The sequence below is a fragment of the Streptomyces sp. ISL-98 genome (assembly GCF_018614055.1).
Taxonomy (GTDB): Bacteria; Actinomycetota; Actinomycetes; order Streptomycetales; family Streptomycetaceae; genus Streptomyces; species Streptomyces spiramyceticus.
Map to the genome: position 1 here is coordinate 1 of NZ_JAGGPB010000009.1, position 42,145 is coordinate 42,145.

Sequence of the window (42,145 nt, forward strand, 5' to 3'; positions counted from 1 at the left end):
CCGGCCCATGCTCCTGCGGATCCCGAAACCGTCGCAGACCTGCGCGAACGCGGCGCTCGTGTATTGCGAGCCCCTGTCCGCGTGGAAGATCACCCCGGCCACGCCGACGCCGCGGGTCGCCACCGCCATCTCCAGGGCGTCGACGACGAGTTCGGCACGCATGTGCGAGGCCATGGACCAGCCCAATACCCGGCGTGAACGGATGTCCAGGACGCAGGCGAGATACAGCCAGGCTCCGCCGACCCGCACATATGTGATGTCCCCGCACCACTTCTCGTCCAGGCGCCCGGCGGAGAAGTCACGGCGGACGAGGTCCGGGGCCGGCGGTGCGAGCCGGTCCGGGACGGTGGTGCGCTTGCGTCGGCGCAGGTGGAGGCCCTCGATCCCGTTGAGGCGCATCAGCCGCTCGACGCGCTTGCGGTTGACGGCATGCCCAAAGCCCCGCAGCTCGGCATGGACGCGGCGGATCCCGTACGTTCCCTTGTGCCCGGTGTGGATCTCGCGGATCTCCGCCACCAGGGCGTCGTCAGCATCCTGCCGCTCGGCGCGGGCCGCCGTGCCGGCGATCCACCGGTAACAGCCGGGGTCGGAGTAGGAACGGACCAGGAAACCGGTGTTGCTGTCAGAAGTTTTGACAGGCCGTGATGTGGGCCGACAAGGTGTGCGGGTGAGCGATGACCCGACGATCGGTTTCTTGAAGGCGGACGTGGCGCGGTTCTGCACCAGTCTGGAGGATCTCGCTCCCGCGATCCGTCTGCGGCTGGTCGTCCAGCTTCGGCAGGCGCTGGGTGAAGTGACGGGCGCGGCCCTGGACAGTGGGATGGCCGCAGCGAAGGCGGAGGGCTGGGGGCTGCGGCAGATCGGCGCTCAGGTGGGCCTGTCGCACGAGAAGGTCCGCTACCGGCTCGCCCAGGCGTCGGACGAGCCAGCCGGGCCTGCCTAGATCGTGGTGCTGGCCGTTTCGGGCTTGCGGGTGGAACGGAGATGGCCGCCCTGGAGACCTCGGCGGGCAGGGCGAAGCTGTAGCGGCCGTGGAAGTTGATGTGGGCGAACTTCAGCGGGGAGAGGCGGGCGATGTCCTCGTCGCGTACGTGGATGCCCTCGGTGCGCATCTCCGCGATGATCTGCTGCATGTAGACCGTGTTCCACAGGATCACGACATTGAGCATTAGGCCCAGCGCCCCAAGTTGATCTTCCTGACCTTCTCTGTAGGACTGCCTGAGCTCGCCTTTCTGCCCGTGGAAGATCTTCCGGGCGAGGTTGTGGCGGGACTCCTGCCGGTTGAGCTGGGTGTTGATGCGCCGCCGCAGCAGCTCGTCGGTGAAGTACGACGACAGGTAGGCGCTGCGGTCCATGCGGCCGATCTCCATGATGGCCTTGCCCGTGGGAGTGGGCTTGCCGCCCGGGGCCAGCACGCGCAGGACCTCGGAGGCTTTGATGGTGCCCGAGTGTAGGGAGCCGGCCACCCGCAGGATGTCGTCCCAGTGGCTGGTGATCTGCTTGAGGTTGACCTTGTCTCGGGTCAGCGGGTTGAGCGGCCCGTAGTCGGCGTCCGGGTCCGCCCGGTACAGCGTCGCGCTGCCGGAGTCGGCCAGCCGCGGGGAGAATTGGTAGCCCAGGAGCCGGAAGAGGCCGAAGACGATCTCGGATGAGCCGTGCGTGTCCGAGGTGATCTCGACGGGCCGCAGGGCGGTCTCCTGCTCCAGGAGGCCGTCGAGAATGTAGAAGGAATCGCGCTGAGTGCCGGGGATCAGGATGCCGTGCAGGCCGCTGAACTGATCGGAGAGGAAGTTGTAGAACGTCACTCCGCGCCGGCGGGTGCCGAAGTACTTCGGGTTCGGACCGGAGTTCAGGGTGCGGATCGGGGTGACGAACCGCAGACCGTCGGCGGAGGCCAGTTCACCACCGCCCCAGGACTGCACCAGCGGCAGACGCATGTGGTAGGCGACGAGGCGCGCGTTGGCCCGGGACAGGGTCGCCGCCCGCAGGTAGTTCTGTTCGACCCAGAACAGCCGGTCGCGGCTGAGCGCGTCGACGCCGTCGTGGACGATCGGCTCGACCCCCACGTTGGTGGCCTCCGCGGTGAGGACGGCGGCCACCGACAGCTCCAGGTCGTCCATCCGGGAATTGGCCTCGGGGACGTGGGTGAAGTCGCCCAGGTAGGGCACCCAGGAGTCGACCTCCAGCACCATCTCGGGCAGGTCGACGGCTGGCAGGCGGGCCTCGACCTCCTTGTGGAGCTCGCGCAGGGAGATGGGTTCGTCCAGGCGGTCCAGGCCGGTGAGGATGATGCGGTCCCGGCCGCCCTGCTTGCTCGATCCGCACGGCAGGGTTGGCGGCCAGACCGTCTGCGAACTCGCGGTGGGCCGAATCGAGCCGGGCGGTCCAGCCCGCGAGGATCTTGTCCGGCTTCGGGTCGAGGTCGAGTTCCTCGCAGACGCGGGAGCGGGCGACCTCCCAAGCGGTGTCGTTCAGCAGCCGGGCGTTGGGGTCACCCCACTTGCGCAGGCCCGGCACGTACACCTCGTGCCGGTGCAGGGCGGTGCGCAGGGCCTCGGTGGAGGCGACGATCAGGGCGCGCTTCTCGACGCTGCCCACGGGCATCGGCGGGGGTGGGAAGACCAGGCGCCGCCAGGCGGAGGTGAGGAACTTCGCCGGGACCTCCCAGCCCTGGATGGGGCGGCGCCGGCCCTTGAGGGACTTCACGAACGCCAGCGCCTCCAGCACCGGCTCGCCGGCCGGGCTGGACGCGAACTCGAAGGTCTTGAGCAGGTCGGGCAGGAAGCGGGCGATGGTGTTGTAGCGGGCGGCGAGCATCTGCTCGGCGCCGTCGTCGGGTTCCTGCGCGAGGAGCTTGACCGTCTCGGCGGCGGCGTGGAACGGGCCGACGTCCATGGCGTCGAGCGTCGCGCGGATGTCGCCCTCGGGGTCGGCGGCGGTCCCGGACACCGCGATCCACATCTCGCGCAGCAGGATCGCGGCGGCGTCCAGGTCTTTGAGGGTCCGCAGCCGCTGCTTGGTCATCTTGGTGCTGGAGGAGCGGATCAGGTCGCCCATCACCAGGTCGAACACCTCGATCGCCTCGTCCGCAGCGACCTGCGGCATCACCGCGGCGAACGCCACCAAGGTGGCCAGGCGCCGGTCCCCGGCGAGATCAGAGACGGCCTGGGCGCGGGCAGCCCGCGCGAAGCGGACCAGCGCCTGGAGCCGTCCCGGGGGTATCGCGGACAGGTCCCAGGCGGTGCCGCCGAAGGCGTTCAGCGCCGCGTACCGTTCCATGGCCTTGCCCACCCCGCGTGCGGTGATGTCGCGCGGGGAACGCCGCAGCCGGTCCAGTTCGGACAGGCGCTTGCCCACGGGGACGACGACCAGGCCCTGCAACCCGGCGGCCTGTTCCTCGGTGGGGGCAGTGGCCAGCGTCGCCCACAGGCGTTTCTCGGCGCGCTCGCGCGAGCCGGAGACCAGCCGTTCCAGCACGGTCACCCCGGGCAGCACCACCTTCTTGTCGACCAGGCGCTTGGTGGCCAGGTCGAACAGCAGGGTCGGGCGCTCGGAGCCGATCCACGCCCGCTGATACATCCAGCGGGCCAGTGAAAACCACTGGTCGAACTCGAACTTCGTATACCCGTAGCCCTCGCGTATCTGCTCCTGGTGGTCCCAGCGGTGCTCTTTCGTCCCGTAGCCGGCGAACTCCGCGGGCTCCAGGCCAAGCTGCTCGGCGACGTAGTCGACCACGACGACGGGCACCTGTTCGGGGTTGTCCAGGAACGTCCCCAGATACCGGACGGTGCCGAGCTGGACCGCCCAGCCGATCCGGTTCCTGGCGCCCTTGGCGACCATCGCCCGGCGCCGCGCGGTCTGGTCGAGCAGGAAGGAACCGGCGAGCTGTCCCTCGTCCGGGTCTTCCGCGAACCGGCCGAAGCGCCTGCGTTGGTCCTCGCTCAGAAAATTGGTGGGCACCGCGCGCTCCTTGATCGTCACCATGACTCGCGCGCGACGTTCTCAGCCCGTCCAACCGTTTGTTCGGTGCTCTTCGATTCCGGTCCGGATCATGGCCCGACCTGGTAAGGAGTCCAGACTGGGGAACTCTTACCGGTGATCGAGCGGCCCCCGGTGTCAGCTGGTCACCCGATACTTCGCTGCGGTTGGTCAACGCTGTGGATGTCGTGATCGTCTGGGGCGGCCATGTCACGTCTCGCGCGGTGGACCGGCTGCGTCGGCAGCAGCGATGCCGGAAGCAGGGCGAGGGCGGCAAGTCCGGCGAGGACCATCAGGGTGGGGCCCGTCGCAGCCGACATTGCCGGGGTCGCGCCCGCAGTTGGGGTCCCGGCGGCCGAAGGTCTCAGCATCATCATGCTGGCGGCTACGGCGATTCCGAGGGACGGGCCGACGTTCATGGCGGTCTGCTTGAGTCCACCGATAACCCCGGCGTATCCGGGCGGCGCCTCACCCACGACGGTTGCGGTGGCAGTGACCATGACGGTGGCGAATCCCGCACCAAGGACGGCAAAGGCCACGCCGGTAACAGCCCACGTACCTGCCGAGCCGAGCTGGGACAGACCCCCTATGCCAAGGACGACGAGGACCGTACCGAGGATCGCGGTGCGGCGTGGGCTGTACCGGCGCAGCGCGGCGCCGGCGACGGGCGCACCGAGGACCATGAGCGCGGTCAGCGGGAGCGCCCTCAGACCACTGGCAAGCGGGTCGAGCCCGAGTACGTCCTGGAAAAAGAATGTGGTCACGAACAGCGCGCCGAACATACCGCCGGTGGTGAACAGCAGGATCGCTACCGATGCCGTCACCGGTACGGACCGCGCCACTGTCGGCGGCACGATCGGGTGCGCGGTGCGGCGTTCGTGCCCGACGAACGCCGCCGCGACGCCCGCGAGAGCGGTGAGGCCGAGCCATGTCGACGCGGAGGTCCACCCGTGCGCCGGTACGCCAGTCAGGGTGTGTACCAGGACCGCGAGGGCGGTTGCGAGCAACGCCGCGCCGGTGAGGTCGAGTCGCTGAGACCCGGTACGGGAGGGCGCCGGTGCTCTCACGGCGAGGGTGAGTACGGCGATCGCGAGCGCGACGGGGACGTTGATCCAGAACACGGCACGCCAGCCCAGGTGCGCGACGAGAACACCCCCGAGCACCGGACCGGCCGCCGCGGCCACACCGATCGCGCTGGTACGAATGGCGACCGGCGTACCGAGCCGGTCCGCCGGATACGCCAGCCTCAGCAGCGCAAGTGTCGTCGGCTGGAGGAGCGCACCGAACACGCCTTGTACGGCGCGCAGGGCGATCACCCAGCCGACGCCGGGAGCGAGCGCGATGCCGGCCGAGGCGGCCGCGAAGCCGAGCACGCCGACGAACAACATCCGCGGGTGCCCGTACCGGTCACCCAAGCGCCCGGCGATGACGAGAAGCGCGGCCACCGCGAGCAGGTAGGCGGTACTTGTCCACTGGACCTGCGTCATGCTCGCGCCGAGGTCGCGTTGCAGGCTGGGCTGCGCCACGAGGAGTACCGTGCCGTCCAGCGCGACGATCATCGCGCTGGCAACGCTGACCAGGAGTGCGAGGCGCCGCCGTACGGTTGCGGTCACGAGTTCACCGGGCCGAGATGAGCGTCCAGGACCGCCGCGACGAGCCGGTCGAGATGGCTGCTATCAGGTGCTCCGCCTGGTGGTGGGGCATCGAGGGCGAGCTGGAGACTCCCCCAGGCCCACAGTTGGGCGAGGCCGTGAAGGTTCGACCAGAGGGCGGCAGCCGTCACGGTCGGCGGCGGCTGGGGATCGCTCGGCTCGCTGGGCCGGTGCGCGGCAGCCTGCTCCCTCCGATACCGGACGATTAGCTCGACGATGAGCTCGAACAACGGCAGGGTCGAATCTCGGAGCTGCGACTGGTCCGATGCGTGTTTCTCGCTGTCGAGCAGGTCATGCCGGAACATCAGCTCGAACATGCCGCGGTGCTCCAGCGCGTACCTGACGTGTGCCTGCCCGATCTCCTGCAACTGACCGCGCGGCGACGTCGTGCCGTCGGTCGCGGTTGCGAACCGGGCTTTGAGGTCCGCGAAACCGCGGTGGGCGATCGCAGAGAGCAGGGCGTGATGAGTGGGAAAGTACCGACGCGGAGCCCCGTGCGATACTCCCGTCCGGCGGGCGATCTCACGCAGCCCCAGCGAGGCGGTTCCGTCGGTCATCACAAGGTCCACTCCGGCGTCGATCAACCGTTCCCTGAGAGAATTCTCGCGTTCCATAGACAGTGTCTACCATGATCCTTTAGACACTGTCTACGAGTTCAGGGAATCGCGCGGTCAAGTGTCGTCAAACGACGGCACCGTCGGCCGACACTCGCGCACGTGATCACGAACCCGCAGGTGGGAACTGTCGACAACTCGCGTCGGAAATCAACGTCGGCGAACGGTCCGGCCTATAGATTCCGACACATGCTCATCGGCTACGCGCGGGTCTCGACCGCCGACCAGAACCCCGACCACCAGATCGACGCCCTGCTGCGGGCCGGCGTCGACCGCGACCACATCCACGTCGACACCGCGAGCGGAGCGAAGGCGTCCCGGCCAAAGCTCGACCTCGTGCTCCAGCTGCTGCGCGAGGGCGACACGCTCAAGGTCACCCGGCTCGACCGGCTCTCCCGCCCGGTGCTTCACCTGGTGACCCTCGGCGCCGACCTGCGCGAGCGCGGCATCGGGCTTCACGTCATCGAGCAGGGCATCGACACCTCCACGATGGAGGGCCGGGCGATGTTCGGGATGCTGTCCGTGCTCGCCGAGCTCCAGCGTGAACTGATCGTGGCGAACACCAACGACGGGCTCGCCTCCGCACGGGCCCGCGGCCGGGTCGGCGGGCGTCGGCCCAGGCTCACCGACGACCAGGCCTCGCTCGCCCAACGGCTTTATGACGAGCGGGAGAAGACCGTCCAGCAGATCGCCGACATGTTCGGCGTGCCGCGGTCGACGGTGTACGGGCACCTCGACAAGACCAAGACCGTGCCCCGCCAGCCGAAGAAGACGGCTGTTGCGAAGCCTTGAAAGGTACCAACGGGTTACTTGCTCCCTGGCGTCTGAGCTAGGGTGCAAGTAACCAGCCGGTAGCTTCCAGTCGTCCACTTTTGCCGTTTCCCGGCGCCGGGCACCTCGTTGAGCCGACCGGGTGAATGCCCGGAGGGGCCAACGGCAAAGGGGCGGGTGTGCGACAGGAGTGGTCGCCGGAAGACGTGGTGGCGTGCTGGACGCTGGTGGACGGCGACTGGGACTTGGTGGCCAACAAGTCCGGCCCGACCCGGCTCGGCTTCTGCCTGATGCTCAAGTTCTTCGAGATCGAGGCCCGGTTCCCGGCCCGGACGGGGCCGTGCTCGGCCAGCGCACCTTGACCGATTGCCACTGAACATTGACCGACGCAAGTCCGTGACAGCGCAGTTCGATCGCCTCCGGTCGGAGGAGGGTCGAGCTGGCCGGCTGATCGCCTCCGCCGGGGCAATGCGAGTCCCAGTGCCTGGCGGCCCGTTGGCTAGTTCCGGAGCTGGCTGGCTCGGCGAGTTTCCTTGTTACGTCGTGGGTGTACCAGTGGCCGGCCTGTCAGCCATGTGCAGATCCGTTTCGTACGGCGGGGCGGGGGCTTTGCCGTTCGCGGGCCGACGGCCCCGGCTACTCCATCGCTCCCAGCTGCCGCATGAGGGACATGGCGTCGTAGTGCCAGAAGGCCTCCTTGATCTTGCCGCCCTCGCAGCGGAAGGTGGTGGTGCCGTCCATGGAACAGGTCTTGCCGGTGTTGGCGATGCCCATGAACTCGGCCTTCTGGGTGCCGGTGAAGGTCCACACGGTGGTGACGTAGTCGTCCTGCGCGAGCTGTGCCTTCTTGGTGAAGGTGAAGTCGAAGCCGCCGTGCCAGCTCGTCACGTCCTTGCGGATCTTGTCGCGACCGATGGTCGGCTCCGCGCCCTTCATGACGTCGTGGTCGATGTAGTCCTCGGCGAAGATCTCGTCGATGACGCTCATGTCGCCCTTGACCGCGATTTCCTCGAACATCCGGTTCACCAGCAGGGTGTTGAGGTGCTCGTCGCGGACGACGTCCAGGTTGGTGAACGTCGGCATCCCGTCGCAGAGGGCCACCATCTCCTTGAACATCCGGTCCGTTTCCGGGAGGTTGGAGTTCTTCATGGCCTCTTCGTACGACGGGAACTCGACCACGTCGACGTAGTGGTTCTCGGACTCGCGGTCCTTGCCCACAATGCTGTGGGTCAGCGTGCGCTTCCCCTGGCTCTGCGCGACGTACTTGTCGAGGAGCGCGTTGAGGGCCTCGGGCCGCTTGGTCTCGTAATCGACTATCTGTACGAATGTCATGGCTGCCTCCCGGGCTTGATGGGGCACATCCAGTTTAGGGAGAATCTACCCATTCGGCCCGGCTTAGCCGGAGGGTCGCTGGGGGCCTGGTCAGGAGTCCATCAGGCCCAGCTGGCGCATCACGTTCATGATGTCGTACTGCCACCAGTCCCCGACGATCATGCCGTCCTTGCAGCGGAAGGTCGTCGAGCCGGTCGCGCTGACCTTCTTGCCGGTCGGCGCGAGGCCCATGAACTCACCTGTGTGCGTTGCGTTCCAGGTCCACAAGGTGGTGACGAGGTCGCCTTCGGCGAGTTGCCGGTCCGGGCAGGTTCAACCCTCTCCGACCAGAGGCGATCAAACTTCGCTGTCACAAACTGGCGCCGGTCAATGTTCAGTGACAATCGGTCAAGATTCGCCGTCACGGGACAACCGACGCCGGACTTGGGCGGCGTGCCTGCGCCCCAAAATCGAACACGCGTATCATTCTGGGGTGGCCACGTACGACTTTCCCCAAGACCTCCGCTCCGCTCAGCAACGCCTGCACCAGACGTGGGCGGAGTACGAAGCGCTCGGTCGCACTCTCCCGTGGGTCGCGCCGAGCGAGCCGGAGTGTCCGCCACTTTCTGCTACGAAAACCCGGACGCACGCGCCCTGGTGCAAGCAGCCGCTGCTGATGCCCAACAACAGCGCAATCAAGGAGCCCAGCAGGAACACGAGCACATCGAAGCCTCCTGGCGCGAGCGTGCACTCAACGCCGAGGAGACTCTCACCCGCACCCAGCAGACCGTCTTCACCCAGCGCAAGCGGATCGGCGAACTGATGGGCCAGCTCCGAGACATCGAACAGACGGCTCCCTCAGACTCCGCCCCGGCCCTCCGCACCGAGAACGCCTCCCTCAGGCGCCGCCTGGACCAGGTGACGCAAGAGCACAGCTCACTCCAGGAGCGACTCGAAGGCGCCCGTTCCAACCTGCGGTTCGCCGAGAGACGCATCGCGGACCTGGAAGCCCAGCTGCTCGAAAAGGACCAATCATGACGAAGACTTTGGGCCGGCGTCGCCGCTCGCCAGCAGCCGGGGCTGACCGCTCCCGTTGTCCGCGAACAGGTCCCGGGCACGACGCAGCAGTGCCTCCCGTACATCGTCCGGAGACAGGACCCGGAGCGGGGTAGCCAGGCTGAGCAGGTATCTGGCGAGCCCATCCGCGTCGGGGCCGCCGATGTCGACGATGGTGGCGTTGGGGCCGTCCGGACGGTGGGTGCCGACCGTCGGCGGGACCAGCCGCAGCGCTTGGTCCATGGGCAACGGGAGGCAGACGGTCACATAGAGCGGGTAAGCGCCGGTTGCGATGGATCGGGAGACAAGCAGTACCGGGTCGGGCGGGTCGAGGAGCTCCACAGCATGCCCGGTCGGCCGTATGTGAGCCACCCGGTCCGCCCGGAACGTCCGCCACTCGCCCCGCGCCACATCCCGGGCGACGAAGTACCAGCGGCGCCCTGTGTGCACGAGGCGGTACGGGTCGACGTCCCGGGTGGTGGACTTCCCTTCCCTGTCGCGGTACGACAGGTGGGTGCGCTCGCCCCGGCGGCACGCGGTGGCCAGTTCCAGCAGCATGGCGGGCGCAATCTGCGGCTCGTCGGGCCTGGGAGTGTGCACAAAGGCGGCGTCCATCTCACCAAGTCGGTCCGCGATCCGCGGTGGAAGGACCTGCCGCAGTTTCAGCAGCGCCGACAGCGCGGCTTGGTCGCCGCCAAGAACGCCGCTGAGCGCTGCCTCGCGCAGCCCGACGGCCACAGCGAGTGCCTCTTCGTCATCGAGGACCAACGGCGGCACCCGGGCCCCGGCACGGAGGCGATAACCGCCCCAGGGCCCGGGGTCGGACTCGACTCCGTAGCCGAGTTCCCGGAGCCTGGCGACGTCCCGACGCACCGTGCGCTCGGTGACCGCCATCTGGTCGGCCAACTCACGGCAGGTCCACGAGGGTCTCGCGGACAGCAGCGAGACCAGTCGCAACAGGCGGGCCGAGGTACTGATCACATCGTGAAGTGTCCCGCATGACCAGGACCGAATCTGTCCTGGTCCCGTCATAGCGTCTGCCCCATGAGCACAGGAAAAACATCCGCACCCGCGATCCGCTACTCGGCCATCACCTTCGACTGCCCGGACCCCGCCGAACTGGCCCGCTTCTATGGCGACGCCCTTGGACTGCCCGTCGCCTACTCCACCGACGACTTCATCCTGCTGGGCCAGGAGGGCTCGGCCGGACTGGGGTTCAACCGCCTGGCCGACTACCGACGTCCCACCTGGCCAGACCCCTCCCAGGAGAAGCAAGCCCACATCGAACTGGGGGTCGATGACCTGGATGCCGCCCAGGCCCGGCTACTCGCCCTGGGGGCCGTCGAGCCCACGGTCCAGCCGGAACCCGACCGGTGGCGGGTCCTGCTGGACCCCGCAGGACACCCTTTCTGCATCACCACCCTGGCCTGAGCATGATCGGCAGACTGATGACCATGACAGCGCACGCAGGCAGAGGCGGCGAACTCGCCACTGTCCTGCTGCGGGTGGCGGAGAGGCTGCACGGCTTCCCCGGCTGCGAGATCTACTTGATCAGCCAGGACGCAGCCGATCCGGACACCGTGCATGTCACCGAAGTCTGGCGGGACGACGCCAGTGCACAGGCAGCCCTCGCCGCTCCGTCGCCCGCCAACGGTCCCGCCCCCGCAGATGTCCTCGCGCTGCTGTCGACTGCGCCGCACCGCACGGACCTCACCGTCCTGGGCGGGGTGGGTCTCCCTGCCGACGGCCGGCCCTGACGAACAAACCTCCGACGACAGGCATGGGCTCCGCGTGACCACCCGTGCCGGAGCCGTCCAGCGGATCAAGGACGGAGCGATCCCCGAGCAGTCGCCGTAGCGAGGCGTTCAGCGCGGCGCTCTGCTTCCACGCGGACAAGATCGAAGCCGCCCTGGCGGGCGATGCGTCACGGGCATCTACGCGACGCATCGCCACAGTTCAGAGCCAATCCGCACACATTGAGAGTCGGTAAAGGCGACTTCTCCCCCGAGGACTGCGACGACTACCTCACCCGGCGCCTCGTCAAAGACGGCCAGCCGCTCATCGCCCCGGAACTACGGGCCGTCATCACCGCGCGCTCCCACGGCCTCCCGCTCTACCTCGACCTCGCCGTGCTCCGCTGCACCGGCCGCACCCCCACCCCGGCAGACTTCGAGGCCGACTTCCCCGCGCTGATCACCCGCACCCTCACCGACCTCACTCCGGACGAGCGGCACATCCTGCGCTCCGTCAGCCTCTTCGACGCCTTCGACCTCGACCTCGCAACCCGCGCAGCCGGGCTCACCCATCAGGCCGCCGCCGCCCGGCTCGTCGAGCGGCCCTTCGTCCGGAACGACCCGTTCGCGCTGTGGCCCCACCACCTGCACGCCCTGATCCGCTCCACCCTGCGTACCGCGGACGACGCCACCGACGACCGGTGGACCGACGCCGACTGGCGGGCCGCCGCGACCCGGGCCCTTGACGCCCTCGGAGAGCAGTGGAGGATCACGGCCGGACCCGACCGGCGCCTGCTCGTCGGCTGCCTGCGCCAAGGCCTCGCTCTCGCCCGCGACCACCGGCTCGACCTCGGCTGGCTCGCCGACGCCGCGTACGCGTACACCGACGACTACGTATGGGAGCCCCTGCCCCTGCCCGACGGGGACGAGGGGCCGGCCACCGCCGCCGACGCGCTCACTGAACTCCTCGCCGCGCTCGCCCGCCGCCAGCACGAACACCGCTCCCGTACTGTCGAGCGGCTCACCGCCGTCCTCACCACCGGCCTGCTGCCCCCCGAACTCGCCGAGATGGCCCTCTACTTCCGGGCCAAGGCACACCGCGACCTCGGCCAGTCGGCCGCCTCCCGCGACGGCATGCAGCAGGTCGCCGCCAGCGGCGGCCGGTACGCACCAGACGCCGCCCGGGGCCTGGCCCACCTCGCCCGCGCGGCCGGGGACTTCCCCACCGCGCTCGCCACCGCCGAAACCCTCGGCTGGCCCGGACGCGGCAGCCGCGTCCTCGGCGACATCCACGTCGCCCACGGCGACATGACCGCGGCCGCCGCCGCATACACCGCGGCCCGCACAGAGGCCGAGCAGCACGGCAACCTCGGCGAACAGGCCATCGCCCAGGCCCACCTCGCCCTCACCGCCGCGTTCACCAACCCCGGCCGTGCCGACGGCGAGGTCACGCTCGCCGAACAACTCCTCGCCGGACTCGACCAGCGCGCCACCGCATTCACCGCCCAAGTCGCCGCCCTCGTCCGCCACGCCGGCGACGCCGGACAGGAGTTCACCGACCGCGCCGACCGCCTCCGGGACGAGACCACCGCCAGCGGCATCACCGCCGCCGCGCTCCTGCTCGAACTCGCCGTCGTCTTCCATCACGCCGTCCAAGGCGAGCACGACAAGGTCCGCGCCGTCATCGCCCGGCTGCGCGAACTTTCCCGGACCGGCGACTACGCGTACTACCTCGACATCGCCCGCCACATGGCCGACCTGCCCCTGCCCGACCCTTCCCCCACAACCTGGCTCGACGGCGAACAGCACACCCGCAACCGCTGGCGGGCACTGATCACCGCCCGACGCGACCTGCGCACCACCCGCTGACGGTGACGTTCAAACGCAGCTGGCGGCCGATTCCAATGGAAACGGCCGCCGTGCCTTGCGTCGGCGCTGGAAGACCGTAGAGGACAATCCCGCCTAGCGTCGCGCGCGGATCGAGGTCCGGGGTGCGAAGCCAAACGAGCATGGCCCGTCCTGGTCACTCACCCGCGCGGGCACGCTCGGCGGCGCGAACGCTCTGCTCCAGCGCGGCCATGAGATCACCGAGCCGCTTCTGCGGGCTCGGCGAGCTCGCCGCCGCTGACCTTCGCCGTGACGAGCTGCTCCAGGGCGTGGGAGGTGCGGCGGTATCGGGCTTTCTTCATCGCGTCGCACTCGATGGTGGAGTTCCCCTCGTGGGCCATGGCGTCTCGGCCCGGGTGAAGCCCGCGAATTCGATTTCCCTTGCTGTGCGGAAGAGTTCGGCGCAGTCCGATCCGGGAGGGAAGCGCTTGACCACCCGGTGGTGTACGTGTTGCCGGTGGGCGACGCCGGCGAGCTGTCGGAAGACGTCCATGTCGATTTGCTGCTGCGAGGTGAAGCACTTCAGTGCTGCTGCCTTGGCGTCCAGAAGTTCCCGTGTTCCGACGAACACGTTGGTGGGCTCGAACCCGATGCTGTAGGGAGATCGGAAGTAGCGCAGGTTGTTGACCTCGTGCAGGGCGACCGCCGTCACTTCCTGCGCGGTAGTGACGTGGTCGAGGTGCTGGTCGTCGGGGAAGTGCGTGTAGACGATGTCCGGGCGCGCTTCGCGAAGGATCCTGAAAAGCTCGGCGTTGATCTGCCCGCGGTGATCGACGAACCGGGTGTCGGGGATGGCCGAGAAGGTGTACTCGTGCACGCCCAGGACGGCACCGGCGGCTAGGCACTCCTCCCGGCGTACTTCCAAGCCGTGCGGACCAGGCGCTCCGGTGGTGAGGCAGTGGACCCAGACTTTGGCGCCGTCGATGGCGTACTGGCGGATACGCATACCCATGGATATCTCGGCGTCGTCCGGGTGGGCTACTGCGACGAGGACGGTCGTCATCGGACTACCGGTACTCGTGCGTCATGCGGGTGAGGACGAGCTGCCCGCGCTCGACGAGCCGCGGGTTCCGCTTGGTAAGGCCGGTGGCCAGGTAAGAGACGCCGAGCCTCGCAGTCAGCAGGCGGAGCACCCTTTCCTCGGCGTCTGAGAGGGAACGGCCGTAACCGGAGAGGTAGGCGCTCTTGAGGTCGGGGCGCGTTACCCATACCGCGCCGCACAGCCATACGAACTCTTCGACGGCGATGCCGTGGCCAGCCATGGCGAAGTCGATCACGCCGTGGCCGTTCTCGGGGTCCCACAGCCAGTTGCGGGTGGAGCAGTCCCCGTGCCGGTACACAAGGGGAAGGCTGTCAGCCAGCCGGGGTAGTTCCCGGGATACGCACTGCACCAAGGCGCGCTGCTCGCGGTCGAGGTGTCCGGCGGCAGTTTCCAGGCAGGAGGCGGCCTCTTCCGCCTGATCCTCCATGAATGCGCGGACGTCCGCGCGGTCCTGGCCCGAGGGAGGGCCGGAGTGATCGTGCCAGCGCCTCAGCAGGTTGCCGGCGTATTCGTGTACGCGCCGCTCCTCCTGCTCATCGAGGGGAAGTCCCCGCACGACGCGGCCGGGCAGCGGTGTGGACATGATCGCCTGTAGGCCCGGGTCCGAGGCGAGGAGGCGGGGAGCTTCATGGGGAGCGAGGACGCGCGCCGCGTACGCGTAGCCGGCGATCTCACGTTCGTAGTCCTTCGCGCTCGGGCTGAGCTTGACGAAGACGTCGCCTGTCCCTGCGGTCACCCGCCAGACCCTGGAATCTCCCCGGGGCCAGGACACGTCCGTGGCCGTGTCCACGCCCGGCAGGTGATCTGATACCCATCGCAGCAGGTCAGAGGGGATGGGAGCGTTCTGAGTCATCGAGTCTCCGAATCGCGGTCAGAAGTGGTCTGGCAGCCACGGTTCGCGGTCTGCGGTGGCCGTCAGGAGCTGCGCGAGCGCTCGCGGATCGGCGTCCACCCCGGCCAGCCTGGCGGCGGCCGTGCTGCGGTAGCCACCGGCGTACCATACGGCGAATTGCCCTCTGGTCAGCGTGATCTTCCCTTCGTGGGTGGTGGGTGCCAGTTCTCCCTTGCCGTGGGAGACACGCAGCATGAGCCGCTCAGTGGCCTCGCCGTCCTCGGTGACGATTTCGATCGGAAGGGTGAGGTCCATCTCGTCAGGCCAGCCGCGTAGCTGTATCGCCTGGCGCACGTCCAGGATGCGCAGCATCCACGGGTGCCAGGATCGCGCTACCAGGGAACCGAACCGGTGCAGGTGATGCAGGAGCAGCGGCGCGGGCGGCAGGGCCGTCCGCTGGAAGGCGACGGCGGCGAGGCGGCTGCCGTGCCTGCCGAGGAAGGCGAACATGGCGGAGGCTGCCGCCTGGTCCGCAGCCCAGAAGTCGTACACGATCAACTGGCGCCCCTCGGTCGGGTGACGCCCTGCGGCTGCGGAAAGCACGCCGGTCGGCTCCTGACCGGGCTGGTTGAACCGGTAGGTGGCCATCTCGGGGTGCTGCCGCTGCTGCCATCCCTGCCACCAGTCGGGCCGCTTCCATGGTCCGTTCCACCGGGCGGCTAGATCGTCCTGCAACCGGAACGTCTGTGCTGTTGTCCCGCAGGTGATCTCGAATCCGGAGTCGCTGAAGTTGCGGTGAAGCTCTTCGGTGGGGACGGTCCATGAGTACACCGGAGTCGGAGCCTCCCATCCCAGGTGGCGGCCGTAGCCGGTGGACGTGGTCCACAGCGTGGCCAGGACTGCGCCCTGCTCGCGCAGCGGCCGAAGCCGTTCGGCAATCATGCTGGCCCCCAGACGGGCGCCGCGTTCTTCGGGGGCCACGCACCCGCAGGCCATGCTGGCGCTGGGCACGGGACGGCCGCCGAAGAGCTGCGGGACCAGCAGGCCCATTCCGCCGGCGACGACCTGACCGGCGCGCACTGCGACTCGCCGGTCCGCGTGCGCGCCCAAGTGCATGACGTCTTCCACCCGCTGCCCGTACGCGCGCCGCGCCAGAGCGCTGTACCTGAGCCACAGTTCATCGTCGGCTTCGACGAAGACCACTGCCGAGTCGCTCATGCCGCGCCTGCTTTCTTCTAGTAGTTGGCCGTGTCGCGGACGGTGTCGGCGTCAAGGGGGACAAGGAAGCTCCGGGTGAACGTGATGACCTGCGCGCTGTCCTGGTTGAGGGCGGTGGTGCGGCACGTGATGATCCCGTTGCGCGGGCGGCTCTTGGAACGCCTGCGGCCGGTGATCTCCGTCTGGGCGTAGAGGGTGTCTCCGACGAAGACGGGGCGGGGGAACCTGATCTCCTCGAACCCGAGGTTGGCGACGGTGAGGCCGCTGGTGCTGCGCACGGTCATCCCGCCGACGATGTGCAGGGTGATGCTGCTGCACACCAGGGGGCGCCCCCATTCGGTGGTGCTGCTGTAGTGGGCGTCGGTGTGGATGGGGGCGTCGTTGCCGCCGAGCATGGTCATGAGGACGTTGTCGGTTTCGGTGACGGTGCGCCCGGGGCGGTGCTCGAAGACCATGCCTTCCCTCAGTTCGTCATAGCCGAAGCCGACGACTTCCCGGTAGCGGCCTTCGGCGATCTGCCGGTACCCCGCGGGCGTGGGCATGTCGACCGTCACACGTCCCCCTTCTGGTCAGTGACGCTGCCTGTGCGGGCCAGCAGGGCTCGGGCGGCGAGCACCATGGGAGGCCCGATCATCTGCCCTTTGACGGCGGTGATGCGTCCGCCGGCGTCATGCCCTGCGGCCACGATGGCTCGGGCGGCGGCGATCTCTTCCTCTGTCGGCTTGAACACGTCGGCGATGACGGGGAGGTGGCGGGGGTGCACGCAGCTCTTTCCGGCGAATCCGAGAGCCAGGACCTGTTCGGCCTCGGACCGCAGGCCGTCAAGGTTGTCCAGGTCGAAGAACGGGGAGTCGATGGCCGGGATTCTGGCGGCTGCGGCACTGGTGACGAGCATGGACCGGGCGTGAAGAAGCGGCTCCCAGGCCATTTCGCAGCCGGTTGTGGCGGCGTAGTCAGCCGCCCCGAAAAGGACTCCGGTGATGCGGGGAGACCGCACGATGGACGGCAGGTTTTCCAGGGCGCGCGGGGTCTCGATCAGCGCGTACAGGTGCGCGGTGTAGTCGGGGGTGTCGAGGACGCCGGCGACTAGCTCGATGTCGCGGGCGGACTCGACCTTGGGGATCAGGACGATCGCCGGTTTCGCCGGGTAGGCGGTGATGGCGGCGAGATCGGTGATGCCGTCGAGAGTGGCCGGGGAACTGATGCGGATGCCGAGGATACAGCCGGGTGTGCGGGCGGTGAAGAAGGCGCTGGCGGTGTGGCGGGCGTCGGGTTTGGACGCGGGAGGGACCGAATCCTCCAGGTCGACCAGGGCGACGTCCGCGCCGCAGGTGTGAGCGGACGGGAACCGGGTGGGAACGTGGCCGGGGGTGATGATCCACGACCGGGCGGCGTCAGGCGAGGGAGACATCGGCAGACCGCCTTCCCTGCGTGGCCACGCTGCGGGCGGCGTCGGGGATCGTGTCCTCCTGACCGGCGACGATCTGCCGGTCACCGAGTTCGAAGAACAGGTCCCAGGGATGGACGCCCTCTTTGTCGGCTGCGGCCAGGACAGGCGTCTTGAAGCCGGAGAACACGCCGGCGAGACCGCTGGCGAGGCTGGTCGAGTCGATCGTCGGCGGCGCGGGCATGAGGGTCCGTTCGGCGAGGTCGGCAGCATCGGCGAGGTGCCGCAGATCGATGCCTGTGGGGTAGCCGTAGCGTTCCAGGACTGCCACGAGGACTTCGAGCTGCGTGTTACCTGCGCCTGCGCCGAAGCCCCGGGCGCAGGCGTCGATGATGCGGGCACCGGCTTGGACGGCGGCGACCGAGTTGGCCACGGCCATGCCGAGGTTGTTGTGTCCGTGGAAGAGGACGGGCACGTTTACGGCGGCGGTAATCGCTTCGATCCGGGCGGTGACGTCGCCGGGCAGGTAGTGACCGGCGCTGTCCATGAGTCCGACGGCCTGTGCCCCGTACTCAGCCATGAGGGCGCACTGTTCGGCAAGCTGTTCGGGGCTCGCCATGTGGCTCATCATCAAGACGCCCTGTGCTTCGGCGCCGAGTTCGCGCAGCACGTTCAGGTGTCGCTCGGTGGCGTTGGCTTCGGTGCAGTGGACGGCGATGCGGGCGACGTCCGCGCCATGGCGTATGACGGCGTTGCGCAGGTCGGCGGAGGTTCCCCACCCAGGGGCCATGAGGACGGCCATCCTGCTGCCGGTCAGCGCCTCGCGGGCGGCCGACAGCATCTCGTCGTCAGTGAGTTTGCCGCGCCCGATCTGGAGGGAGGACGCGCCCAGGCCGTTGCCGTGTCCGATCTCGACCACGGGGACGCGGGCGCCGGTCACGGCCGTGGCGTAGCTGCGGATCTGTTCGTGATCGAGCTGGTGGCGCACGGCGTGCTGGCCGTCGCGCAGGGTGGCGTCATGGATGATCAGAGGGGTGTCCGGGGTCATCGTCCGTTCTCCTTCGCGGTGGGGATGGTGGCGGCGATGTGCTGCTCGGCCGTTTGGATGGCGGCGGCACTGATCACTTCGAGGTTTCCGGCGTGGACCGGCATGCGGCCCCGGGTGGCGGTTACTTCGGCGATCACGCGTGCTGTCTCGCCGACCACGGTGCACGAGGTGATGTGGAAGCCGGGGATAGAGGTCCGCATGACCGTCTCGGCACCCTCCACCAGTGCGCGGACCGGGCCCGGCTGTAGTCCAGGGGCAACGATGGTCATTGCGGTGCGGAACGGCGGCGCGGGTACGGCGGGGCTGATGTTCAGCATGGCCTTGGCGGTATCGGCACCGGTGAAGTCGAGCATCGCGGCCTGGGTCGTCTCGATGTACTCGTCGAGGTTGAGGCGGCTGGCGCGGCCCACGCTGGCGCTGGCGGCCGTGGCCACCATCTCCACGTAGCGGGGGCGGTAATGCTGGGATATGGCGTGCAGGACGGGGATGCACGCCTGGCCGCCGCAGGTGACGAGGCCGATGTGCTGGTGCTCGGTGGCCTCGCTGCCGTTCACGGAGGGAACGATGAACTTGCCGCCCCTGGTGGGTGTCAGGTCAACGAGCGTCGCGCCGGTGTCGGCGAGCTGAGCCCAGTGCTTGGGGTGGTCGAACGCGTTGGTGACGTCGAAGATGATGTCGAACTTCCGGCCCGATTCCAGCAGGGCGGCGATTCCTCCCGCTGTGGTGAGGCAACCCATGTCGGTGGCCTGACGGAGTCCCTTGCTGTGAGCGGTGCGCCCGACGACGAGACCGCAGCGCAGGCGGGGGGAGTTCTGTATGCGCTCGGCCAGGTCCAGGGCGAGGAGGCCGGTTCCGAGAACGGCCGTGTTCAGCACGGTGTTCGGTTGCATGGACGCTCCGGTGGACGGCGGGGTCACAGGACCCGCAGGTGGACGGCAGGAAGCCGGGTGGATGTGGCGTAGAAGTCCGTTTTGGGGGCGAGGGGAACACTCGCGTGCACCGATCCGGCCAGCACGATGTCGCCGGCACGGAGGACGGTTCCCTGGTCGGCGAGGCGGCGTGTGAGCCAAGTCAGGGCGTTCAGGGGGTTACCGAGGATGTCGCGGCCTTCCCCGGTCGCGGAGATTTCCCCGTTGATGTTTGCCGTGATCTTCTCGGTGGCGAGGTCCCAGCCCGGGGCAAACGGAAGCTGGTTGCCGAGGATCACGCGGGCGCAGGCGGCGTTGTCGGCGATGCTGTCCACCAGCGTCATGTTCCAGCCGGGAAAACAGGTGTCGAGGATTTCGAACGCGAGGAACACCCCTGCCACGGCGGAGCGGACCTCTTCCAGGTCCGCAGTGGCCGCCAGGTCGTGACCTATGCGGAACGCGATCTCGGTTTCGATCCGGGGGTTCATGAAGTCGGCTGCCCTCAGCGGGAAGCCGCTGGGTGAGGCCATGGAGTCGAAGACGAAACCGGAGTCGGGTTCGTGAATGCCCATCTGCTCCTGCATTGCTGCCGAGGTCAGGCCGATTTTGTGGCCGATGACCCGGCCGCCTGCCGACACCCGACGCTCCATGTTGATCCGCTGAATGCGATACGCGTCCGAGAGGGTCAGATCCGGGAAGCGCTCGGACAGCAGCGGCACCGGGACGCGGGTGCGGGCAGCGTCGGACAGCTCTCTGGCCAGCCTGGCAAGAAGCCTCCCGTCAGCGACGGATTCGGCCGACTTCACCGGCGGCAATTCGACAACGGAATCGTGCGGGTGGGGTACCAACGAGACCTCCTTGAAGGGCAGGTGCCCGGCCCTGGCAGCGCGTCACGCGCTGTACGGGGGCCCGGGGCCGGGCGGTCTATCGCGCCGCTCCGTGACCGTGGCGGGCGCGGAAGGCGAAACGGGCAGCGGCGGATCTTGAGACCGGCAGGGCTCGGGGGTTGTGACGTCCGGCCCGGACCCCGCCGGGGTCTACAAGGGCGCGGCCCACCAGGTGCTGCTCGGCTCAGGCGCCCACCGATGAGCCGCCCGGCGATGGTGTCCGGGTGCTCGATGCCGGTCGGCGTGACCGGTGAGGCTGTCGCCCGAGGGACCAGGATGAGCGCGGGCGGGAGGACACCGAGAAGTCTCAGGAGGGCGATGGCGCGGCCAGGGCGGCTTGGTGCCGCGTGCGCGCCGCTCACGACGTCGCCCGCAGCACGGCCCGCACCGTCTTACCGGTTTTCGACGTCTCGACGTCCCAGGACACAGTGAGGGCATCCAGCACCACCAGGCCCCGGCCGCTCTCCTCCTCGGCGGTCGCCTTCCGCTGCACCAGACGACGAGGTGACGCGTCCGATACGGAAACCCTCACTGTGCCTGGGCCCGGACGCTCCACCGTCAGGCGACAGCGCGCCGGCTCATCCCCCGGTTGCCGGACCGGCGCCGCGTGCTGCACGGCGTTGGTGACCAGCTCGGAGACAACGAGCACGGCATCATCCACAAGGGCGCCCAGTCCCCAGCATTCCACCGTGGTCCGCACGCTCATTCGTGCCAGCCCGACAGATTCGCGGAAGAGGGAGAGGGTCTGTGTATACGCGGGACAACCGCGCGGCACCGGTCGAAGGGATGCCGGACGCGCGGGGTGTGCTGCCGTCATGGTCATGATCGCCTCAGCGGTGCCGGTCGATTCGGCGCCCCGACCGCTTCCCAGAGGGAGCGAAGCGCGCACGGGGCCGTTAGGTGGCCACCGGAGAGGGAACATCGCTATCAGCTCCCCGGGCGGCGTGAACCAGTCAACTCCCGTACGTGGATCACGAAATGGGCCACAAGGGGGTGCGTTTTAGTGCCGGGGGCCAGCCAGGGGGGCCAGGATGAAGCGTCCAGCTACGCGACCACTCGGGGGTCAACCATGCTGTGTCCAGATGGAATCGGCCAGCTTCTACGGGCCATCCGGGAGACGACCGGCCGCACGAGAGAACAACAGGCCGAATTCCTTAGCAATCTCGGCGCCCCGTATGTCGACCCGGAGAACATCAAACGGTGGGAGACCGAGAAGCGGCTTCCCGTCCCCTACTGGCACCCCGCCCTCTCCAAGGGCTACGCCATCCCAGAAGAAGAGATCCGGCGGGCTATCACCGCGTCCCGCCAGTACCGGCGCGCGGCTGGAGCTGCCGCAATACTGCTCGACCAGGAGGAGGACGACGACATGCACCGTCGAACCGCCGTCTTCGGCACGGCCGCCATTGCCGCCGGGATGGCCACGGACCCATGGGGGCGCCTCGCCGCCGCCGTCTCCCGCCCGAAGGTGGACGGCGAGACCGCAGCCGCGCTGGTCAAGAAGACCGCCGGGTTCTTCACCACTGAGGAGCATCTACCCGCGCGGCTCCTGACCCGGCGGCTGGCCTGTCACCTGGAGACCTTGACGGCGCTCATCCCCGGCGCAGGCCGCCATGAGAAGGCGCTCATGGTCGCGGCAGCCGAGACCGCGGCCCTTGCGGGCTGGGCGGCCTTCGACGAGGGCGAGCACGACAACGCGCTGAGCTACTACAAGACCGCCGCCCTCGCAGGGAAAGAGGCGGGACACCCGCCCGCCGTCGCCCTCGCTATGGGGTACGCCTCCTATGCCGCGGCCCCCGGCAAGGCCCGCGAGATGCTGAAGACCGCCCAGGGCCACGTGAAGGGCCGCGGGTACGCCTCCGCCCGGTCCTGGCTCGCCGCCCGCGAAGCGGAAGAGGCCGCGGGAATCCGTGACCCTGACGGTGCCGTTCGCGCCCTGGACCGGGCCGTGACCGCTTTCGACTACGCCGAGCCCGGAGAACTCCCTTGGATGAGCTTCTACCGGCAAGCGCGGGTTGATTCCTTCGCCCTGTCGACGTACGCCAAGATCCGGCACGCGGACCTGACCAGCGCGGCGGACGCTGCCCTTGAACACCTGGGCGACGACGACTCAAAGATCAGGATCGCCGTTCTGCACGACGTGGCCAACGGCTATATGGCCGCTGGGGAGATCGAGCCGGGCGTAGAAATCGGCCGCCGGTTCGTTGAGGCCGCGACGACGACCCCGACAACCATGGGCCGTCAGCGAATGCGCGACTTCGCATCCGTACTGCCGGCGGATACAGCAGCGGCGCGGAGCCTCGCCGAGGACATCCGCGCCGCACTCGTCGCCTAGAGCTACGCGGTCTTCGTCTCCTCGTCCACCCACGCGAGGTATTCGGCCGACCCGTGCGTGATCGGGGTGGCGATGATCTCGGGGGTGTCGTAGCCGTGCGCGGCCTTGATGTGCGTCTCCAGCGCCTCGTACCGGGCCGCGCTCGTCTTGAACAGGATTTGCCACTCCTGGTCAGTCTGCGTCTTACCCTCCCAGCGATAGACGCTGGTGACGGGGGCGCTGATCTGCGCGCATGCCGCGACGCGGGCTGCTACTGCGCCAGCGGCTAGTGCGCGGGCCTTCTCTTCGCTGTCCGTCGTCGTGAGCACGGTCAAGTGGTCTGCCATAGTCGTCCCTCCCGAGTTGGTCTCCCGGCGACCGTACCGGGCGCCGAACGGCAGGCACGATCGTCCCGTCCGTTCCGGGGTTGGTCGGACGACCGCGACGGCGGCCTGACACCCTCCTCGGCGACCGGGGCTACGACCACGACAAATACCGCCGCCTCGTCTGGGCACAAGGCATCAAACCGGTGATCGCCCGCCGCAACGTTCCTCATGGATCCGCGCTCGGAGTTCACCGGTGGGTCGTCGAGCGCACCATCGCCTGGCTCCACGGCTTCCGACGTCTACGCATCCGCTGGGAACGGCGCGACGACATACACGAAGCCTTCCTCGGTCTCGCCACCTGCCTCATCACTCACCGACACGTCCAACGCCTTTGTTAGGACCTCTTACCCCGATCCACGGGGCTCGCACCTGCAAGTTCGCCCCCCTATTTGGCCCTCACGTGCGCGGAGTCGAGGACCGCGCGGGACAGGTCGACCAAGTTCCGCTCGTCCAGAAGCCGGAGCACCTCCTGGTGCAGCCGGCCCCAGACCCCCGCACGCGAGCAGATGACAAACCGGCGATGCACGGTCGACTTCGACGCCCCGAAGCACGGAGGCACAGCCGTGGTGGAGACAGCGGCTCTGGCAGCCGAGTTGCACCGAACCGAACTCGGCATCGAATGGGCATAGCGGGGCGTTGGCCGGGCCAGTCGTAGAACTGGTCGGCAGAACGTCAGCCCTCGACGAGCCGCCGGACCATGACCCACGAAGCGCCAGCCAGCAGGACGATCACCCAGATGGCGACGAGCGGCTGCCGCCCTCTCACGAGTGCCCGCACCGTGGCGACGATCTCGACGGCCGCGGCCAGCACACCGAGCGACCCGATGACGGCCGCGGTCCAGTACGCCCAGGCGTGCTCGCCAAAGAAGCGCAGCAGCATCAGGGCCGGACCAAGGAAGACAACCGGCCAAGTGTTGTTGCTCAGCGAGGGTTCGACGGACATGGCCCGCTCGTCCTTCGTCCCCACGCCGGCCGCTCCCGTCTCCGACATCGTCCCCACTCCCCCGCCTGCGCATGATCAAGGCCTGACGTCCCAAGAGACGCCAGGCCTCATCAAAAGGTTCCCCGAAAGCGGCAAGGCGGTTATCGCACAACCACACGGCCAGGCCGGCTGGCGGCTCACGGGAGGCGAGTCCTGACCGTTGATGTCCAGCCACAACCCCGGGCAAGCACCACCGACTCTCACCACCACCGACACCAAGCCGAGAGATCGCACGCCGCCTCCTGCAAACCCTCGTCCCTGCCTCAAGTTCCAGCATTGGCGCCGGTCTCAGGACTCCGGCGGCACCGACCGCCTGTGGCAGCACCACCGACTGGTTGGCCTGTCAGCGCCGCGACTGCTGCTGTGACGCGGCGGTGAGCCGAGCGATCGCACTGACCAACTCTGGTTCGTCGGAGAGGTCAATGTTGCGCTGGTCGCCGGCATAGCTGATGAGCCCGAGCATGCGGTGGACGGTCGCGGCCTCCGCCTGTTGAAGCTGCCACTTCTCGTCGCCGAGGTCGCGCTGTTCGTCGGTGACGTACTTCTCCGGTGCGGCACGGAACCGGGCATCCTCGGCGAGGCAGCCCTTCAGGGCCGTAGGCCACGCCATTGACTGGACTGTCGGCTCCATCCCGTTACGAGCGCCCGATGCTGCGGCGTCGGGGTCACTGATGGCGGCCATGATCTGGGCCTCGCGTGACTGGTCGGCTCGCTGTTGCAGATCGGGCAGAGCAGCGAGGCGGGCGGCCGTCGCCCGGATCGTACGGGCGTGGCGCATCGCCCAGTCCCGTTCCGCTCGTCGGCTGCGTCGCTCGCGGGCGTCTTCAACGCGCTCGCTCTGGGTGCGGGGCAGGGTCCCGTCCGGCCGCGGGTGGGCTCTGCTGAGTTGGAGGTGGCGGCGCTCGGCAGACTGACGGCTTTTCACCTCAAGGGCGGTGGCGATGCGTGCCCAGGTGATCCGCTTGGTGCGAGCCAGGGTGATGAGTGTCAGCTCGTCGCTCTCTAGCTTCTCCCTCAGCGTGCGGATCACCAGCAGTGCGGCCAGGATGTCCGTCTCGGTCGCATCCGGATCCAGAAGACCCTGGGCACGCTGGCAGATCCGGTCGTAGCTGCGTGCGATCTCCGCTAAGCGTCTGGCGCGAGGGGGCCCTTGGGCAGGTATGCGGCGGATTCCGCCAGGAGCTTCCAGCAGGTGCCCCCAGGCGCGTTCCTTGTCTGTCTCGGCTTCGGGGCGCTGCCCCGTCCGCGTCGATGTCGTCCTCATGACGACTCTTTTCGTCGTCTGTCGGACGACATTTTCAGGAGATGCTGCCGCCGGGTTCGGCGGCCGGACTGGCAGACACCGGGCCCGGATGGCGCGTCAGTCATGCGCGGCCGCCCGGCCGCAGAGGTCTGTTTTCGCAGCTTGCGGCGCCACTGGGCGCGCAGCACGCTGCCGACGATCATGGTGATCGCAAACAGCAGCGTGGCGATGTACTGAGCCGTGGCGTCACGGATGACGGAAGTCAGCATCGTCAGGTCAGCCCACGTCGAAGACGTGCGCTTCACTCCTCACAGAGGTTGGCAGTGCGGGGTGTGCCCGCCCGGAATTGGCGTACGCGAACCCAAGCGACGCGGCCGGCGTACGCGCTCGTGGCGAGTACCGCTGTCCGGCCGCGGCACCAGCCGCGCACATCCGGGGAGAGTCTGCCGGGCCTGATCCCGTGGCAAGTGCCATCCCGGCGCGACCGCCAGAACCGCTACCCTTCGCCACCTCCCCAAGGTAGACCATTTCGGGCATAGCGCTGCCCCTTCCGTATTTGGAACGTCACGTTCCGGAGGCATTCGGACGCTGATTAAGCCGGTATGCGCGATGAGGCGCCTCGGCGGTTCATCACGGTCGCCAGCCAGCGCAGGACCGGGAGATCTCTGATGCGGCTGGCCACGCTGCTTGGCGGCACAGTCGCGAAGCCCACGGGGCGCTGGCCGAAGCTCACCGCTGGCGTGTGGGTGCCGCCTCGAACTGGGGATGGGGTCGATGCGCTTGGGCGGAATACGCGCCGCGACGCAGGTCTTCCCGCTTACGTCGCAGCATCAGATCCCCTAGTGAAATGGGCTTCTCAAGAGGGTCTCCCAGGGATTCTCAAACGACGCCGACAGCAGCCTTATTGATCCGGAACGGTAGGTGTTCTGGCTCGTTGATCTCTGCGTGAGTGAACTGGTAGGGGATGCATGGCAGTTGTCGCCGTCGGCGCAGGAGGCGCTGCGAATGCGGGCGGTGGCCGCGCTGGTGGCGGGCCGGGACCGTGAGGTTGTCGCGGCAGTGGGGCACCAGCACCCCGGCCGGACGGCACCCCCCGTCGTCTGAGCCCGAGATGGCCCCGCGAACCCGCCCCCGGTTCGCGGGGCCACTCCCATTCCGGGCCCGCTACTTGACCGGCTTCCAGATCCCGCAGCCCTCCGACTTGAACAGCCCGTCCGACGGCCGGATCGTCACCGTGATCTCCCGGGCCGCGTTCGCGAAGTTGTTGTCGATGATCTCCCCGGCCTTCGTCGCCCGTTCCCAGTAACAGTTATCCAGCTGACCTCGCGTCCGGTACGTCCCCGGCTGGATGAACTCCGCATCGTCCGACTCATCCGGGTCCGGCTCAGCCCGCACCTCGCACTCGCCGTCGCCGTACCACCGCTCGTACTTCCCTGACGCCGCCTGCTTCAGCGTCTTCGTCCACTTCGGGCACAGCTTGGGGATTCCCGCCTCCAGCATCGCCTGGTTGTCCCCCTCCAGCTGGCTCGCCAGCCACTGAGGCCGCGACGATCCAGGAGCCCCACTCACCGGCAACGACTCGCAAATGTCCTATACGTACTCCGACGCCGAGGCGTACAGGGAGTCGACGACCCACCCCTTCTCCCCCGCCAGCTTGTCGATCTCTTCCTCTGGAGTCTCCGGGATCTCCGGCTCTGCAGGTTCCACCGTCTCTGGCTCGACCGCCGGGGCGCTGGACGTTGGCGGCGTGCTCGGCTCCGCGTCCGGCTCTTCGTCCCCGCCCGAACACCCCGACAGCACCACCACCGCCACCCCGACCACGACGCACCCCGCTCTACGCATACGTCTCATACAGCGCAGGATGACAGTGCACCCGGGCAGGGAGGAACCGAAACACCCACTACTGAGATTCGTCGCGTGATGTCGCTAACCGGCCCGCACACACGTTGATGGGCAACCGTAGATGTGCATTGCGGGCGATGCGTTACTCCACTGTCGTATATGCCCGCTAGCCTCGCGCTTTCATGTGCGTGGTCGTCCATGCCTTGATCAAATAAGCGGAGAGTGCTGCTGACCTGCAACGATGGGACTTGTCTAGGGTCCTGTTGGCTGCACGGAAAGAAGCACTCTCCAGGTGAGCAAGCGTATCGGGTTGTACCCGCGTGTCCGTGTCGAGGGCGGTGGCAGAGGGACGGTCTCGCAGGCCGGGGTGGTGCTGCTGGTCGAGACGGTCCGCAAGTCCGGCCTGGACACCGCGATATCGGCGGCAATGGCGCCGTGGCGCAAGCCGCGGACAGTGCACGACCCGGGCAAGGTCCTGCTGGATGTCGCGCTCGCGACGGCTCTGGGCGGGGACTGCCTCGCCGATGCCGCCATGCTGCGGGCCGAGCCCGACGTGTTCGGCCTGGTGGCATCCGACCCCACAGTCTCCCGGCTCATCGACGTCCTCGCCGCAGCCGGCCCGAAGGCCCTCACCGCGATCCGGTCGGCGCGGGCAGAAGTACGGTCGCGGGTCTGGGAGTTGGCCGGGGCGAACGGTCCGGCCGCCGATGGCAGCGTCATCGTGGACATCGACGGCGTGCTGGTGCTTGCGCACTCCGAGAAGCAGGACGCCACCGCGACCTGGAAGAAGACCTTCGGCCATCATCCCCTCGTCGCGTTCGTCGACCACGGGCAAGCCGGGTCCGGGGAGCCGGTGGCCGCGCTGCTTCGGCCCGGCAACGCGGGCTCCAACACCGCGAGCGATCACATCACCACCACCCGGCTCGCCCTGGCCCAACTCCCCAAACACCTGCGGCGGGGACGGCAGACACTGATCCGCACCGACTCCGCCGGCGGCACCCACGCCTTCCTCGAATGGCTGTCCCGGCGGGGCCGGTGGCTGTCGTATTCCGTCGGCATGACCATCACCGACGCCCTCCACCAAGCCACCCTGAAGATCCCGAAGAAGGCGTGGACACCGGCCTATGACGCCGGCGGCACCGAGCGGCCCGGCGCCTGGGTCGCGGAGATCACCGACATGCCTGACCTGAGCACGTGGCCGAAGGGTATGCGGCTGATCGTCCGCAAGGAACGGCCGCACCCCGGCGCCCAGTTGCGCTTCACCGATCTCGACGGACTGCGGCTGACCTGCTTCGCGACCAACACCAAAGTCGGTCAGCTCGCCGACCTTGAACTGCGTCACTGACCTTCCCCTCGTAGCGTAGAGACCGTGAGTGCAGGGGAAGTTGAGGGTCATGGCGGGCAAGAGGCGGAAGTTCGACGCGGAGTTCCGTGAGGGGGCTGTGCGGATTGTGGCGGAGACCGGCAAGCCGATCCCACTGGTCGCGAAGGACCTCGGGATCAACGAGACGACGCTGGCCACCTGGGTGTCGAGGGCACGGGCGGCCGGCAAGGCCGGTCCGACGGGTGAGAGCGAGGAACTTGCGCGGTTGCGACGGGAGAATGCCCAGCTCAAGCGGGACAACAAGGAGCTGGTCATGGAGCGTGATGTCCTCAAACGCTGCATGGTCCTGTGGGTGAAGTAGCTGTTGCGGACCCGGCGGCGCTCGTCGGGGTGATCAGCGACCAGAGGACCGATTTTAAGATTCCGCATCGCACCTCCTGTCGAGCCCTGGGGGTGTCGGAGGCGTGGTTCTACAAGTGGCGGCGCAGACCGTCCGAGCCGACGAAACGCGAGGTCAGACGGGCACTGCTGGCCGAGCGGATCTCGTACTTCTTCGACCGATCGGGCCGCACCTACGGCTCGCCGAGGATCACGCTGGATTTGTGGGAGGAGGGCTGGCAGGTGTCGCAGAACACCGTCGCCGACATCATGGCCGAGCTCGGCCTGCAGGGCCGCAAGCCACCACGCCGCCGGCGTTCGCTGACCCGTCCCGGGAAGCGGAAGACGGCACGTGACCGGGTGCTGCGCAGGTTCGACGCGATCGCGCCGAACATCTTGTGGTGGGGCGACATGACCGAGATCGACACCGACGAGGGCAAGCTCTACCTCGCGAGCGTGCACGACGCGTTCTCCCGCCGGGCCCTGGGCTATGCGATGGGCGACCGGCACGACACGACGCTGGTCAGCGCCGCCCTGCAGATGGCGATCGCGACCAGAGGCGGCCAAGTGGACGGCGTCATTTTCCACACCGACCGCGGATCGGAGTACAACTCCGAGGCGTTCAGGCAGCTTTGTGGCAGGTGGGGCGTGGTGCAGTCGATGGGCCGTGTCGGCTCCGCCCTGGACAACGCCGCCGCGGAGTCGTTCCACTCGGTCCTCAAGGTCGAATACGTCCACCGACACCGTTTCGCCACCCGCGCCGAGGCGCGACTGAAGACCGCCACCTGGATCGCGGACTTCTACAACACCAAACGACGCCACAGCGCGGCCAGCGGGCAACCACCCGTCGAGTTCGAACGGATCATCCAACAAGCGCGAGCTCGGCCCGATCAACAAGACCGGGCCGCATAACCAACGTCTCTACGAAATCTGGGGATTGACAGGTACTCCCTGAGCCACGCGGGACATTCCTGAACACACGCTTGAAACACCCGTTACCTCGCACGGTCGGAGGTGTCGTAGGGGTCACCACGGCACCGACCGGACCACACACGTCCTGCTGAGCGAACACGCCGCCCCGGCCCCATCAGAGATCCAGAACCTCCAATTACTGTCGAATTAACCTCGCCGTTTCGGTTGGGGCTGGTCCGGATGCTGGCCGGAACGCGAAAGTGCCTTCCTGAGCTGGGACGATGACCTTGTCTAGGGGTTTGATCGTCGCCAGCGGAAGGCACTTTCTACGTGCAGGTTATCGGTTCCCGTCCCAGGCTGACGGTGTCCGCTGACGGGTCGGGGGTGGTCGGGCATGCCGGAGCGCGGTTGCTGGCTGATCTCGCCGATGCGACCGGGCTGACCAGCGCGTACTCCACCGCGTTGCGGCCGTTGAGGCCGCGCGGGACCGGCCACGACCCGGGCCGGATCATGACGGACCTCGCGGTGATGCTCGCTGACGGCGGCGAGACCATCACGGATCTGGCCGTCCTGCGCGACCAGAGTGGGGTGTTCGGCCCGGTGGCCTCCACACCCACGGCCTGGCGACTGCTCGCCGCCATCGACGAGCGAGGGCTGGCCCGGCTGCGGACGGCCCGGGCCGCAGCCCGGGAGATCGCCTGGCTGCAGGCCGCCGAGACCGGTGAGGGCATACCCGCCGCCCAAGCCGGCGGACGCGCACTACCCGGCCTGATCCTGGACATCGACGCCACCTTGGTGACCTGTCACTCGGAGAAGGAGCAGGCCGCCGCCACCTACAAAGGCGGCTTCGGCTACCACCCGCTGCTGTGTTTCCTGGCCAACACCGGCGAGGCCTTGGCCGGGCTGCTGCGGCCCGGCAATGCTGGCGCGAACACCGCCGCCGACCACATCAGCGTGCTCGATGACGCGCTCGCTCAGATCCCTGACGCCCACCGCTACGGCACCGACATCCTGGTCCGCGCGGACAGTGCGGGCAGCGCGAAGGCGTTCCTGGCCCACCTACGCGGCCTGCAAGCAAGCGGCATGACCATTGCGTTCTCCGTCGGCACTGCGGTCACCGACCACGTCCGCCGCGCGATCCTGTCCCTGCCCGACCACCTCTGGCACCCCGCTCTCGACCAGGACGGCACCCTGCGAGAAGGCGCCGAGGTCGCCGAGCTGACCGGAGCGGTCGACCTGACCGCCTACCCGGTCGGCACCCGCATGATCGTGCGCCGCGAAAGCCCTCACCCCGGCGCCCAACTCTCCTTGTTCGACCAGGACGAAGGCATGCGCCACCAGGTGTTCCTCACCGACACCCCCTACGGGAGCGGAGGCCCGATCCAGCACCTGGAGGTCCGCCACCGCGGCCATGCGACCGTGGAGGACCGCATCCGCTGCGGCAAGGACACCGGCTTCGGCCGCTTCCCCTCCCGCCACTTCCCGGTCAACACCGCCTGGCTCGAGCTCGCCCTCACCGCGATCGACCTGCTCGCCTGGACCCGCACCCTGCTACTGAACGGCGACCTCGCCACCGCCGAGCCTAAGAAGCTCCGCTACCGCCTGCTACACGTCGCCGCCCGCCTCACCCGCGGAGGCCGCCGTCTGCACTTGCGGATCTCCAAGACCTGGCCCTGGAGACACGAGCTGGCCATCGCGTTCCACCGCCTCGCCGCCCTGCCCCGCCCGGCAACCTGACCGATAAACCGGCCCTGCCCGCCCACGACCCGAGGAACCCTGGAGCACCCGGCCCGCGCGCCGGGCACCAGCCATGCACACCCCTCGCCCAGCAATCGACGCCCAACGTCAAGACATCAACCCAGCTCAGCCGACCTCAACTGAAACGCGGAGGTTAAGGTGTCGTCGTTCGGGACCGGCTTGCCCACCGGGGCTGACCTGCACAAACCGGCGGTCTGCGATTGGGGGGCTTCTACCTCCGGCAGTGGTCCCGGTCCCCCGCTGGGGGGGGCAACCGTCCAGCCAACGGTTCAGCTGCCTTCCGGTGCAACCCCTGTCTGGCGTTCTCAGCAGGTTTGAGGCCCGTGCGCGGGTGCGCGGGTGTGAGTGCTCAGCGGCCGGTGCTCGGAGGGCGTTCTTCCGTCAGTCCAAGCCTCGGCGGCGCCCAGTCGGCATGGCGCAGGATGGCCCGGACGGTCGCGCGGGACGGGGCCAGCCAGAGAGCTGTGTTGCGCACGGCGACAGCCAGGGGATGGGCCAGCTGCTGCCCCATCCGGCCGGCTTGACGCGCTGCGCGCGCGACGGACTGGCTGCGCGGGCGGCGCTCGGCGTCGTAACGGGTCAGTGCCGATTCGACCGTGGGCTCGGTGGCGATCGCGGCGGTCAGGGTGGCCGCGTCCTCAAGTGCCTGGCAGGCGCCCTGGCCGAGGTTCGGGGTCATGGCATGAGCCGCGTCACCGAGGAGCACGATCCGGCCCGCGGCGAAGGCGGGCAGGGGTGTGGCCAACTCGTGAATGTCGTGATGCAGGACGGCCTCGGACCGGGTCGCAGCCAGCAGCGCGGGGATCGGATCGTGCCAGTCGCCGAAGCGGCGGCGCATCACGGCAAGAGCGTCCGCATGCCGCACGCCGGGGGGCGAGTTGAGCACCGCGTGCCACTCGGCCCGGCCGTCGGCGAAGGCGATGTGCCCGAACTCCGCACCCTTCCCCCACGTCAGTTCGAAGTCGGTGCGCAACGCCACCGGTTGCTCGGTGATGGCGCGCAGGACCGTCGACCCGCTGTAGACGGGACCGGGGTGGCCGGGAAACAGCTGGGCGCGCAGCCGGCTGCCCACTCCGTCGGCGGCCACGGCCAGATCCGCGTCCAGAGCGCCGCCCCTGAGACATACCCGTACCCGGCCGGGATCCGAGTTGTCGACGGACTGCACCTCGGACCCGACTGCCAGACACTCGGGCGGCAGGGCCTCGCGCAGCAGGCGGTGCAGTACGGCTCGCGGGATGCCGACGATCGGCGTACCCAGCTCGCGCTCGAGCGCGGCTCCGTCCAGGCGAGCAAGCCGGCCGCCGCCCGGCGTGCGGGTGCCCCCGGTGTACTGCGGCCGCGCCGCCGCACGCACCGCCTCGCCGACGCCGAGGACGTCCAGGGCACGCAGTCCGTTGGCATGCAGCGAGATACCCGCGCCCACATCGGCCAGGGCGGCAGCGCGTTCCACGACCGTCACCTCCCAACCGACCAGCCGCAGGCCGATCGCTGCGGCCAGCCCACCGATGCCTCCGCCGACCACTACCGCGCTGCCACCCATGCTCGGTCCTCCTCCACCCGTCCTGCCATCATCCTTCTACAGATGTAGAAGGATGGTACTCCGGCCCTCTACAGGTGTAGAAATAGGGGGTGCCCACCGATCGACGCACTCTCCTCGCCGACGCGGCCATCACCGTGCTCGCCGAGACGGGGATGCGAGGACTGACCCACCGCGCCGTGGACCGGGCAGCCCACCTGCCGCCCGGCACCACCTCCGCCTATTACCGCACCCGTCAGGCGCTGCTCACCGCGCTGGTCCGGCACCTGGTCGCGCTCGACCAGGCGGAGCTCCAAGAGATCGGGAACAAGACACCGCCGCCGCAGAGCGCCGACGAACTGACGGCTGGGATCGCCGCCCTCGTCGAGCGACGGCTCACCGGAGACGGCCGGCGGCGCTCGCTCACGCGCTACGCGTGCGCCATCGAGAGCGTGCACCACCCCGAATTGCGGGAGATTCTCGTGCCGCGCGAGAACGCAGGACGACAAGTCGTACATGACTTCCTGGCCACGCACGGGCTCGCGGACGCCGAGGAGCGTACCGTCACATTGCTGACGTGCGTGGACGGCTTGGTCTTCGATCGCCTGGTGAACGGCGGAAGCGTGTCCGACCAGGAGATCCGCAGACTGGTGGCGGCGGCGCTGCGATAACCCGCACCCTGCACGACGGGAAACGATCTACGGCAACGCGGGATCCGATCTCCGCTGAGAGACTCATCGGCCGAGGCCACGGCGTTCCGTCGGCGCCCCCGAAACGAGACGGGACGGGCGGAGGCGAGCGACAAGACGTCCCGGGACGCCCAGCCCTGGCGCACACGGTGCGCGACAACATGCCCTGGGACAAACAGCAAACCAAACAACTTCAGCCCTGCCACCGCGGGCGGGCTTGCCCGGTCCCGTCGCAGTATCCGCAGCGGCCCGAGCGGGCGATACCGGGCGCGCCGATGGTGTCGGCGGCGTCTAGCAGGAGCCGGGGGAAGCCCGGCCGCGTGGGCTCCATGCAGAGAAAGTTCCTGCCGCTTGCCGACCACGACCTCCAATGCGACGTCGGGGCCGTTGGATCGGGTATCCCAGGTGATGCCGTGGGTGAACGTGCTGAGCATCTCGTGCAGATCGCTCATGGTCTCCGCCCCGGACAGCTGTACCCGTGCGGCGAGCACGACGTCCTGCGCGGCTGCGAAGGACTGCAGCGCGGACGGCGGTGCGAACGGTCCGGTCCGGCCCACGGGTTCGGGGTGGGTGCTGTGAAGCCGTGCCAAGGCGTGCCACAGGCTGCCCGGCAGATCCTGGGATTCTCCTCTGCTGCGTCTCATAGGCCCTGTGTACGGCCCGGAACGGGGCGTGCCGTGCCCCGCCTCTTCCCCCGTCCCGCGCGGTGACGCGTCGACTTGGAGAGCCGTGCCACCCGGCGGTCACGCGCGGGCGGCCGGGGAGACTTCGGCGAGCCGGTCGAGCCGGGCGTACAGGTCCCGCACCACGCGGGCGTGGTGGTGTTGAGGGTCGAGGGCGAGCACTATTACCGCCGCGCGGACCTGCGCATGCGCTGGTATCCGCGTCGCTGCCGCAGCTGCCCGAAGGGCGGCCAGGCATGAACGAGAAGACGCTGCCGTTCACAACGCCCGGCCGCACTGATGAATCACGTTGGCGACCGTAAGGAGCCACGGCGCGGGAGGGGGCACCTTTCGTCGTTACCGCGGTCTCATCGAGCGGCGGACGCGGTTGATCATATTCTGGGCGTCTACTCCGAACACCGCTGACTTCTTCAGCGTGCGCCAGACCCGCAGGTACGTGGCCACAGAGTCAGCGTCATCGAGCCACAGTTCCGCGTGCCAGTCCTCGGCAATCACCAGCCGCTCGTCAAGGACCCAGAACCCGTTCGCGGTGGGGATCTTGAGCGACGCGCCGAGCGGGACGATCCCCAGCTGCACGGTGTCCATCCCGATCAACCCAGTGAGCCGGTCGAGCTGGCTGACGAGCACGGACGGCGGACACACCAGCGCGTGCAGCGCGGCCTCCCACACCAAGGCGTGGAACCTCCGGCCGCCCTGGTAGAGCCACTCCTGCCGCTTCATCCTGGCTCGGACCGCCTCGTCGGTGTCGTGCACGGTGCCCTGAAGGTCGGCGTACCGCAGGAAGATGTGCCGCGCGTAGTCGGCGGTCTGGAGCATGCCGGGGATGACGGCTTCCTCCCACGCGTAGATGGCCCTGGACCGGTCGACCTCCAGGTTCCAGCTGTCCTGTACCGGCCGGTGCCCCGCGGCCAGTTGGCGCCGCCAGGAGCGGATGTGGGACTCGAACCCCTTGAGTCGGGCGTCCAGTTCATCGAAGGTTTCGGGCTGGCCGACCGCGCCGGCCCAGGCCCGCAGATCTTCAGTGGTTGCGGTCTGCCGTCCGCCCTCCAGCTTGTACACCTTGGAGTGCGGCCAGCCCAGCCACTGAGCGAGCTGTGTACCGGTGAGCCGGCCTTCTGGGGCCAAGAGGCGTAGTTCCCTCAGGCGTGCTCCGAGGGCCTCGCGAGCCTGCTGGTAGTCCGTGCTCACCGGTGCCGTACTAGCCCTTCGAGCCGAGTTGGGCTGCGAACTGGTCGTACAGGATGGAGGCGTGCACTGCGGTGTCACGCACCTGGCAGTACCGCAGCACGTCCGCCGGCTCCGTGATGATCTGGACGTCGTGGAAGACATCCGCGTCGTCGAAGCGGAGCACCGCTACCAACCGGCTGTCGAAGATCCAGAAGTCCTCGGCAGGAAGGTGCGCACGCTCGGCGTCCTCGCGCCACAGGTTCCGCACGTCCTCGCCCGTGGCCGTGTTGCACCGCGCATAGCTGAGCAGGAACAACTGCCCTTCGGTGGGCGGGTTGTCGACGACGCGGACACGGCCCACGTACTTGCCGCTGGACGTCTGCTGGCGGATGTTCACGCACCACTCGCTGTCGAGGTCGCACGGGGCCGTGCCGGTCGTGAGGAACTCCGCGTATGCAGTGTCTTCTCGGTCCGACGCGTAGCCGCGCCGGGTCTCCAGGTGCCAAGCCGAGTGCTCGAACGTCTCGAAGAGTCGGCCGAACTCCTCCACGTCGATGATCTTGGGCACGCGTTCCATCTCCTTGGGGCCGTGGTTGACCAGGAGTTCACGCGGTACGGCCACGGCCGCGTCACCGGGGCCGAAGTGCTGGAGCCGGGCGAGGTCATCGGGATCGGTCAGCGGCGTGCCCTGGACGATGATCTCCCCGGAGTCCAGGTCCTCGTGGACCGCAGGGCATCCACCGTTCTTGCTGTCCGTTCCGTTGAACCGCAGTCGTCGCGCCATGTCGTCTCCTTCGGCGTCGGGTGTCGCCAGCATCACCCGACCAGCGGTCCCGATCTACAGCGTGCACTCCATTACGTGAGACCACAGGAGAACATTCGGCCAGAGCACGAGAACATTCGAGAACATCGCGTGGTGCGCGTCAACAGGTCCTACCTACGGTCCTGGTCATGGAGACGGGAAACCGGCTGGCCGCGGCCGTCAACGCGGCAAATCCAGGCTGGTGTCACTGGCACGTGGGCTCGTCGGAGACGGCCGTGCTGATTCAGTACGGTGAGCGGTCCTCCGGGCCGCCGGTGGCGTTGTACGCATGCGCGCCGTGTCGGGAGCAGCACCGCCTCACTCCGATGAGCGAGGCGTCGTGAAGGCGGCGCCGTTCACGACCCCGGACCGGGTGGTCATCCCTTGCTACTGCTGGGTGCGGAAGCCCGGCACCTGGGACCGCTGCACCGAGGACCCGGGCCACGAGGGCGAGCACATCGACTGGGCATCCAGGCAGACGTGGCCGAACCGCGGACCGGAGCCGCAGTGACCGCGCCCGCCGCCGAGCCGTCGGCCACGACGACGCCCTGCCGGGAGAAGCCGGTACCGGCCACGCGAGAGCTCAACTGGGAGCAGTATGCCGGCCGCTCGTGCTGCGCCTGCGGCCGCCCGTTGACGTCCGGCGCGGTGTCGCGCGGCCGAGCCCGCGGGCGGCAGGGGGCTCACGTGCTGGATGTTGAGGTGTGGTCCTGCCCATGAACCCCGCACGCGTGTCGTCGTCGGCGAGATGTCCGCGGGGGCATGTCGAACCCGTCGTCATCGACGGCCAGGAGCACGAGCACAAGCTGGGTGTCTGGTACGCCAACCAGAAGCAGCGCCGGGACAAGCTCACCGCCCCGCAGCGCGCCGTCCTCGCCGAACTCGGCATCGAGTGGGGGTGGCACCGGCCGCGGCCGGTCGTTGAGCCAGTCGGTCAGCGAAGTGCACACAGACCCCGGGATGTTATGGCTGATCCCCGGGGTCTCGTGCTGTCCGTGGTCCAACGCGGAAAGGGCCGGCGGCTGAGGACGCGAGGATCAGCACTGCACGTCACCGGGGCTGTGTTGACCTGGTTATGCCCCGATCGGTTGCGGTGGTCGTTGCTGCGACCGCCCTCGGTCTTTCCATGAGTTAGGACAGAGTCTGACCTACATGGTTCATAGCGTGGTCCTTGACCGACGGAACACGAACAGCGGAAGGCGGAGACCATGACCGTCAACGAGCTAACCACCCGCGACCTGGCCGGGGCCCCGGCCGTCACCGGTGAGCGCGCCGAATGGCTTGAGGCGCTGGCCAAGCACCGGCACTTTCTGCGCTTCACCACCCGTGACCTCACCGACGAGCAGGCCGGGCTGCGGACCGCTGCCAGCGAGCTGTGCCTGGGCGGTCTGATCAAGCACGTGACCGCAGTCGAGCGGAACTGGGTGGACTTCATCCTGAACGGACCATCCGCGATGGGGGACTTCACGGCCATGACCGAGTCCGACTGGGCCCGTCGGGCAGACGAATTCCGGTTGCTGCCCGGTGAGACGCTGGCTGGTGTATTGGCCGACTACGAGGAAGTGGCCCGCCGGACCGACAGCCTGGTCGCCACGCTGCCCGACCTGGACACCGCGTGGCCGCTGCCGAAGGCCCCGTGGTTCGAGCCCGGCACGCAGTGGTCGGCCCGCCGGGTGCTGATGCACATCGTCACCGAGACCGCTCAGCACGCCGGCCACGCCGACATCATCCGTGAGTCCCTGGACGGCGCCCAGAGCATGAGCTGACCAGCCAGCGATGCGCTGCTCGGGCTGCACGTGACCTCCGCAGACGGCCCCGGACTTCTATCCGTGACACCACTACTTTGCACCTGGGGTCAGAGATAGGTCCGGGGCCGTCGAGGTGGCCCGGTTGCTCAGTCTTCAAGGCTCACGACCCTCCGGGCCGGAGACCCGGCATGCCGAGGGTGACCGGCGCGATGCGAGTCAGCCGCTGGTGGCTTTGTCCGCGAGTAGTTCGCGTACAAAGCCACGCTGGCTCTCTTCGCGTTTCTCACGGAGGAAGGTGAGGGTGAGGTCGATCCCCTCGATCTCACCGAGCCAGCCCTCCTGCTCGGCACGGGCCCGGCGAGCCAGGAGATCGGTCTCGATCTCGTCGAGGCGAGGCAGCATCTTGGGGTTGATGTTGAGCATGGGACATCGCAAAGCGGGGCCGCTCATGGGCAATGGCCGTGCGTGGGCGCTCCTCACCCACTGCGGCATCGATGTCGTCGTTGGGGGAACCTGCGCCGAGTTCTTCGTGATCCTGCTCGCCGTGGCGACGACTAACGAGGGCACTGGAGATTCGTCTGCCTGGCGAGAAGGTGAGGGCTGAGAGATCGTTCCCATCGGGTCCTTTAAGCTTCGCGGATGACCTGCGAAGAGCTGTACTGGGAACCGATAGCGGCGTTTCCAGAAGGCGAGCCCGAGACGTCCTTCGGCGGGCGTTGGGAGGACCGGCTCTGGCCCGGAAGGCGCGCATCGGGCCGGCGTCTTGGCCGTCCGCCTCATTGAGCGCGCGGGCTGTCTCCTCGGAGACGTACAGGTCCCGGTCCGTGTACTGCGGTCCGCTCTCCGCTGTGAGGATCTCCTCGCCAGGCCGAAGCACCGTGTGTTGATCGACGAAGGGGCGCCCCGCCGGGGTGGAAGCGAGTGCCAGGTCTTCGTCATCGACGAGCTCGGTGTCGACGATCTCGACTGGCGCGCTCATAAATCCTGTCGGTCCTCGTGCGGCATTTCAGTAAGAAGCCGTATCTCAACCGAACATGATCGCTTGATTTCTGCTGGTCAGGCATGGTCTAGCTCGGAATGAGGGAGGCATCCGGCGTCTTGTTTCCGCTCCATGAGCGAGGGGTGCGCGATGGCGTCGGTGCTGGGAGTGCTGGAGGAGCGGGAGACATCTGCCCGCGTGCGGGTGGAAGGGCTGCGGGAGGAAGTCGCCCGGTTGGCTGGGGTGTTGGAGGCCGCGGAGATCGAGCTGGACCGGCGGGTGATCGCGCGGGAAGAGCTGGTCGAGGCCCTGGCCGCCTCGGCTGCCGAGACCACCGCCGTGACCGGGGCCGAGGCGGAGCAGGAAACCGCGCCCTCGCCCGCGCCGGTGCCGGGCTCGATCGTGCCGCCCTGGCGGGACGGGTTGCCGGTGACGGTGCTGGCGCCGGACTACCAACGGATCCTGGGCGTGCTCGACGAGCGGCAGCCGGCGGGCCAGGGACCGCTGAAGGCCAAGGAGATCACGGTGGAGCTGGGCCTTGGGACGGCGTCGGCGAAGGTCGAGGGGGTGCGCTCGAAGGCCAGGCGCCTGGCGGAGCGCGGGTGGCTCGTGCAGGAGACGTCGGGGATGTTCAGCGCCGGCCGCCGGCCCGTGCCCGCGCCAGACGCCGCCCCATCCGCGTGACCATCGACCACCGGATCATCGCCTCGCTGCTGGCCGGCAACGTCTCGTAGTCCCGGGCCAGCCGGCGCGAATGCATCAGCCACGCGAACGTGCGCTCTACTACCCAGCGCCTCGGCAGCACCACGAACCCCTCCATGTCGTCGGTGCGCTTGACGACCTCCAGGGTGAGCGCGAGTTTCTGCCGGCACCAGCCGACCAGGCCGCCGGTGTAACCGCCGTCGGCCCAGACCAGGCAGATGTCACGGTGCAGGCGGCGCAGCCGCCGCAGCAGGCCCACTGCGGCATCCCGGTCCCCGACGTTCGCGGCGGTCACCGCGACGACCAGCAGCAGGCCGAGGCAGTCGGTCACGATGTGCCGTTTGCGGCCGCCCACCTTCTTCCCGCCGTCCCAGCCGCGTGAGACGGACGGCACCGAGGCCGCGGCCTTCACCGACTGCGCGTCGATGATCCCGGCCGTCGGCTCCGCCTCACGGCCCTCCCGCTCACGCACCCGTCCGCGCAGCCGGTCGTGGAACTCTGTGATCAGCCCGTGCTCGCGCCAGCGGCGGAAGAAGGCGTAAACGCGGCCCCAATCAGGGAAGTCCGCGGGCATCGCCCGCCAGGAGATCCCGCCCGCGACCAGGTAGCGGATCGCGTCCAGCATCTGGCGATGGCAGTAGCCCTCGGGCTGCCCGCCCCTGCCCTGAAGCCAGGCCGGCACCGGCAGCAACGGCCGGATGGCCGCCCATTCCGCGTCCGTCGTGTCCGACGGATACCGGCGCACCCGGCCCGGATGATCGGCCGCGTTGCCGTACACATGCGCGAGGCAATCACACGATGGAGCAGCCGAGTTGAACTGAACGGGCTCGGACGCGTACAACAACGACACCAGGGCCTCCCGGCACTGCTCGGTCAGATTCGCATCCCCGAGCTACCGAGAGGCCCTGGCATCAGTCAGGTCTCCACGCCACACGAAGTGGATCTTCGCACCCGAAGATCCACTTTCGATACACGCCCTAGCTTGATCTTTAACCAGTGCGGCGTGGTCGTGGGGTGGTTGGCTTCTTCGTTCGCTGTTTCGCAGGTTGTGTCTTGCGGGGTGTGTGCACGTCGTGGCGGGGTGTGGGCCGGGTGTTCTTTCTGCCCGGTGGCCGTCCGGGGCCGGGGCGGGTGGGTTTCGGTGCTTGGGCCGGGCAGCTGGCCTTGTGGCGGATGTGCCGGAAGTCGCGGCGGACGCGGGCGGGGGTAAGCCTGTCCGGGGAGCTGGGTTTCTCCCAGGGACGGCGCCGGTCGGCTGCGAGTGGGCGGGCGAGCCGCAGTTGGGTGTAGGCGGCGAGGATCAGCCAGGTCCATCGGTCGGCCGCCTCGGGGGTGCGGATCTTTGGGGAGGTCCAGCCGAGGGTCTGTTTGAACAGGCGGAAGGTGTGCTCGATGTCGAAGCGTCGCAGGTATGCCTGCCAGAGACGGTCGGCGTCTGCCGGAGTGGCGTCGGTGCCCGACCACCACAGCCAGACCGGCTTGGGTGTTGCTCCGCTGGGCAGGTGGTCGATGTCCAGGCGGATGACCGTCCCTTCGACGATGGGGAGGGTGCCGTCGGTGGCTGCCCAGGAAGAGCGGTGGGTCAGCTTGGGGTGCAGCCGGTTCCAGGAGCGGGCCCTGGCGGTGCCGTAGAGACGTGTGTCGGTAACCGTTTCGGTGTCCGGGGTGCCCCAGGTGTCAGGCTGCCCGAAGACGAACTCGCTGCCGTGCCGGGGCGGTCGGCCCTGGGTGTGCGGCAGCCGGGCTGGGACAGCCCTGCGCAGGACGCGATCGGATCGCATCCGGGCCAGCACCTGAACCGGCAAGTCGCCCAGGAGGAAGCCGAGGCGGGGTGCGTCGTATCCGGCGTCCGCGACGATGAGGATGTCCGGGTCGCCCTTCTGCCACTGCCCCGCTGCGATCAGTCGCTGAAGCAGATCGCGCAGCTGCCGGGCGGTGACGGTGGCGGTGTCGTCCCCGGGCGTCAGACGCAGTGCGTCCAGCGGTGCGGTCCATGAGCTGCGGCCCGGCTCGAGCGCGCAGATGATCGAGTAGGGCCAGCCGGGGACCGGGATGTGCTGGTCCTTGCCCCGTCCGTAGGTGTGGCACAGGATCCGTTCCGGTGAGGTGTGGGCGTCGGGCCGCAGCCAGCAGGTGACATCGACAGCCAGGACCAGCCGGCCATCGGCAGCCCGCGGCAGTGGCACTTCGGCCAGTGCCCGCCGCAGCCGGCCGACATCGATGCCTCCACGGGCCACAGCCGCGTAGAGCCCTCCATGGCCGCGGCGGTGTTCGCCCACCAGCGACAGCTCGGCCAGCGACCTCACCGGCCCGTCGCCGCACAGAACGGCATCAGCCAGCTCGAACAACGCGTCCGATCGGGCGGTCAGGCAGGAGTAGAACTCGCCCCGGAAGCATGAC

At 68.6% G+C, this 42,145-nt stretch carries 44 protein-coding genes and 7 pseudogenes; 20 read left to right on the top strand and 31 right to left on the bottom strand.

Annotated elements, in window-relative coordinates; genetic code table 11:
• A pseudogene (locus J7I98_RS08160) lies at positions 1 to 576 on the bottom strand (IS3 family transposase); the annotation flags it as partial.
• A gap of 118 nt (positions 577 to 694) precedes the next feature.
• Between J7I98_RS08160 and J7I98_RS08165 the strand changes: the two are divergent.
• Positions 695 to 943 (top strand): hypothetical protein, encoded by a 249-nt coding sequence (locus J7I98_RS08165; protein WP_214919936.1) that lies wholly within the window; start codon positions 695 to 697, stop codon positions 941 to 943.
• Between the two features lie 133 nt (positions 944 to 1,076).
• Here the strand turns inward: J7I98_RS08165 and J7I98_RS40865 are convergent.
• From J7I98_RS40865 to J7I98_RS08180, 4 genes and pseudogenes are all read right to left on the bottom strand, one after another.
• A pseudogene (locus J7I98_RS40865) lies at positions 1,077 to 2,372 on the bottom strand (transposase); the annotation flags it as partial.
• A gap of 1,096 nt (positions 2,373 to 3,468) precedes the next feature.
• A pseudogene (locus J7I98_RS40870) lies at positions 3,469 to 3,984 on the bottom strand (DUF4158 domain-containing protein); the annotation flags it as partial.
• Between the two features lie 140 nt (positions 3,985 to 4,124).
• Positions 4,125 to 5,537, bottom strand: coding sequence for an MFS transporter (locus tag J7I98_RS08175; protein ID WP_214919976.1), 1,413 nt, complete (start codon positions 5,535 to 5,537; stop codon positions 4,125 to 4,127).
• 50 nt (positions 5,538 to 5,587) lie between these two features.
• Positions 5,588 to 6,244 carry a TetR/AcrR family transcriptional regulator gene (locus tag J7I98_RS08180; RefSeq protein WP_214919938.1) on the bottom strand — a complete coding sequence of 219 codons (657 nt, stop codon included), beginning with the start codon at positions 6,242 to 6,244 and terminating at the stop codon, positions 5,588 to 5,590.
• Between the two features lie 189 nt (positions 6,245 to 6,433).
• Between J7I98_RS08180 and J7I98_RS08185 the strand changes: the two genes are divergently transcribed.
• Both J7I98_RS08185 and J7I98_RS08190 read left to right on the top strand, forming a co-directional pair.
• Entirely contained in the window at positions 6,434 to 7,036 is a 603-nt protein-coding gene (locus J7I98_RS08185; protein ID WP_214919939.1) for a recombinase family protein, read from the top strand.
• Between the two features lie 158 nt (positions 7,037 to 7,194).
• Positions 7,195 to 7,377: a hypothetical protein gene (locus tag J7I98_RS08190; protein WP_214919940.1), complete on the top strand. Its 183-nt coding sequence runs from the start codon at positions 7,195 to 7,197 to the stop codon at positions 7,375 to 7,377.
• A gap of 274 nt (positions 7,378 to 7,651) precedes the next feature.
• On the opposite strand, the gene J7I98_RS08195 is transcribed toward J7I98_RS08190, so the two are convergent.
• Together J7I98_RS08195 and J7I98_RS08200 are read right to left on the bottom strand one after the other, a co-directional pair.
• Positions 7,652 to 8,347, bottom strand: a complete 696-nt coding sequence (locus tag J7I98_RS08195; protein WP_214919941.1) for an ester cyclase — start codon at positions 8,345 to 8,347, stop codon at positions 7,652 to 7,654.
• A gap of 90 nt (positions 8,348 to 8,437) precedes the next feature.
• Positions 8,438 to 8,638: pseudogene (locus J7I98_RS08200) on the bottom strand (ester cyclase); the annotation flags it as partial.
• Between the two features lie 300 nt (positions 8,639 to 8,938).
• On the opposite strand from J7I98_RS08200, the gene J7I98_RS08205 reads away from it, so the two are divergent.
• Positions 8,939 to 9,364: a hypothetical protein gene (locus J7I98_RS08205; RefSeq protein WP_214919943.1), complete on the top strand. Its 426-nt coding sequence runs from the start codon at positions 8,939 to 8,941 to the stop codon at positions 9,362 to 9,364.
• Here the strand turns inward: J7I98_RS08205 and J7I98_RS08210 are convergent.
• Positions 9,359 to 10,363 carry a YafY family protein gene (locus J7I98_RS08210; protein ID WP_308377705.1) on the bottom strand — a complete coding sequence of 335 codons (1,005 nt, stop codon included), beginning with the start codon at positions 10,361 to 10,363 and terminating at the stop codon, positions 9,359 to 9,361. The genes J7I98_RS08205 and J7I98_RS08210 overlap by 6 nt on opposite strands.
• A 63-nt stretch (positions 10,364 to 10,426) precedes the next feature.
• Between J7I98_RS08210 and J7I98_RS08215 the strand changes: the two genes are divergently transcribed.
• The 3 genes from J7I98_RS08215 (at position 10,427) to J7I98_RS08225 (ending at position 12,984) form a co-directional block, all read left to right on the top strand.
• Positions 10,427 to 10,813 (top strand): VOC family protein, encoded by a 387-nt coding sequence (locus J7I98_RS08215; RefSeq protein ID WP_214919945.1) that lies wholly within the window; start codon positions 10,427 to 10,429, stop codon positions 10,811 to 10,813.
• 2 nt (positions 10,814 to 10,815) lie between these two features.
• Positions 10,816 to 11,139: an antibiotic biosynthesis monooxygenase family protein gene (locus J7I98_RS08220; RefSeq protein ID WP_214919946.1), complete on the top strand. Its 324-nt coding sequence runs from the start codon at positions 10,816 to 10,818 to the stop codon at positions 11,137 to 11,139.
• A 219-nt stretch (positions 11,140 to 11,358) separates the two neighbouring features.
• Positions 11,359 to 12,984: a hypothetical protein gene (locus J7I98_RS08225; RefSeq protein ID WP_214919947.1), complete on the top strand. Its 1,626-nt coding sequence runs from the start codon at positions 11,359 to 11,361 to the stop codon at positions 12,982 to 12,984.
• A gap of 316 nt (positions 12,985 to 13,300) precedes the next feature.
• On the opposite strand, the gene J7I98_RS08230 is transcribed toward J7I98_RS08225, so the two are convergent.
• From J7I98_RS08230 to J7I98_RS08270, 9 genes are all read right to left on the bottom strand, one after another.
• A complete protein-coding gene (locus J7I98_RS08230) occupies positions 13,301 to 14,005 on the bottom strand; it encodes a PIG-L deacetylase family protein (RefSeq protein WP_214919948.1) in 705 nt (234 codons plus the stop codon).
• Positions 14,006 to 14,009: 4 nt separating this feature from the next.
• On the bottom strand, positions 14,010 to 14,780 hold the full coding sequence (locus J7I98_RS08235; RefSeq protein WP_374225090.1) for an aminoglycoside phosphotransferase family protein: 771 nt from the start codon (positions 14,778 to 14,780) through the stop codon (positions 14,010 to 14,012).
• 135 nt (positions 14,781 to 14,915) lie between these two features.
• Positions 14,916 to 16,094 carry an enhanced intracellular survival protein Eis gene (gene eis / locus J7I98_RS08240; RefSeq protein WP_214919950.1) on the bottom strand — a complete coding sequence of 393 codons (1,179 nt, stop codon included), beginning with the start codon at positions 16,092 to 16,094 and terminating at the stop codon, positions 14,916 to 14,918.
• Positions 16,095 to 16,111: 17 nt separating this feature from the next.
• Complete coding sequence (locus tag J7I98_RS08245; protein ID WP_374225091.1) at positions 16,112 to 16,648, bottom strand: MaoC family dehydratase; 537 nt, start codon at positions 16,646 to 16,648, stop codon at positions 16,112 to 16,114.
• Positions 16,645 to 17,505 (bottom strand): CoA ester lyase, encoded by an 861-nt coding sequence (locus J7I98_RS08250; protein WP_214919951.1) that lies wholly within the window; start codon positions 17,503 to 17,505, stop codon positions 16,645 to 16,647. The genes J7I98_RS08245 and J7I98_RS08250 overlap by 4 nt, the downstream gene beginning before the upstream one ends.
• Positions 17,489 to 18,529 carry a 4-hydroxy-2-oxovalerate aldolase gene (dmpG, locus tag J7I98_RS08255; protein WP_214919952.1) on the bottom strand — a complete coding sequence of 347 codons (1,041 nt, stop codon included), beginning with the start codon at positions 18,527 to 18,529 and terminating at the stop codon, positions 17,489 to 17,491. Before dmpG ends, J7I98_RS08250 begins: the two co-directional genes overlap by 17 nt.
• Complete coding sequence (locus tag J7I98_RS08260; protein WP_251020327.1) at positions 18,526 to 19,419, bottom strand: acetylating acetaldehyde dehydrogenase; 894 nt, start codon at positions 19,417 to 19,419, stop codon at positions 18,526 to 18,528. The genes dmpG and J7I98_RS08260 overlap by 4 nt, the downstream gene beginning before the upstream one ends.
• A gap of 23 nt (positions 19,420 to 19,442) precedes the next feature.
• Complete coding sequence (locus tag J7I98_RS08265; protein WP_251020328.1) at positions 19,443 to 20,285, bottom strand: 2-keto-4-pentenoate hydratase; 843 nt, start codon at positions 20,283 to 20,285, stop codon at positions 19,443 to 19,445.
• 397 nt (positions 20,286 to 20,682) lie between these two features.
• On the bottom strand, positions 20,683 to 21,246 hold the full coding sequence (locus J7I98_RS08270; RefSeq protein ID WP_308377706.1) for an ATP-binding protein: 564 nt from the start codon (positions 21,244 to 21,246) through the stop codon (positions 20,683 to 20,685).
• A gap of 147 nt (positions 21,247 to 21,393) precedes the next feature.
• On the opposite strand from J7I98_RS08270, the gene J7I98_RS08275 reads away from it, so the two are divergent.
• Positions 21,394 to 22,656, top strand: a complete 1,263-nt coding sequence (locus J7I98_RS08275) for a transcriptional regulator (RefSeq protein ID WP_214919954.1) — start codon at positions 21,394 to 21,396, stop codon at positions 22,654 to 22,656.
• A 2-nt stretch (positions 22,657 to 22,658) separates the two neighbouring features.
• On the opposite strand, the gene cutA is transcribed toward J7I98_RS08275, so the two are convergent.
• Positions 22,659 to 22,982, bottom strand: coding sequence for a divalent-cation tolerance protein CutA (gene cutA / locus J7I98_RS08280; protein WP_214919955.1), 324 nt, complete (start codon positions 22,980 to 22,982; stop codon positions 22,659 to 22,661).
• Positions 22,983 to 23,044: 62 nt separating this feature from the next.
• On the opposite strand from cutA, the pseudogene J7I98_RS08285 reads away from it, so the two are divergent.
• Positions 23,045 to 23,359: pseudogene (locus J7I98_RS08285) on the top strand (transposase); the annotation flags it as partial.
• Positions 23,360 to 23,409: 50 nt separating this feature from the next.
• Here the strand turns inward: J7I98_RS08285 and J7I98_RS08290 are convergent.
• From J7I98_RS08290 to J7I98_RS08305, 4 genes and pseudogenes are all read right to left on the bottom strand, one after another.
• Positions 23,410 to 23,583 (bottom strand): annotated as a pseudogene (locus tag J7I98_RS08290) (IS5/IS1182 family transposase); the annotation flags it as partial.
• A gap of 110 nt (positions 23,584 to 23,693) precedes the next feature.
• The gene (locus J7I98_RS08295; RefSeq protein ID WP_214919957.1) at positions 23,694 to 24,011 is read right to left on the bottom strand and encodes a hypothetical protein; all 318 of its coding nucleotides are present in this window, start codon (positions 24,009 to 24,011) and stop codon (positions 23,694 to 23,696) included.
• A gap of 334 nt (positions 24,012 to 24,345) precedes the next feature.
• Positions 24,346 to 25,266, bottom strand: a complete 921-nt coding sequence (locus J7I98_RS08300; protein WP_214919958.1) for a hypothetical protein — start codon at positions 25,264 to 25,266, stop codon at positions 24,346 to 24,348.
• A complete protein-coding gene (locus J7I98_RS08305) occupies positions 25,263 to 25,550 on the bottom strand; it encodes a hypothetical protein (protein ID WP_214919959.1) in 288 nt (95 codons plus the stop codon). Before J7I98_RS08305 ends, J7I98_RS08300 begins: the two co-directional genes overlap by 4 nt.
• 640 nt (positions 25,551 to 26,190) lie before the next feature.
• Between J7I98_RS08305 and J7I98_RS08310 the strand changes: the two genes are divergently transcribed.
• Entirely contained in the window at positions 26,191 to 26,349 is a 159-nt protein-coding gene (locus tag J7I98_RS08310) for a hypothetical protein (protein ID WP_251020329.1), read from the top strand.
• A gap of 60 nt (positions 26,350 to 26,409) precedes the next feature.
• Here J7I98_RS08310 and J7I98_RS08315 read toward each other — a convergent pair whose 3' ends face one another.
• Positions 26,410 to 26,745 (bottom strand): hypothetical protein, encoded by a 336-nt coding sequence (locus J7I98_RS08315; protein ID WP_214919960.1) that lies wholly within the window; start codon positions 26,743 to 26,745, stop codon positions 26,410 to 26,412.
• Between the two features lie 90 nt (positions 26,746 to 26,835).
• Positions 26,836 to 27,096 (bottom strand): hypothetical protein, encoded by a 261-nt coding sequence (locus J7I98_RS08320; protein ID WP_214919961.1) that lies wholly within the window; start codon positions 27,094 to 27,096, stop codon positions 26,836 to 26,838.
• A 283-nt stretch (positions 27,097 to 27,379) separates the two neighbouring features.
• Here J7I98_RS08320 and J7I98_RS08325 point away from each other — a divergent pair.
• From J7I98_RS08325 to J7I98_RS08340, 4 genes and pseudogenes are all read left to right on the top strand, one after another.
• Positions 27,380 to 28,429 (top strand): annotated as a pseudogene (locus tag J7I98_RS08325) (IS1380 family transposase); the annotation flags it as partial.
• A 52-nt stretch (positions 28,430 to 28,481) separates the two neighbouring features.
• The gene (locus tag J7I98_RS08330; protein WP_214919962.1) at positions 28,482 to 28,772 is read left to right on the top strand and encodes a transposase; all 291 of its coding nucleotides are present in this window, start codon (positions 28,482 to 28,484) and stop codon (positions 28,770 to 28,772) included.
• Between the two features lie 29 nt (positions 28,773 to 28,801).
• Positions 28,802 to 29,701 (top strand): IS3 family transposase, encoded by a 900-nt coding sequence (locus J7I98_RS08335; RefSeq protein ID WP_308377707.1) that lies wholly within the window; start codon positions 28,802 to 28,804, stop codon positions 29,699 to 29,701.
• Between the two features lie 330 nt (positions 29,702 to 30,031).
• On the top strand, positions 30,032 to 31,438 hold the full coding sequence (locus J7I98_RS08340; RefSeq protein WP_214919964.1) for an IS1380 family transposase: 1,407 nt from the start codon (positions 30,032 to 30,034) through the stop codon (positions 31,436 to 31,438).
• 370 nt (positions 31,439 to 31,808) lie between these two features.
• On the opposite strand, the gene J7I98_RS08345 is transcribed toward J7I98_RS08340, so the two are convergent.
• Positions 31,809 to 32,999, bottom strand: coding sequence for an FAD-dependent monooxygenase (locus tag J7I98_RS08345; protein ID WP_214919965.1), 1,191 nt, complete (start codon positions 32,997 to 32,999; stop codon positions 31,809 to 31,811).
• Positions 33,000 to 33,088: 89 nt separating this feature from the next.
• On the opposite strand from J7I98_RS08345, the gene J7I98_RS08350 reads away from it, so the two are divergent.
• Complete coding sequence (locus J7I98_RS08350; RefSeq protein ID WP_214919966.1) at positions 33,089 to 33,646, top strand: TetR/AcrR family transcriptional regulator; 558 nt, start codon at positions 33,089 to 33,091, stop codon at positions 33,644 to 33,646.
• Positions 33,647 to 33,857: 211 nt separating this feature from the next.
• Here the strand turns inward: J7I98_RS08350 and J7I98_RS40875 are convergent, their stop codons facing one another.
• Positions 33,858 to 33,995: a hypothetical protein gene (locus tag J7I98_RS40875; RefSeq protein ID WP_251020330.1), complete on the bottom strand. Its 138-nt coding sequence runs from the start codon at positions 33,993 to 33,995 to the stop codon at positions 33,858 to 33,860.
• 388 nt (positions 33,996 to 34,383) lie between these two features.
• Here J7I98_RS40875 and J7I98_RS08360 point away from each other — a divergent pair, with 388 nt between their 5' ends.
• Positions 34,384 to 34,587 (top strand): hypothetical protein, encoded by a 204-nt coding sequence (locus J7I98_RS08360; RefSeq protein WP_214919967.1) that lies wholly within the window; start codon positions 34,384 to 34,386, stop codon positions 34,585 to 34,587.
• Positions 34,588 to 34,683: 96 nt separating this feature from the next.
• Here the strand turns inward: J7I98_RS08360 and J7I98_RS08365 are convergent, their stop codons facing one another.
• Both J7I98_RS08365 and J7I98_RS08370 read right to left on the bottom strand, forming a co-directional pair.
• A complete protein-coding gene (locus J7I98_RS08365; RefSeq protein ID WP_214919968.1) occupies positions 34,684 to 35,535 on the bottom strand; it encodes a helix-turn-helix transcriptional regulator in 852 nt (283 codons plus the stop codon).
• A 10-nt stretch (positions 35,536 to 35,545) separates the two neighbouring features.
• Positions 35,546 to 36,298 carry a DUF6879 family protein gene (locus J7I98_RS08370; protein ID WP_214919969.1) on the bottom strand — a complete coding sequence of 251 codons (753 nt, stop codon included), beginning with the start codon at positions 36,296 to 36,298 and terminating at the stop codon, positions 35,546 to 35,548.
• A 358-nt stretch (positions 36,299 to 36,656) separates the two neighbouring features.
• Here J7I98_RS08370 and J7I98_RS08375 point away from each other — a divergent pair, with 358 nt between their 5' ends.
• Both J7I98_RS08375 and J7I98_RS08380 read left to right on the top strand, forming a co-directional pair.
• The gene (locus tag J7I98_RS08375) at positions 36,657 to 36,827 is read left to right on the top strand and encodes a hypothetical protein (protein WP_214919970.1); all 171 of its coding nucleotides are present in this window, start codon (positions 36,657 to 36,659) and stop codon (positions 36,825 to 36,827) included.
• A gap of 697 nt (positions 36,828 to 37,524) precedes the next feature.
• On the top strand, positions 37,525 to 38,082 hold the full coding sequence (locus J7I98_RS08380; protein ID WP_214919971.1) for a DinB family protein: 558 nt from the start codon (positions 37,525 to 37,527) through the stop codon (positions 38,080 to 38,082).
• Positions 38,083 to 38,280: 198 nt separating this feature from the next.
• Here J7I98_RS08380 and J7I98_RS08385 read toward each other — a convergent pair whose 3' ends face one another.
• On the bottom strand, positions 38,281 to 38,487 hold the full coding sequence (locus J7I98_RS08385; RefSeq protein WP_251020331.1) for a hypothetical protein: 207 nt from the start codon (positions 38,485 to 38,487) through the stop codon (positions 38,281 to 38,283).
• Here J7I98_RS08385 and J7I98_RS08390 point away from each other — a divergent pair.
• On the top strand, positions 38,486 to 38,668 hold the full coding sequence (locus J7I98_RS08390) for a hypothetical protein (protein ID WP_251020332.1): 183 nt from the start codon (positions 38,486 to 38,488) through the stop codon (positions 38,666 to 38,668). The two genes, J7I98_RS08385 and J7I98_RS08390, sit on opposite strands and share 2 nt — an antisense overlap.
• A gap of 507 nt (positions 38,669 to 39,175) precedes the next feature.
• The gene (locus J7I98_RS08395; RefSeq protein WP_214919973.1) at positions 39,176 to 39,727 is read left to right on the top strand and encodes a hypothetical protein; all 552 of its coding nucleotides are present in this window, start codon (positions 39,176 to 39,178) and stop codon (positions 39,725 to 39,727) included.
• On the opposite strand, the gene J7I98_RS08400 is transcribed toward J7I98_RS08395, so the two are convergent.
• Positions 39,675 to 40,523 (bottom strand): IS5 family transposase, encoded by an 849-nt coding sequence (locus J7I98_RS08400; protein ID WP_214919974.1) that lies wholly within the window; start codon positions 40,521 to 40,523, stop codon positions 39,675 to 39,677. The genes J7I98_RS08395 and J7I98_RS08400 overlap by 53 nt on opposite strands.
• 211 nt (positions 40,524 to 40,734) lie before the next feature.
• On the bottom strand, positions 40,735 to 42,145 hold a 1,411-nt coding region (locus J7I98_RS08405; protein ID WP_214919975.1), incomplete at its 5' end, for an NF041680 family putative transposase.

Coding starts and splice junctions, on each gene's coding strand:
- J7I98_RS08320 (WP_214919961.1), bottom strand. CDS start 27,096: ATGAGACGTATGCGTAGAGCGGGGTGCGTCGTGGTCGGGGTGGCGGTG.
- J7I98_RS08185 (WP_214919939.1), top strand. CDS start 6,434: ATGCTCATCGGCTACGCGCGGGTCTCGACCGCCGACCAGAACCCCGAC.
- eis (WP_214919950.1), bottom strand. CDS start 16,094: ATGAGCGACTCGGCAGTGGTCTTCGTCGAAGCCGACGATGAACTGTGG.
- J7I98_RS08390 (WP_251020332.1), top strand. CDS start 38,486: ATGGGACATCGCAAAGCGGGGCCGCTCATGGGCAATGGCCGTGCGTGG.
- J7I98_RS08230 (WP_214919948.1), bottom strand. CDS start 14,005: ATGACGACCGTCCTCGTCGCAGTAGCCCACCCGGACGACGCCGAGATA.
- J7I98_RS08250 (WP_214919951.1), bottom strand. CDS start 17,505: ATGTCTCCCTCGCCTGACGCCGCCCGGTCGTGGATCATCACCCCCGGC.
- J7I98_RS08380 (WP_214919971.1), top strand. CDS start 37,525: ATGACCGTCAACGAGCTAACCACCCGCGACCTGGCCGGGGCCCCGGCC.
- J7I98_RS08370 (WP_214919969.1), bottom strand. CDS start 36,298: ATGGCGCGACGACTGCGGTTCAACGGAACGGACAGCAAGAACGGTGGA.
- J7I98_RS08330 (WP_214919962.1), top strand. CDS start 28,482: ATGGCGGGCAAGAGGCGGAAGTTCGACGCGGAGTTCCGTGAGGGGGCT.
- dmpG (WP_214919952.1), bottom strand. CDS start 18,529: ATGACCCCGGACACCCCTCTGATCATCCATGACGCCACCCTGCGCGAC.
- J7I98_RS08385 (WP_251020331.1), bottom strand. CDS start 38,487: ATGCTCAACATCAACCCCAAGATGCTGCCTCGCCTCGACGAGATCGAG.
- J7I98_RS08300 (WP_214919958.1), bottom strand. CDS start 25,266: ATGAGGACGACATCGACGCGGACGGGGCAGCGCCCCGAAGCCGAGACA.
- J7I98_RS08270 (WP_308377706.1), bottom strand. CDS start 21,246: ATGTTCCCTCTCCGGTGGCCACCTAACGGCCCCGTGCGCGCTTCGCTC.
- J7I98_RS08315 (WP_214919960.1), bottom strand. CDS start 26,745: ATGCTGGAGGCGGGAATCCCCAAGCTGTGCCCGAAGTGGACGAAGACG.
- cutA (WP_214919955.1), bottom strand. CDS start 22,982: ATGGCAGACCACTTGACCGTGCTCACGACGACGGACAGCGAAGAGAAG.
- J7I98_RS08295 (WP_214919957.1), bottom strand. CDS start 24,011: ATGTCGGAGACGGGAGCGGCCGGCGTGGGGACGAAGGACGAGCGGGCC.
- J7I98_RS40875 (WP_251020330.1), bottom strand. CDS start 33,995: ATGGAGCCCACGCGGCCGGGCTTCCCCCGGCTCCTGCTAGACGCCGCC.
- J7I98_RS08175 (WP_214919976.1), bottom strand. CDS start 5,537: ATGATCGTCGCGCTGGACGGCACGGTACTCCTCGTGGCGCAGCCCAGC.
- J7I98_RS08260 (WP_251020327.1), bottom strand. CDS start 19,419: ATGCAACCGAACACCGTGCTGAACACGGCCGTTCTCGGAACCGGCCTC.
- J7I98_RS08345 (WP_214919965.1), bottom strand. CDS start 32,999: ATGGGTGGCAGCGCGGTAGTGGTCGGCGGAGGCATCGGTGGGCTGGCC.
- J7I98_RS08215 (WP_214919945.1), top strand. CDS start 10,427: ATGAGCACAGGAAAAACATCCGCACCCGCGATCCGCTACTCGGCCATC.
- J7I98_RS08275 (WP_214919954.1), top strand. CDS start 21,394: ATGCTGTGTCCAGATGGAATCGGCCAGCTTCTACGGGCCATCCGGGAG.
- J7I98_RS08220 (WP_214919946.1), top strand. CDS start 10,816: ATGATCGGCAGACTGATGACCATGACAGCGCACGCAGGCAGAGGCGGC.
- J7I98_RS08195 (WP_214919941.1), bottom strand. CDS start 8,347: ATGACATTCGTACAGATAGTCGATTACGAGACCAAGCGGCCCGAGGCC.
- J7I98_RS08180 (WP_214919938.1), bottom strand. CDS start 6,244: ATGGAACGCGAGAATTCTCTCAGGGAACGGTTGATCGACGCCGGAGTG.
- J7I98_RS08395 (WP_214919973.1), top strand. CDS start 39,176: ATGAGCGAGGGGTGCGCGATGGCGTCGGTGCTGGGAGTGCTGGAGGAG.